The following is a 49,604-nucleotide window of genomic DNA, read 5'->3' as shown; positions in this document are numbered from 1 at the left end:
TCAGGTATTTATGAATGTATTGGCAAATGCGATCGACGCCTTGGAAGAAAGCAGCAGCCAAGCCAAAGACACCGGAAATTCTCTCTTTCCTACTATTACCATTAAAACTGAAACGATTGATGACAAGAGCATTTTAATTCGGATAAAAGACAACGGTCTTGGCATTCCCGAAGATCAGATTGTGCGTTTGTTTGACCCGTTTTTTACCACAAAACCCGTAGGTAAAGGCACAGGTTTGGGTTTATCAATTTCGCACCAAATTGTCGTTGAAAAACACAACGGCAAATTGCAGTGCTTCTCAGAACCCGGTAAAGGTACTGAATTTATCATCGAAATTCCAATTCGTTGACATCGGGACGACGCTAATCAGGATATCATGCTTGATACGATCGGTATTTATCCAAATCCGCTTTAAAAACCCCTTGATAAGACTGGTTGAAACCGCTCCTACCCAATCGAAGTCAGAGTCCAGACTGACTAAGAAATAAAGGGGGTATTTAAGCCGGATTTGGTATTAGACGCACATCATAGGCAACAAGTGGTTTGATATCAAATCTTTTAGCATCGGAATTATTCCTATCTCTCTTCTATTCATCTGCGTGCATCAGCGTCAATCCATTGTCATCTGCGGTTAATAAATTCTCTTTTTTTAACCGCAGATACAGGCAGATAAACACAAATTAACGCAGATGAATTTATATCAATTTCGGTGGCACCATCCATTCTGTTAACATCGGAATTATTCCTATCTCTCTTCTATTCATCTGCGTGCAGCAGCGTCAATCCATTGTCATCTGCGGTTAATAAATTCTCTTTTTTTAACCGCAGATACAGGCAAATAAACACAAATTAACGCAGATGAATTCTATCCATTTCGGTGGCACCATTCATCCGTGATTGTTGACTGTTGACTGGATTTGACGCCCGACGATGCAACCGGAATTGATATGACACCCTACCCTAACGCGGTAAGGTGTTTCGGGCGTACCTTACATATAGCAGTTTTCAACTGAGTCAGGTAATCTACACTCAGCACCCCATTACCCATTATTAATGTGTACCTGACTCAACTGAAAAATACTATAGCGATCGCAAATCATTCGTAAATTAATTAAGGGTTTGATCGAGCAGCAGTTCCATTGAGTGTTGGTTCAAAACTACCAAATTTGTGTAACTTGAGAAAGTCAAAGCTTTGTGACTGTATGGTAAAATTGAAGAACCATTTAACCAAGGCATTCATAACTGAGCCGATTCCCAAATTTTCTCACCCAAGTCTTGGCATGAAGCCAAATATCTTCGACTGGATTCTGCAGGCGGAGCATTGGGAGCTCTCCAGGACACAAGTTAAAGGCCATTCATCCCGCTATGAGCCTTGATTAATTTCTTCTAGGTAAGCTTTCATCTCTTTATATTTGTGATAGCTAGCTCCCTCCCAAATAATTAAATGTCTGGCTTCGGGATTTAAAGATTGTAAATCTTTTAAGAAAGCCACTGTATTCTCAGAATTTGCCGTTGCATATTCTCGCAGAACAAACTGTGAAAGTTAAATAATTTACTGCGCCATAATAAGTTTGTTTTTCTCTCGGATTAACCAGCGGTATTTCTCTTCTCTCGTTGCGCCTTCCCCAAAGATAGCCACAGACATCTTCAAGCGAGTAGATGACACTCATAAATAAGATACACCACAAGCTTTCTCGATTCTATAGCTTCTCGGCGTTATTCAAGAATCTCACAGATTTATTGGTGCTTTTTTTTGACGAGTTCTTCATCACGTTTTGGATGCTTTTTTTAAGATTTTTTCCAGCTAATTCCCGCTGAATTGAAAAATTGGTAGTAGCTAGCTTTTGATTGAAATTAAATCTGATATTGCTCTGCTATATGATTTGATAATTCGGATAAATCGAGCGTGGTTTTTATTGATTAACCCTGGGATAATTTCGGCTCGTTCTTCAGGCTTAAGTTGTCCCCGCGAACCCTGATGATTTAAGAGCAACCCTTCAATTCCATGCAACGCATAATTAATTTTCCACTTACTGATAAATGGAGATGATACTCCCAAAATCTTTTGAATGGTTTCGCGGCAGACCCCTTCAATTAACAGGCGGATAGAAGCGGCTCTTTTAAGTTCTCTTGGGTCGGGATTGCTAGCAATAAAATTTTCGAGTGCGAATAAAGCTTGGACTTCATACTCCACAAATTTTTCGGCCGATTTCTTTTGGGACATCTCAACTCCTACTTAGATTCACGTCCTCATTATACATAATTTATGATTTACAAATCATTGGCGATCGCTATAGGTTGTTCAGACATAAAATACCTCTTATTGACTGTTATTAAAAATTACTGACAGTTTGTCTGAGTTTATAATCGCTTTATATTGTTTTTGATTCAGACATAACTTATTTTTATGTTGTGTTCCCGACTGAAAAGCTAGTTGTGTGCCAGAACTCAAAAAATATTTTTTGTTTGTGGTGAACATTATTGTTTAATTTTGTTCTTAGCGAACTTTTTGGGAGGCCATTTTGCGAAAATTATTAAGTTTTTATAAAAAAACATTCTCCTCAAAGTAATTCGGATAGAATAAACTTCATTGATTTTTAGGAAATTTACCTGTTATAAGACAAAATTTCAAAGTAAAACTAATTCAAGATTAGAATTAGTTGGGATTTGTAACGTATATTTTATATTCTCTCCAAGATGTGGTGTGAATGTAAGTAGTTATGGAGACGTTTAATCTCATTGTTGAATAAATAGGCTAAAAGCTGACAAATTTAGCGTGAAGGTATCTAGCAATTCCCAGCAAGTATAAGCGTTACAGCTTAGCTATGAATTCCTGTTAAAGACTTTTAGTGAGAACATAGAGAATGAGTACCAAAAAGTCATTGTTTATACATCGGCGTCAAGTAATTCGTGGGATTTTATCTACTACAGCATTTGCAGCCACATCGCGCCTTTGGACGGGATGTACTCCTGCTAAAGAGAGTCAAGCCAGCTCAGTGGGCAAAGATAAGCCAATTGTGATGGGATTTATTTATGTGGGTCCCAAAGATGACTACGGCTACAATCAAGCCCAAGCAGCAGGGAACGCTGGGGTTTCAAAATTAGCCTGGGTAAAAACTGTAGAGGAAGCAAATGTTCCTGAAACTACATCGGTACAAGAAACCATGAGGAACATGATCGAACAGGATGGGGCAACGGTTCTGTTCCCTACGTCCTTCGGGTACTTTGACCCGCATATTCTGAAACTGGCAAAGGATTACCCGGAGGTACAATTCTTCCACTGCGGTGGGCTTTATCAGGAGGGTAAGCATCCAAATAACGTTGGCAGCTATTTTGGCTACATTGATGAGGGTGAGTACGTAGCAGGCATTGTTGCTGCCCACGCCTCTAAAACCGGAAAATTAGGATTTATTGCTGCTAAACCCATACCGCAAGTATTACGCAATATCAATAGCTTTACATTAGGGGCACGCAGTGTTAAGCCAGAAGTTACAACTCAGGTGATTTTTACAGGAGATTGGTCTTTGCCTGTTAAAGAAGCTGATGCTGCTAATAGTATGGCTGACCAGGGTGTTGATGTAATTACCTGTCACGTAGATAGCCCCAAAGTAGTGATGGAAACGGCTGAGAAACGAGGCATTTTCTGTACTGGCTACCATGCGAGTCAAGCCCAACTTGCGCCCAAAGGATATTTAACAGGTGCCGAGTGGGACTGGACGAATGTCTATTCTAAGTATGCTGAAATGCTGAATGCTGGCAAGACACTGATGAACGGAGGCATTCCCCATTTAGTACGCGGTGGTTTGAAGGATGGTTTTTTGAAGCTATCGCCCTACGGTAGCGCCGTAACGGCCGAAGCGAAAAAGGATGCTGATGCTGCTAAGAGTAAGTTTCAAGATGGCAGCATGGTCATTTATAAGGGGGAAATAAAAGATAACACCGGGAAAGTTGTGATTCCTGAAGGTAAGGATTACAAGCAGCAAGACGCAGAACTAGAAAAGATGAATTGGCTGGCATCAGGCGTCGTCGGCAAAGTTACGAGTTAATTAGCTGATGTGCATTGAAAATTGTCTAGCGGACAACTTAAACGCTGATTAGCTTAGTAGGGGCGAGCAGGTTTGCCCCTACATACCCCTTCCTTTCCCTAAACGAGTATTTCACGCCGGTCGGCAACCGCTATACAAGGAAGTTTTTAATTCAACACTCATCATTCTCTTAGTAATTCATCTTGTATTCTGATGATGATTAACCGTCAAAACTGGCGTACAACTTTGGAAGCGGTTTCTATCCCGATCGCCGCCATCCTCTTCTCATTGGTATTGTTTGGAATTTTTTGTGCTGCGGCCCGATCTAATCCCTTTGCTGTCTATGCCTCAATCTACAAAGCAGCGTTTGGCAGTTGGCATTCATTCCAAAACACCCTGATCAGGGCTGCACCGTTGATGTTGAGTTCCTTGTGCACGGCTTTGCCTGCCCGTTTGGGGTTGGTGATTATCGGCAACGAAGGCGCTTTAGTAGTTGGGGGTCTGGCGGCTGTAGCCACTGGACTGGCTTTATCTTCTGCACCGCCGACGTTAGTCCAAATTGCAATGGCGCTGGCAGGAATTGTCTGTGGAGGTGTGTGGATTGGTGCAGTAGGTGCTTTGCGCTATTACCGGGCAGTGAATGAGACAATTAGCAGCTTGTTGTTGAACTATATTGCGATCGCCCTCCTGAATCATTTAGTCGGCGGCGTGATGCGTGACCCCAGCAGTGTCAATAAAATTTCTAGTTACCCGATCCCTGATGTGAATATGTTAGGGAATATTCCAGGAACCCGCGTTCATTACGGTCTAATTTATGGGTTGGTTGCTTGTGCGATCGCCTACTTCCTGATCCAGCGTACTACCTTTGGCTTTGCAGCTCGAACAGCAGGAGGTAACATCCGCGCTGCTCGAATTGCCGGACTTCCTGTCGGCAAGTTGACAATGGCAATCTGTTTCTTAGCTGGCTCTTGTGCGGGTTTAGCAGGCATGGTGGAAGTCGCAGCCGTGCACGGTCGAGCTAACGAATCACTTAATGCTAACTATGGCTACAGCGGTATCTTAGTCGCATTCATTGCTCGACACAACCCTATTGCTGCCACTATTGTGGCAATTCTGCTTGGTGGCATTCTTGCTAGTGGTGGCATCTTGCAACGGGCACATGGACTGCCCGATGCAACGGTTTTAGTGTTCCAAGGGTTGGTCTTTTTGGTAGTTCTGTATAGCGAATCGCTCTACGGACGTTTGCCATTTTTCAAAGAACGGTCAACCGATAGCCCTCAGCAGCCACCTTCTAGCGAGCAGGCATCAGTAGCCACTGTCTAAGCAATACGTTAAGCCAAAATCTCAAATCGGAGGAATCCACAATGGCAGCAGAAGTATTAGGTTGGTGGGGAGTACCGTTGGGTATCTTGGCAGGAACTTTGCGGGGTAGCGCTCCGTTTTTGTTCGTCAGTTTGGGCGAATGCCTGACTGAAAAAAGTGGCAAGATTAATTTGGGGTTAGAAGGGACACTGTTAACGGGTGCGATGAGTGCCTATGCTATTTCTTATCAGACTGGATCGCCTTGGTTAGGTGTTTTAGCCGCTGGTCTAGCTGGCATGGTACTAGGTTTTATCCACGCTTGGCTGTGCATACAACCAAAAGTAAACGACATTGCCGTAGGCATCGCCATGATTATTTTTGGTAGTGGCATTGCTTTCTTTTTTGGCAAACCTTTTATTCAACCAAGTGCTCCCCAGTTGCCTAGTTTCCCTCTGGGTGCTTGGAGTCATCTGCCTCCGGTGCAATCAGCGCTACAAATTTGTCCCCTATTTTTGTTAGGTGTAGCGATCGCACCTCTAATGCAGTGGTTCTTTAAATCAACTCGCTGGGGGTTATTCATTCGTGCAGTTGGGGATAGTCCCGATGCTGCCAAAGCAATGGGAATCTCCATTAATAAAGTTCGTATGCTGTGCATTATCGCGGGCAGTTTCTTAGCTGGAATTGGTGGGGCTTATTTATCCCTTTACTATCCCGGTAGTTGGACAGAACGCATCTCTAGCGGTCAAGGACTCATGGCGGTAGCGCTGGTAATTTTCGCCCGTTGGAATCCAGTTCAGTGCTTATACGCCTCGTTGCTATTTGGGGGAGCGCAGGCGATCGGCCCCGCTTTGCAATCAGTAGGGGTGGATTCCTATTACTACTTATTCAATGCTTCGCCCTACATCCTGACGCTGGCGATCATGATTATTACTTGTTCGCCGAAACGAACTTTGACAGGCGCGCCCGGAGCTTTAGGAACTAGCACGTAAAACAGGAATTTATCGCAAGGAAGATAAACATGGGACGTTTTGTAGAAGCTGAACCATATCCTTATCCTTACAATGGCGATTTGCGCCCAGAAAATACGGTGCTGCTGATAATTGATATGCAAATTGATTTCTGCGGCATTGGTGGATATGTTGATAAGATGGGCTACGACTTGTCACTGACTCGCGCTCCTATTGAGCCAATCAAGCAAGTTTTAGAAGTCGCACGGGCGAAGCACTTCCATATCATGCACACCCGTGAAGGACACCGCCCCGACTTAGCAGATTTACCAGAAAACAAGCAGTGGCGATCGCGCCAAATTCAAGCCGGAATTGGCGATCCCGGCCCCTGCGGCAGAATTCTAGTTCGAGGTGAAGCAGGGTGGGAAATCATTCCAGAACTCGCGCCTTTGCCTGGAGAAGCGGTGATTGACAAGCCGGGAAAAGGCTCATTCTATGCCACGGATTTAGATCTGTTACTGAAACGCAAAGGCATTCAAAATATTGTCTTGGCTGGCATTACAACCGATGTCTGCGTCCATACCACAATGCGAGATGCAAACGATCGCGGTTATGAATGTTTGCTCTTATCTGACTGTACGGGCGCAACAGATTATGGCAACCATCTGGCGGCGCTCAAGATGATCCAGATGCAGGGAGGAGTGTTTGGAGCCGTCGCTGATTCAGCAGCATTTATCAAAGCTTTAAGTGTTGAATTGTGAGGAAACAATAAAGTAAATACTTCAATCATTGAAATGAAACCCGCAATCTAACTAAAGAATCCAATCTCATAAATAGCCGATGAACTGAACACTTTACAGGCGAGATAAAAACATGACAGAAGTGACGGACTCTATAGCCAAAAACTCAGTAATAGAAACTCAAAAGTCTCTAGAAACTCAAAACTCCCAATTCAAAACTCACAACTTTATTCAACCACCAGAACTAGAGGTGGTTAACATGACTAAGCGGTTTGGCACGATGACTGCACTTGATAACTTCTCGATGACGCTAAAACCAGGGACGTTTCATGCTTTGCTGGGCGAGAACGGAGCAGGCAAAAGTACCCTTGTTAAATGTGTCATGGGTTTCTATACTCCTACTTCAGGAAAAGTCTTGATTGACAAGCAGGAAACCACGATCGCAAGTCCTCGCGATGCTCATAAGTACGGCATTGGCATGGTCTACCAGCACTTCACCTCTGTGCCGGCCATGACTGTAGCCGAAAATCTGGTTTTGTCCCACTTCGATAGCCCCAATTTGATTAATTGGAAAGCCGAGTACGAGCAGTTAAAGACTTTTATGAAAACTGCTCCTTTCCAAGTTCCTCTAGATACCCCGGTCTTTCAGTTAGCCGCAGGAGAAAAACAAAAGCTAGAAATTCTTAAACAGATATATCTTCAGAGTCGGATCTTGATTCTGGACGAACCCACTTCGGTGCTTACTCCGCAGGAAGCCGATGAGGTTTTAGGTTTACTGCGCGCAGAAGTTACTGCTGGAAGATTAAGCGTGTTAATTATCAGCCACAAATTCCGGGAAGTGATGGCGTTTTGCGATAGCATCACGGTGCTGCGTAAAGGGAAGTTTGCAGGTCATGGTTTGGTAAAGGATCTGACTGTCTCGGATATGTCTGAAATGATGATGGGTGAAAGGCGTGAGCCAAAACAAGTTGAAAAGACAGCCCTCCCAACGACTATTCCTATCCTTGAAGTTAAAGACCTTCATGCCAATAAAGACAACGGTCTGGAGGTATTGACAGGAGTAAACCTCACAGTTCACAGCGGCGAAATTGTTGGGATTGCAGGTATCTCTGGCAACGGTCAGCGGGAATTGGTGGAGGTGTTGGCTGGTCAGCGTTCTGCTACAGATGGAGATGTGCTGGTCAATGGCGAAGTTTATACAGCAACACGAGCCGAGATGTTTAAACATCAGGTCTTCGCACTACCAGAAGAACCCCTTCATAATGCTTGTGTGCCACACATGAGTGTGGCAGAAAATTTAGCCCTGCGGACGTTTGACCGCCCTCCTCAAGCTAAAGCAAGTATCTTACTCATTCTGAAAGAAATTAGGCAGGCGGCTAAGAGCTTAATTAATACTTTCAAAATTAAAACGCCTTCGCCAGATACTCCTGTAGGCAATCTTTCGGGGGGAAATGTACAGCGCACAGTGCTAGCGCGGGAACTCTCCGCCGAACATATTAAGTTACTAATTGCAGCGAATCCTTGCTTTGGTCTTGATTTTGCTGCTGTGGAGTACATTCACGGTCAGATTATTGAGGCTCGCAACCGAGGAGTAGCTGTGTTGCTGGTGAGCGAAGATTTAGATGAATTGCTGAAATTGTCCGATCGGGTTTTGGTAATTAGTGGCGGGAATTTTACTTATGAAAGTGCGATCGCAGATGCAGATTTTGTTGAGATCGGTAAGAGTATGGCAGGACACTAATCAATTTCGGAATACCTATGACTGAACTACTGAACCCAGCTTTGATCCTTAAGGATCTACCTAATATCGCGACGTGGCAGAATAACTTGCCTTGGCAACCATTTCGTGATGGGGTTGAAATCTACCGACTTTATGGTGACAACGAAAGTGGATCGGCTACTGCTCTACTGCGGTATGAGCCGGGAGCAAGTGTCCCAAGGCACACGCATACTGGTTTTGAACATATTTATGTACTAACTGGATCGCAAACTGACCAGAATGGCGAACACAAAGCCGGAACCTTTGTCATTAACCCGCCTAACAGTAACCACAGTGTTGTCAGCCAAGCTGGCTGCATAGTCCTAGTAATTTGGGAAAAACCTATATCGCTATGGTCTTAATATCTGCCCAACCTTATGATTATGAACTACCACTCTCTGGCGGTGTGGCTTTGGTTATCATCGATATGCAGCGAGATTTTTTGGAGCTTGGGGGATTTGGTGAAGCTTTAGGCAATGATGTCAGCCAACTACGGGCGATCGTGCCAACGGTAAAGCAGTTGTTAGAGGCATTTCGCGATCGCCATCTCCCTATTGTTCACACTATTGAAGGTCATCAACCTGACCTTTCTGATTGTCCTCCATCTAAGCAAAAGCGGGGTCAAAGTAAACTAAAAATTGGCGATCGAGGCCCAATGGGACGAATTTTAATTTTGGGTGAACCTGGCAATTCAATTATCTCAGAATTGACACCTATGCCTGATGAAATAGTAATTAATAAACCAGGCAAGGGTGCTTTCTATCACACTAATTTGGAATTAATACTTCGTGAAAAAGCGATTACTCACCTAATTTTTACTGGAGTCACGACTGAGGTTTGCGTTCAAACAACTATACGTGAGGCTAACGATCGGGGGTTTGAATGTTTACTCGTTGAGGATGCTACAGCTAGCTATTTTCCAGAATTTAAACAGAGCGCGATCGATATGATTCGCGCCCAAGGCGGTATTATTGGTTGGACTGCGAAGGCTGAAGTAGTAATACAAGCTTTGGAAAAATCGCAGCCTTAATTTAAATTAAAAAACTGTCTGCTATCCCAGATGTTTGGGGTAAGAAGCAGTGGCTGATACATTTTTGAGGGCGATTCCTATTTGCTGGCTCAGTGTATCTTGAAAAGAAATTTGCCAGACTAACTCAACCTGTTCTGTATTGAATAACTCGATTGCGTGGCAAACTAATATAGCCTTTCTCAGAAAGATGAGGTACGAGTGGGCAGAGGGCATAGGGCATACCTCACTTTTTTGAGAACCGCTATAATTCATATTTTATACAGCAGATTCCACGTTGATGAAGTACACCCGTCAAGCGATCAATCGCTGTAGGGAAACCGCACTGCCGTGTCCTCTATCTTTGCTATAGCGATCGCAAATCATTCGTAAATTAATTAAGGGTTTGATCGAGCAGCAGTTCCATTGAGTGTTGGTTCAAAACTACCAAATTTGTGTAACTTGAGAAAGTCAAAGCTTTGTGACTGTATGGTAAAATTGAAGAACCATTTAACCAAGGCATTCATAACTGAGCCGATTCCCAAATTTTCTCACCCAAGTCTTGGCATGAAGCCAAATATCTTCGACTGGATTCTGCAGGCGGAGCATTGGGAGCTCTCCAGGACACAAGTTAAAGGCCATTCATCCCGCTATGAGCCTTGATTAATTTCTTCTAGGTAAGCTTTCATCTCTTTATATTTGTGATAGCTAGCTCCCTCCCAAATAATTAAATGTCTGGCTTCGGGATTTAAAGATTGTAAATCTTTTAAGAAAGCCACTGTATTCTCAGAATTTGCCGTTGCATATTCTCGCAGAACAAACTGTGAAAGTTAAATAATTTACTGCGCCATAATAAGTTTGTTTTTCTCTCGGATTAACCAGCGGTATTTCTCTTCTCTCGTTGCGCCTTCCCCAAAGATAGCCACAGACATCTTCAAGCGAGTAGATGACACTCATAAATAAGATACACCACAAGCTTTCTCGATTCTATAGCTTCTCGGCGTTATTCAAGAATCTCACAGATTTATTGGTGCTTTTTTTTGACGAGTTCTTCATCACGTTTTGGATGCTTTTTTTAAGATTTTTTCCAGCTAATTCCCGCTGAATTGAAAAATTGGTAGTAGCTAGCTTTTGATTGAAATTAAATCTGATATTGCTCTGCTATATGATTTGATAATTCGGATAAATCGAGCGTGGTTTTTATTGATTAACCCTGGGATAATTTCGGCTCGTTCTTCAGGCTTAAGTTGTCCCCGCGAACCCTGATGATTTAAGAGCAACCCTTCAATTCCATGCAACGCATAATTAATTTTCCACTTACTGATAAATGGAGATGATACTCCCAAAATCTTTTGAATGGTTTCGCGGCAGACCCCTTCAATTAACAGGCGGATAGAAGCGGCTCTTTTAAGTTCTCTTGGGTCGGGATTGCTAGCAATAAAATTTTCGAGTGCGAATAAAGCTTGGACTTCATACTCCACAAATTTTTCGGCCGATTTCTTTTGGGACATCTCAACTCCTACTTAGATTCACGTCCTCATTATACATAATTTATGATTTACAAATCATTGGCGATCGCTATATAGCAATCCTGAATCATTTGTGAATTTCTTACTTCCTCCCCGCGGGTTCGGGGAGGGTTGGGATGGGGTAAAAAATTTATGACTCATTGAGGATTGCTATATAACTATGTTCAAGTCAGCCCTAATTTAGTTAAAAACTAAACTGCGTCCGCAAATTGCCTACAAAAATTGTCGGGTTGTTATCGAAATTATTGGCATTGCCGATCGCATAAAATGCCGGCACGATCGAAATATGGTCGGTGAGAGGCAAATAATAAGTTGCCTCAATGTCGTACTGCGTGCCGCCATTCCCTCCGCCAGAAACCAGAAACCTCCGACCGCCAGTAAAGTCAAAAGGTACTACAAATGACACCGTAAGCAAAGCTCCTTCTTTGAACAAATCGGGAAATGCAAGTCCTAACTGATAAGATTGATTTTTGATCGTGCCGTCGGGTCGGTTAGTCTTGGGAAATATATTGGTTTCGGCGTAGCCGTAGCGGCCGAAAAGACCAAAGCGGCGAGTGACTAACCAATCGAAGTTGAAACTATAAGTATTCGCAGTCGCATTTCCCAGGCGGCCGCCGAAACCGTCATCTGCCACACCGGTCAACGGCATGCTGTTAGGAGATCCAATTAAGCCGCCGATTTGCTGGATGTTGGAACGGCTGTACAGAAAGCGCAAATTAGCCCGATCGCTCGGACTGAATGTTAATTCTGCTGTAGTCGTATTCGTGCCGCCAAACAAGCCTTGAGACGGATTGGAAGCGGAATTAAACACGGAATTCGGCAAAAATTCCGTACTCTCGCCCAAATAGCCAAAACGCAGTTTCAATGGGCGGCCGATATCCCACAAAACCAAAGCACCGGCACCGCGTTTGGTAGCGCTTAACAAAGGGCTGTTGTTAGAATCAAAGCTGCTGACACCATCTACGAAAAAGTTAAACCTATTGTTGTCAAAGTAGCGGTAGAAATTAATCCTCGGCCCGACTACTACTTGCAAGCTGTTGCTAAGCGGGAACCGATAGGAAAGTTCTCGCAGGGTAACTTCATTGGGATTCACCCCAGCAGTCTGGTCGAGAAAAGGAGTGCCAAAGGTATTGAACAGGCCCGTAGAAGTATATTGATTGGCTGGGGAATTGCCGTTACCTACAGCTAGCTGTGTAATCAATTCGTCTTTCCCTGTAAAGGAAGTAGTGAGGGTCAACCAAACTAATTGGCTGAAAGTGATTTCTGGATCATCGTCCACTCTCTGCACAATTGGTCTGTTGGTGACTGGATCGCGTCCGGCTACTCGATCGAGCGGAGCAGCATTTCCATTTGTTGCTTCAACTCGGACTCGCTTGCTCGCAAAAGCTCCAGTCAGGTTAAACCAAGCAAATGCGTTTAATTTAGTGGTAGTTGAAAATTGATTGGCTTCCAATTCGGCAGTGCGGGCTTCTAAAGCATCTACCCGACCGCGCAATGTAGCTAATTCTGCTGCAAATTCTTCTTGCAATCTTTGCAAAGCAAGTAAATCTTCTCGCTGGACTAAATTACCAGTAGAACCGCCAAGTTGTTTGGTAATTTGGTCTAAGCAAGCGTTTAATCCGGCGGCGAATTCATAGCGAGTCATTGCTCGATTTCCTCGGAATGTGCCGTCTGGATATCCCGCAATGCAGCCGTATCTTTCTACTAGGGATTGCAAGGCTTGAAAAGCCCAATCTGTGGGGCGCACGTCGGAGAGCTGGGAAACAGAGGTGACTTGTGCTGCGTCTTCTTGTATGCTGAGGTCATCAGCGGTGCCCGTCTCGCTGCTGATGTCGGCAACTTTGCTGGCTTCAGCAACTTGTTGAGACTGAGGAGAGTTTGCAATTTCTAACTCCTGTGGGGGCAATTCGCGAATTGCCTCCGTTATTTCTGGGGCTGTTGTTGTACGGTCGACTGTTGCTATATCTGTTTGGGGTAAAGCGGGATGAACCCATTCTGCATCTGTGTCAGGTAAAGCCGGATCGACTGCTGCACTTGTTTCGGGTAAAGCCGGATCGACTGCTGCATCTGTTTGAGGTAAAGCACGATCGACTGTTGCTATATTTGTTTCGGGTAAAGCACGATTCACCCATGCTGCATCTGTATCGGGTAAAGCCGGATCGACTGCTGAGTTAGTCTCTGCTGCGGCGATCGCCGCTAACGGCGGTATCTCAATCTTACCTGCTGCCAGCGCTGCGTCTGGGTTAGCCTCCGGGACGGCACTCGCTTCTAGCGCAACTTCTGGAGTTGAGGTATCCTGAATTTGAGCTGTTGCGGAGATCGGCCCCAAAGGCACTGCCGCACCAGAAATCAAGAAAGACAGCCAAAAAGCTTTAACGGAGGTTGCATTATTCACCATAAAACTCACACCACTTATTGAAAATTAAATCTGGCCAATGTTAACCGATAAGCTTGCTTATAAATGTAGTTGGTTTAACAAATTCTTATAAATAGTTAAAATTATTTTAGGAAGCGAGCAATTCCCAATCACTAATGACTGAAGACTACTGACTCCTGACTAATTCCCCAAATGAAGTTTTTATTAGTTACAGATTTAGACAACACGCTAGTCGGAGATGACGCAGCAACTCAAGTTTTCAACCAGCGCTTGCAATCACAGCGATCGCAAATTTGTTTGGTTTACGCTACCGGGCGTTCTTATGCTTCAACTTGCGAATTAATTGCCCAAAAGCAACTGCTAGAACCAGACTATTTGATCGCAGGTGTAGGCAGCGAAATTTACCAAGACGGAACCCTCGACTTAGATTGGGCGGAATATCTTTCTCAAGACTGGGATAAAATGGCGATCGCCTCTTTAGCTCAGCAGTTTTCCCAGCTTAAACCCCAATCCCTAAAAGAACAAAATCCTTGGAAAATCAGTTATTGTTTGGAACCAGCAGCAGAAAATAGTTCGATTGTCCAGACTTTGCAGCAAAAGTTAACTGAATCGGGACTGCCAGCTCAAATCATTTTTAGCAGCAATCGTGATGTGGATATTTTACCGCAAACTAGCAATAAAGGTAATGCCCTTACTTATTTACAAAAGCGCCTACAAATTCCATCTGAGTCAACATTAGTTTGCGGTGATTCTGGCAATGATATCAATATGTTTGAACAGGATGTCCGGGGAGTAATCGTCGCTAATGCTCTGTCAGAACTCTTAGAATGGCATCGCGAATTTGGCACTACAAATCATTATTTAGCTGGTTCTGCCTGCGCTTGGGGAATCATGGAAGGAATGGCATATTTTTGGGAATTTTGATTGCCAAAAATTCGGTTTGGTTTGTACTGAAGACTTCAGTCCTCATACAAATCACAGGACTGAAGTCCTCAGTACAAACGCACCCGAAGCACCCCAAGTCATGCAAACCGTTAAAATCAGTTCAGGAATCTCAACCGCGTATCGATCAAACCTGCGAGTTGCGATACCATCAGCGGGTACTGCTTTATAAAACCTAATCGAACTTAACTTTAGTTAGCTCAAGCGAGTTGAAGTTTATTTCCCAGCCGTGTTGGATACTAGGCTATCCCAGGATAAGTCGGCTATCAGCCGATCGCCAAAGGTTCTATAGTTAAGTTTAGCGCCTCAACCTAAATTAATCTCTCTAGAAAAACTGATCTTTCTAGATCGAGAAGATGTAGGTTTAGTCAACTATTTGCCCCTTTAGTTCAGTTCGCGAACGCACCGCCACATGGAACAAAATACTTTACCCGTAGAGGTGATTCTCTCTCACCCCCGCCAATATTTAGGTAGCATTCGGCTGGATTGGACGCCACAACCGGGGAACTATCTAGATTTAGAGGGACAAACCTACGCTGTTTTGGAACGCCACCACCGCTATCAACTCAAATCCGGCCGCTACCGACTGCAAAAAATTGCCCTGTACGTGCAGTCGGCCACACCGCCGACGGAAAGAACTTTTGTAAGCGGCATCTGGGTTATCGGAGATGCTAGCTGCCGTTTTAATGCTCGATCGGAAATTCTGCGCTGCGCTGTCAATCCCAATGGCCCGTGCAACTGCTGTTGCGATTACCAAAAGTCTTGAAGCATCAAGTCAATCGATTTTAGATTTTAGATTTTAGATTTTAGATTTAAGCATTGACCCCACGGATAAATTCGGGGGCGCCTTTATCGGATACAGGTTTTTTATTTCTGGGTCCTGAGTCTGCTTTCGGAATGAATCCGGGGGCTTGTATCCTGGATGCTTTCGGTCAGTACACAATTCCACCTCGCCCAACCGAGAGAGCCGAGAATCTCGGCGTCTCCCTCATTTACCAGAAACTATCAAAACCAACTAGCAACTCTCGAATCAAATTTAACTTCTTCAGGCAGGCAGTAATCTATCTTCTGATAGCTGTGCAGCACCTCGCGAATTCCAGTATGAATCAAATTTTCTATGTGCAGCAACTGCTCTGAAGAACAGCGAACCTGAACTGTTTGGTTTGACACAGACTCGCTGGAGTCGAGCGCAGTATATCTATTAGGAACTCGGCTGAGGACATAAGCAATTAAATCTTGTCGCAATCCCGAAGGCGAAAAAGCTTGTTGGTAGGGGTGCTTCGGATAAGACTCCAAGATAATTTCTACTTCCTCTGTGACTACAGCTAAGGTAATATTGACAAGATTTTTCTGCATTTTCCCTGTCCCCAAACACTCGTTAACTAATATTTTTGCGGTCGTTCTCGATCTGCTCTGATTTCTCATGAATTTTAACCGGCTAATACCGCCAATTGTTCTTCGGTAATCGCCAGCTCAAACTCGGAACTTACCTCTTCTATAACCCGCAGCACGTAGCAGGGAATCTTGTCGGATAAAATAGCACATGGCACCCTACCAGTGTGAATTTCTAAGACTGCTTCTGCAGCAGCTTCAAACATCAGTCGCTGTCCCGGAAACATCACTCTTTCAAAGTACCAATTAGGAATGTTCCCAATCCGAACCACCTGAACTAGGTTGGTAACATTTGCGTAATAGCACAGAATCTGGTTGTTACCTTTATAAGATAGCCGATCAGACATTTAAAAATCTCCACACTCTTTCAAAAACTAACTGAGACTTGGCTTTGCCTATTAGTGGCAATTGCGAGTTTGGCTCTCGAGCAAACGACCGACTTATTTTTGGGGTATTATTCGAGAGCGCCAATCACATCTTCAGTTATTAATTTTTGTAGCATTGAGTTATCCTGCCAACACTTAGAGGTCTGGCGCAGAAACTCTGTTTTTCCCGGTTAAAAAACCCGGTTTGTTTGGTATGCAGGGCTTATATCCTGACTTATTTAGGTTGGTGGTGCTGTGGCACCAGTTAATCGAAAGTACCGTCACTTTCCCCAACTCTCCTGACAACAGGTTCGCTCTTTGGCAGCGGAATGGTGCTGAGAGTGCGATCGACCTTGTGATCCAGAGCTTGGGGTAAACTTTATCTAAAAAATATGAGGAAATTATGAAGACCATCATTTTTTTTGATAAATATACTTTGGCCGAAGCAGAGATTACAATAGTTAGGCAAAAACCTAGTTTTTTAACCAAAAACTTGATTCCATCTGTGACCCTGGGTTAAAAAACCCGCTTTCTCAGGGAAATCTGCGTAAATCTTGGATTAGCAGGCTGAAGCCTGGTTTTTTACCCAAAAACTTGGCTGCATCTGTGATTCCTGGTTTAAAAAATCGTTCTTGAGGCAAGTGCGTGTAACTTCTGGAGGAGTTATTCTGGCTGTAAATACGGTGATAGCAGATCGGCATTGCAGGTAACAAAAAACCCCGACTCCCTGAGATCATCTCTAGAACTTCTAGGGAATCAGAGTTTAAATTAACCAATCACCGATCCATCTCAAAGCTAAATCAAAAAAATGAGGAAATTATGAACATAGCCGGAAAAACTAGGAATTTCCTGGATGCAGAAACCCGGTTTCCTAACAATTTCGTGATGTTCGCAAGAATCAAGAGAACGAGATAGCGGATTTTCGATGGTCATTCAGCTTGAATGCCCTTGATTCTTCCGTCGGAGAAGGCCGACTTTGTTTGTCTAGTAGGGGTTTCAAATGCCGAGTTTGATATGCTATCTGCGATGTATTTTACCCCACTTTAAAACAACGGTTCCCAACCCAGAATTTCCGCCACTTGCTGTGCCAAACTCAAAGGATCGAAAGGTTTGGCAATCACCCCCCCTACCCCCAAATCAGCAAATTCGCTCAAATCCATCGCCTGCACCTTAGCAGTCAGGAAAATCACCGGAATCCCCCGAGTAGCAGTATTGTTTTGCAGCAAACCAAACAGAGTAAGTCCGTCCATATCCGGCATCATCACATCTAACAGAATAGCGTCAGGGAGGTGAGTTTCAGCTAAAAGCAATCCTTGGCTGCCGTCGGGGGCGCTTAGTACCGTCCAGCCGCCTAAATGTTCCAGACAGGCCTGAATCACGCTGCAGAGGTTTTTTTCATCATCGATGACCAAAATGCGCTTTGGTGACATAATTAAAACTCAAATTTTAAATGAATTATGGTAAACCGAACAAGGACTTACGCAACCTGGCTCATCAACCGGGTTTCTTGACCGATATAGCAGAAGGAAGAAGCAATAAAATTAAGAGTTTCAGCACTTAAGAACGTCCTAATCGAGCGAGGTTGCTATATTTTGTCACTCACCTACTGAAACCCTGAACAGAAAAATCGGCCTATCAGCCGGGAGCATCTCATATTTGTAAAAACACTTCTGACTCTTTCCTTCTGACTCTTTCCTCCTGGCGCCTGGCTCCTAACTCCAATTTTGAGCTTGGCTGCTTTCATTGAGATGCTCCCTATCAGCCTCCCAAAATCATCCTACCCGCGTGCGTTGCCAGGAACTTGAGGTTTCGCGAACTCCGGTAGAACCAATCTCAAACCTCCAAACTTTGTCCCCCTTCGCCTTCCAACGGTGCAGGCACTGTGAAATAGAAACTGCAGCCTTGTGAGACAACACTTTCGACCCAAATTCTGCCGCCGTGCTGCTGTACTATGCTGCGACAGATAGCCAAACCCAAACCCGTACCTCCTTTTTGGCGGGAGTCAGAAGCATCAACTTGTTGAAACCGTCCAAAGATAGTTTCTAGTTTATCTGCAGGAATCCCCCGCCCTCGATCTTTGACTTCAAATAAAACCCGTGAAGCGTAGCCATCCCGTAGGGAATCGCCCAAATCTTCAACCCTGACAGTGACTGTACTCCCTGGAGCGGAGAATTTAATCGCATTGCTCAACAAATTTACCAGCAGTTGAACGATTCTGTCAGGGTCAGCCCAAATTTTGGCTGTTTCGGGCAAAATCGACAAATCAATATTATTTTCCGCAGCCAAAGAAAGTACAGCTTCTGCAGACTTCCGCATCAAAACCTGGGCATCGCACCACTGCTTGACGAGGATAACTTGGCTCGAATCGAGCCGCTCTAAGTCGAGAATATCGTTTACCAAACGCACTAACCGTTCGGTATCGCTCGAAGCGATTTCTAACATCTGTTTGGCAGTTTCCGGTCGATTTTTCAGTACCCCAGCCGCCAGCAAACCTAAAGAACCGCGAATGGAGGCAAGCGGCGTTCGCAGTTCGTGGCTGACAATCGAAATAAACTCATTTTTCATTTTTTCAATTGCCCGACTTTCTGTGACATCTGTGACTGTGCCGACGTGACCAATTAGTTGAGATCTGTCGGAAAAAATCGGAGCTGTTTTCAGGCGACAAAACCGGATGGTTCCGTCTCGCTGGATGTGGCGGAATTCGCAGGAAAATTCCCCATCTAGCGATTGCGATTGGGACCACTTAGACAGAATTAGTTTGAGGTCTTTGCGGTGAACAAACCGCATCCAGCCGTTTCCTAAAGCTGCTGCTGGTGTGAAGCCACCAATTGCTTGACAGCGAGGATTTGTATAAGTACATTTCCCCTCAGTATCGATTTTGAAAATGCCCACGGGGGAACTCTCGCTCAGAGAGCGAAATAAAGCTTCGCTTTCCCGGAGTTCTGCTTGAGAGCTTTCTAGTTCTCTGGTTCGCTGCAAAACTCGCATTTCTAACCGTTCGTTGAGCTGTTGGAGGGCGGCTTCAGCAAGTTTGCGATCGCTAATATCCCGGTGCACTGAGACCCAGTGAGTAAACTCACCATTTTCGTCCGCTATGGGTACAATGCTCATTTCTACCCAAAATTCTGTCCCGTCTTTGCGGTAATTGATCGAGTCAACCCGCACAGGCTGCCAGGTTTTCAAAGCTGTCCGAACTCGATGGAGACTGGCGCGGTCTGTTTTTTCTCCTTGCAAGATGCGCGGCGTTTTGCCCACAACTTCTTCTAGCGTATAGCCGGTCATCCGCGTAAAAGCTGGGTTGACATAAATAATTCGCGGACCCGGTTCCTCAATCGGTTCAGCTTCGGTAATTAACACGGCGTCGTTAGTATTGGTGACTGCTGATTCCAACAGGCGCAACTGCAATTCTCTAGCTTTGCGATCGGTAATTTCTGTAACTGTCCCCACCATCCGCACTGCATCGCCGGCTTCGTTGTAAAAAAACTTACCTTTTCCCTCGATCCAGTGAATGCTGCCGTCGGGCCAAACCACGCGGTATTCCAGAAAGTAATCTGTTCGCTGGGCCAGGGTCTGATTTATAGTATTATCCGTATTTTTTAAATCTTCTGGGTGAATGCAAGCTGCAAAACTTTGATAAGTTCCCGCAAAAGTTCCCGGGGCCAACCCAAACAACTCTTCGTGTTCCCTCGACCAAACAATGCGATTTTTCTGCAAGTCCCAGTCCCAAAATCCGATTTTGGTAGCCGACAAAGCTAAGTTAAGCTGCTGATTCGTTTTCCGCAACTCCATGCTAGTAATAGCAACCCGTAGTTCTCGGGCTATTTCGATTTCGCACCGCTGCCAAGGTAAAGATTTTAACCTCACAGTTTCTTGCCACAAGTCAAAGGAATTGCGAGGAGACAGCGGCCGGCTGCCATCCGGTTTAACTTCGATTTCCCCGTCTGGTTTGCCGGCCCAGTTGACAGTTTGAATTGTTTCTGGACGGAACCACAAAATGTAATAATTTTGCATCTCGGACATGGCAAGTACCAGCAAACCGCTAGCAATTTCTTTAAACTTCTGGGAGGGCGGATACAGTTTTGAGAGAGAATCTGTATAAAAAATATCATTATTTATTTGAGTTTTTATCCAAGCAATTAAGTTTTCGATTTCTAGCACTTCCGGGGTTTGGCCGATGGTTGTTAAATTTTCATTTGCACACACAACTCCACCAGTAGCGCCCACTAAGGTCAGCAATTCATCTCCGGATTTAAGTAAACCTTCTACAAACCAGTGTGATTGAGAAATTTTGGTAATAAACTTATGGCAATTTTCTTTTAAATAAATTGCATATTCCCAATTTTCGCTATCTTGTTTGTAGCTAAGTTCTAGATTCACAAACTTTGCTAGCAGTTCGCAAGCCTTTCTTGTTTCGTAGTTGACATACTTTCGTGTTGGGTGGTGACAGGCGATCAATCCCCAGAGTTTTCGATCTTTGATTAATGTCAAGGTCATGCTAGCGCCAACGTTCATATTTTTGAGATATTGAACATGGCAAGGGGAAACGGCTCTCAACAAAGAGAAGCCCAGATTGAGGGGGAGACCTGTCAGCGGATTGCAGTGAGGAATTAATTCTATCGGCTGACAGTTAATATCGGGAATAAACCGAATTAAATTCATGTTGAACAGCTTTCTTGCCTGGGGAGGAATATCGGTAGCCGGATAGTGCAGTCCCAATAAAGGAGCCAAACTTTCTACTTTGTCTTCGGCGACAACTTCCCCCGCACCGGTGGTATCAAATTGATAGACGATCGCTCGATCGAAGCCGATCATCCTCCGTACTTCTTCCACTGCTGTCTGACACAGCACTTGCAGGTTGGGTGTTTTGTGGATTTTGTCGATCGGCTCTTGGACTAAATGATAGCAATTAAAACTATCGCTAGCTTTTGGGGAAACAACCGACTCTAATTCAAGAATTAATGCTGAACTAGATTGATGCAGCGTTCCATGAAAAAAAGACTGGCGGTTTTGGCTTTTGAAGGATAATTTGATACCGTTAGAGTGATGACTGTGTTCAAATAAAGCTTTTTCTATAGCCTCTATTTCCTCAGCCTCGACAAATTCATGTAAAAATTTGCCCAAAAGTTCTTCGGGGTAAATGCCGAGTTCCTCAAAAGTATTGTTGCTAACTTGCAAAATTTTCCACACAGGAGATTCCAGAACCAAAAGCATACCGTGAGGTTGAATCGAACCCGGGGCGTACATTAGTTCGCAGTCGCTGTTATTGAAAGTGCCTGTGTCTGAGGGCAATACCATTGCTTTCATCTGATTAATACTTCTCTAAATTAGCCTGTGTTCTCGATCGGCGGCCCAGCATCAATCAATAGCACCGCGTCAGAATCACAGAATCTAACAACCCCAAGTCTTGGCTAAGGCTTCCTGATTTGTTTCGGACACGCACTGCCTATTTGCTCTTAGTTATCCCATTTAAAAAAAAGAATACAACTGTAGGTACGTGCTCGAAACCCATATCTCATCAGTCATTCCCAGTTCTTCAATTCTTTAATTCTTTAAATGTTTAAATCTAAAATGGGATTAGCGCTTTGCCTGAGCCAGTCTGTTTCTAAGTTGAGTCCGCTCCAAACGATTCAGGAGGCGAGCAATTAATTCCGGTTTGACGATCGGCTTGTTCACGTAGTCGTCAGCACCTGCGACAAACATTTGGCGCACGATTTCCGACTCGGAATGAGCTGTCAAAAATAGCACGGGGAGCTTGCTCCAGCGCAAATCGTTGCGAACTGCCAAACACAGCTCGATACCGCTGTAACCGGGCATCTCCACATCTAAAATTAGCAAATCCGGACAAGTTGTTTCGAGTACCTCCCAGAACTTTTCGGGATCGTCCAATGTTGTTACTTGAAATCCCCAAGGTTGTAGAATCACTTGCAGTCCAGCTAATAGATGCACGTCATCGTCTACCACCATAACTTTAGCTTCAGCAGGGCCAGTCTGGTCGAGCAGTTGGGCGACTGCTTTGAGTATATCTGCTGGGGGGATAGATTTGTGCAAAAAGCCGGAAGCTCCCAAACGAGCAACTTCTATTCGATCGCTCAATTGATTGTGTCCGCTAAAAATCATCACCGGAATTTCGGGCTTTTCACTGCGGAGTTCGGCTAAGAGAGAAAGTCCGTTTTCCTGAGATCGGGAAAATGTCAAATCCAGCAAAATCGCGTCGGGAGGCTGTTGAGAAATCGCATTTCTTGCCGCTTGAGGAGAGTTGGCAACTTCTATCTGGAAGCCGGAACCTGATGCTACTGTTTTGAGTCGATCGCTCCCAAAAGTATCATCATCAACAATCAGCATTCGGCGCGTTTGGGAAACTGCAGGAACCAAATCGCCTTCTGGTTCGAGCGACGGGTGATCGAATATCTGTTTGAGCTGATGCAGAAATCCCTCAATCTGCTGAGCCGTCCCCGGTTTCAAGATGTTTTCAGCCTTGAACAAATGTTCTATCTGGCGCGCAACTTCCGAACCTTTTGGCAGGCCTAACGTTCCCAAAGAACCGACTAATTTGTGAGCTTGGGTCTGGGCTGCCTCCCGCACTTCGCCTTCCAAGCTTCCGTTGTTCAGTTGAGCGATCGCGCGATCGAATATCGCCACCTTTTCGATAAAATTAGCTTTTAAATTTCCCCGCATTTGGGCAATCGCATTCAAGACTTTGAGACGGCGCTCGTCTTTGTTTAATTCCTGGCTCGACCCGCTGGATTCAGTAGATAAAGTCTCTTGAGTTTTAGCAGTTTCTGCCGTTTCCTGCCCAACTTGTTGGCTCTCAATCTCCTCCGGCAGACTTTTGAGCCGATAGCCCAATCCGTATACGGTTTCCACTAAATCTACTGTCATCCCGGCTGCTTTCAGCTTCTGCCGCAGCCCCTTGATGTGAGCGGTAACGGCTTCTTCTTGAGGAAATTCGCCGGCCGACCAAATGCGATCGAGGATGGCGCTGCGACTGAAAATGCGCCGAGGATTTCTCAGGAAAAGTTCTAACAAATTGTACTCTTTGGGAGTCAAGTGCAGCACTTTTTCGGCATAAGTTACTTCCGTAGTGTCCGGGTTGACTTGCAGTTTTTCCCATCTTAAATTTGTACTCGACAAAGTTGCCTTACCCCGGCGCAGCAAAGCCCTAATTCGAGCGATTAATTCTTCAAGATTAAAGGGTTTGACCACATAATCGTCTGCACCCGCCTCTAAACCTTGGACTCGATCGTTGCTGCTATCTAGCGCTGTCAGCAGTAAAATCGGCATTTGGCAGCCGGACGATCGCAATTTTCGACACAAACTAATGCCGTCGAGTTTAGGAATCAGCACATCCAAAACAATCAGGTCGTAATCGTATGCCTGCACCAAATGCAACGCTGTTTCACCGTCTGCTGCCGCATTCACATTGTAATTGTGAGAGTTCAGCGCTTGAGTTAGCAAACTGACTGTAACTGTGTCATCTTCTACCAGCAGGATTTTCATAAATGTCACCTGTCCTTCCAACTATTCTTGGAACTTTTTATCGGTTTTTGGGGCTAATTAAATAGCCTTCCTACAAATGAATTTAACAATTCCCCACCTTCAGTATAACAAATAGTATTCTTGAAATAGAATAATTGTAAATTATTATTATGATTTTACTTATTTTCCTCTGGTAATATTTCATTAGATTCGGGCTGGGATTTTATGGCTTTTTGGACTTCAGCGCCTGCTGAATTTTTTGAATCAGATATTGCGAGGAATCTTGATGTTTAACTACGTCTTCCAACTCGGAAACTGCTACTTCGGCGTGTTCTATCTCTTGAACTAAAGAATCAGGGGTAACACTTTTTATCACTCCCAAAGGTTCTTGGATAGCGGTCAATGAATTGAAATTTTTTTCCGCTATTAATTCTTCCAACTCTAGCAGAGCCATTTCTGCGCGATCGATCTTGATCGTCACGGATTTAGCCACATTAGCACCCGCTCTTGCTGCCTCCGTGAGTTCGTGAACTCGAAGTTTAAACCGGCTGGCAATTTGCTCCATTTGAGTCCCCAATTCAAAAGTTTTACTTGCCAGTCTGCCAATTTCTAGACTCACTTTGCTCAGACCGCTGGGCTGACTTCCCATTTGATTGGTAACTACAGCCACCTGTACTGCTAAATACCTGACTTGTTCGATCGCCTCCCGGATGGTTCGAGAAGTGCGGTTAACCGTTTCTAAATCATTAGCTATTGCTTTGCCGACGCCTAAAATTTTATCTGTATTGTTGCAAATAGAATTAGCACCTTGAAAAGTAGCTTGAAACGCTTGGCGACCTTCCGAAGAAATCAGTTTCGCAATCCTCACAAATCGCTGATTCATTTGAGCAATCTCTTCAGCTTGTTTGACCAGTGCTACTTGCTGGGAAGTGGGATGGGTATGAAACTTTTCTGCTTGACGTTGGTGGATTTTCAAAAGCTCGTTACATTCGTGAAACTTAGCCTGCTCTTGTTGAAGTAGCGCCAAATACTTGTGTCTTTCTACTCGGTATTTTTGAATAAGTTTGTTAGCTTGCGCTAACAGTTTAGACTGGGCTATCACCAGAGTATGAACGTCCAAAAGGCGGTGGGTTTGGTCTTCCATTACCACAATAATCGGTTCATAAATCAAGTCTTTGTGCCTGTTGAAAGACGCTTGGACGGCATCATCAACTTTCCAGTTTTCCGAAAGCAGCAAAGGCGGAATTCTAATAAAATCTAACAAGGCTCGAATCGGGTGTGACCCGTAAAGTTCTACGCGATCGGGAAAACTCATTTGCTCTCGAAATTTGACGCGAGAAATCATGCCCAATACCTGTGATTCATGAGTAATAATGACTCCCGGCAGGTCGGGTTCTTGCTCAAATCTTTCAGCCACTACCTGTCCTAGAGTTGCAGCGCTCACTTGGAAGTCGTGACACGGCAGATGTCCGATCGTGAAATCGGGGGTGAGTTGAGTTGGATTGCTCATTTACCCGGATAGTGTTAAGTACAAGTTAACAAATTATATATTAATATTATACTGGAATAAGATTGTTGAAAGTAGTCAACGACCCAGCACGGAAGTGACTGGGCTTGGGGCCTAAAACTTCATTTTCAGTTGACCAGCCTGAGACCTTTGATGTCTAGGTTTTTTGAGTAATGACACCAAGCGGATGCGTAGCTAGTTCCCTGTTCTGTCGTTAAGGGTTAAACATTTTTATTTGGGTTAAGGACGTGCCATTAGGCGAATCAGCTCAGAAAACAAAGGCGCGTGCTAACTTCACCCCAGCAATGGGAGTGGAATTGCTTAGTTTCCATCAACAACCCGGTTCACAAACACAACCAGAAGCGATCGATTATACAGCCGTATCCCTTCCCCCCGTTTCCTCCTACCGCTTTCGCGCTCGTAAAGCGCTGGAGCGCGGGTCACTCGCCCAGAAGAAAGATGAGAACTATAGGGAGAAATTAGCTCTCTGCCTCCGAGGCCTTCTATTAACTACTTTCTGACTACCTTCATCTCAAGTCTCTGGGATCGGCCGCGCCTGCTGTGTCCCAGGTTCTGTCCTCACAACAGGGGGATTCATATTTTGTTCTTTAAAAAAACCGGGAAAATATCTAGATTGAAACCAAAAACCTTAAATCGGACTTTGCCGCTAGCAACCTTTGAGGCTGCTTACCAGTTGTTACAGCAAATGGCTGAAATCCCAGGGGCGATTTGGCTCACCGACGATGCGATCGCTGATTTTCAAAATCGGGAAAATTCGTCTGAAAGGTTTGCAGCATTGGTATCAGAGCATTTTAGCGCGCTGCTGCGGGGTAATCTATTAGATGAGTTCGCAACAAACGGACACAAGCACAGCGAAAAAAATCTCCATTCGCAATTGAATGTGCAGTTGACTTTCGAGCCTAGGGCGATCGCCAATTTCCTGTCTCCCCTCGCAGACAAACTCGCAGAAATAACGGGCGCACCCTCGTGGAAAATTGACATTCGCGCCCTCAAACAAGCAATTAAAAATATACAGACCAACTCGGCCGTTCTTCAAAGCGAATTCACCCTAAATTTGCTGGATATTCTCGCTGCAAATGCCAACCAAAATAATCGCCTGCCCCTACACAGCAAAATAGAAATAGAGGGAAAATCCGCGCCCAAAGTTATAGATCCAGAAACGAGACAGAGCCAGATTGCCGAAGCGGTCAATCAATTACAAATTGTCAGTCCCTGCATTTCATTTTGTCAGCCAGTAGAAGATGCTTTGCAGCAGCAGCTTGAACAAGAGCGACTTTTGAATCAGGTGACAACTCAAATCCGCCAGAGTTTGGAATTGCCTGTAATTTTGTCAAAAGCAGTCGAACGAGTGCGAGAGTTTTTGGAGGTCGATCGCCTGTTAATTTATCAATTTGAAAAAGTACCAGGGCCGCACAACGGCGAGTTAGCTAAAGAAATACCTGCGGCGGTTTCTGGGTCTGGCGAAATCCAAGAAAATTTCCGGTCTTACTTGTATGTAGGTCGCGTTACCTACGAAGCCTTAGCCAACGATGCTATCTCGTCTGTATTGAATTTTAGTGAAGACGCGCAGTGTTTTACCAATGGAGTCATTGACCGAGAGAAATATCGCAAAGGTTTGGCTTTGTGCGTTGCGGATGTGGAAACAACTTACTCTTCGCAGCCTTGTTTTTTAGAGTTGATGCGGCGGGCGAAGGTGCGGGCGAAGTTGCTAGTGCCGATCGTCGTTCAAGACGAGTTGTGGGGACTGCTAATTGCCCACCAGTGTACTTTTCGGGAGTGGGAAGAAAGCAAAAAAACATTTTTGCGACAAATAGCAGAACATTTGGCGATCGCCATTTACCAAGCCGAACTTTATGCAGAAGTCCAGCAGCAAAAGCGCACCTCAGAACAGCGCGTAATAGAGCGAACGCAAGAACTGCACGATGCACTGGTCGCCGCCCAGTCTGCCAGCCTCGCCAAGAGCGAATTTTTAGCAGCTATGAGCCACGAATTGCGGACTCCTCTCACCTGCGTCATCGGCATTTCCGACACGCTGCTGCGGTGGTCTTACGGCAAAGTTGGCAGCAAAGAAGTGCCGGTGCAAAAGCAGCGACAGTACCTGCAAACTATCCGAGACAGCGGCGACCACTTATTAGAATTAATTAACGATATTTTAGATTTATCACAAGTAGAAGCGGGAAAAGCAATATTAAAAATTAGTGAATTTTCACTTTCTAAATTAGCTTCTCAGAGCCTGCACGCCCTCAAAGAAAAAGCTGCCGCTAAAGGCGTGGAACTGCTGCAAGAACAGCGGATAAAACAAGAGTGCGATCGCTTCATTGCTGACCCGCGCCGCTTAAGACAAATTCTCTTCAATCTTTTAGGAAATGCGATTAAGTTTACTCCCAAAGGCGGGCGAGTCATCCTGCGAGTTTGGGTGACAGAAGATAAAAATCGAACGCCGGCATTGCGGCCGCCCGGTACTGCACCTGCTGGCAGTACCGCTGTTTTTCAAATCAAAGATACTGGCATTGGAATTCCAGAAAATCAGCGATCGCTTTTGTTTCAAAAATTCCAGCAGTTGGATTCCCCCTACCGCCGGGAATACGGCGGCACAGGTCTGGGATTGGCTTTAACTAAACAGTTAGTAGAGCTTCACGGCGGCGCGATCGAAGTCAACTCTAAAGTTGATGTCGGCTCTACTTTTACCGTTTTTATACCCCTCCAAACTATAACCAAAGATGAATCGACAAAATTCACCTATGAAAAATCTAATTCATCTTTACCGCTGCATTATTCCTCGCGGGGCAGCCTCGTACTCGTGGAAGAAGATGAAGAAACTGCTATGCTCATTTGCGATATCCTGACAGCAGCAGGACTGCAAGTGGTGTGGATGATTGAAGGTTCGGCGGCGGTGGAACAAATTGAACTTTTGCAACCGAATGCTGTGATTGTCGATATGCGTTTGCCCGGTATGAATGGCTGCGAAATAATTCACCAACTGCGCCAAAAACCCGCTACTGAAAATATCAAGATTCTAGCTTTAAGCACTAATGAAATTCCGCCAGATCAGATATCTTTAGTGACGGCGGGAGCTAACGATTGTTTAGCTAAACCGATTCACCCCGAGCAATTGCTGGACAAAATTATTTCTTTAATGGCTGGGATTGGTAATGGGTAATACAATTTTAGATTTTAGATTTTAGATTTTGGAATGACTTATTGGATATGGGTTGGGATATGGTCTACAGTTACATTCTTTTTTTTAACTGGTATAATTTGTAATTCCCAATTACCAATTCCCCATCCCCAATTCGTCATGATTAATTGTCAAATTCCTACAGGATTAATTGTTTCTTGTCAAGCACCTGCTGATTCGCCGCTGCACGATCCGATCGTAATTGCGGCAATGGCTCGAACCGCCATCAATCGAGGTGCATCGGGCGTGCGGATTGACACTCCGGTTCACATTGCGGCGGTGCGAAAACAGATATCCGCCCCCATAATTGGGATTTGGAAGCAGCAATTGCCGGGATGCGAGATTTACATTACTCCTCGGTTTGAAGACGCGCGGGCGATCGCCACTTCTGGAGCCGATATTATCGCCGTTGATGCTACTCTGAGAAACCGTCCTGCTGGCGGCGAAGACTTAAAGACATTAATCGGGCGAATTCACAGTGAATTGGGCAAATTAGTGATGGCGGATGTAGATACAATAGAAGCTGCGATCGCGGCAGCCGAAGTTGGTGCAGATACTGTAGCAACTACTCTTTTTGGTTATACTGCCCAGACGGAAAATTTTTCGCCGCCGGGATTTGATTTGCTTGCGGAAATGGTAGAAAAGCTTAAGGTTCCCGTTATCTGCGAAGGCGGGATATCGGGGCCGGAAATGGCTAAAAAAGCCTTGGATTTAGGAGCGGTGGCTGTTGTTGTGGGGACAGATATTACTGGGATTGATCTTAAGGTGACCGCCTATAAGTCGCTGATGGGGAAGTAAGTTCGGCAACGGATTGTTTAACGGATGTAACGGATGTAACGGATTGAAGGAAGTTCGGCAACGGATTGTTTAACGGATGTAACGGATTGAAGGAAGTTCGGCAACGGATTGTTTAACGGATATAACGGATGTAATGGATTGAAGGAAGTTCGGCAACGGATTGTTTAACGGATGTTCGGCAACGGATTGTTTAACGGATTGTTTAACGGATGTAACGGATGTAACGGATGTAACGGATGTTCGGCAACGGATTGTTTAACGGATGTAACGGATTGAAGGAAGAAGGGAGAAGAAATATTCGGTGATTTCAATCGCTTGTAGGCACAGGAAACGCGCCAGCTAAGGATGGGAAATATCGGGCGATAGAAATCGCCCTTGATCAGGGGAAGTTGCTAAATTAGTGCGCCATTGATAAAGCTGCTAACTACAGCCAAGGCGATCGCCCCCAGTACCGCGCTCCAAAGGCCCATCCGCAAACTAAATCCTTCAACTAACTTCGCAGCCGAGGCAAAAACAATCACGTTCATTACAAAAGCAAACACGCCGGAAAGCAATCCCAGCGTCAGTAGGTTCGGCACGAAAAAAACTGCTTTGAGAATTGGCAAAATTAAAACATTCAACATTCCCAAAACCGCAGCGGAAATTACTGCTTTCGGTGTGCTGTCAATTTCTACGCCGATCGGCAGTTGAGAAATTAGCAACAAGCTGCTGCCCGTCACGAGCCAAGCAATCAAAAAATCGATCGGTTCCACAGCGCCCCTACCTCCTTAACAGTTAAATTGTCAGAAAAACCTGATATTTAAGGTCTAACTTAATCAACAAATCCGGCTGATTCATCTGCCAATCGATAGAATTTATGTCTGTTACTAAAGAGTTAGAAGTTATAATCCCTGTAGCCTCTGCCAAATCATCCGGATGGGAACCGTCTCAACCTGTTAGTTGAATAAAAAGAGCAGATTAATTAATATGGCTGGCGATTTTTCTTTTAACTCTAAAATCCGATTCGACAAAAATGGCTTGGACAATCCTGCACGGCAACGCAGCCGCTCGCTCCAAGTTATGATTTTTATGCTGTTCGTCACTACCTTGGTGACGCTACCAATATTTCGTCTAGCCGAACTGCAACTGGTACAGGGAGCCTACAACCGACAGCGGGCGGAAAATAACCGCATTCGCCCTGTTTCAGTCCCAGCCAATCGCGGTCAAATTTTAGACCGCAACGGCAAAATTTTTGCGGCCAACCGCGTATCTCGATCGGTATATGTGTGGCCAAAAGAGCGATCGGCCAAGGAGTGGCAAGAGATCGCCGCTACACTGGGCCCGATCGTCAAACTTCCAGCAGCCGAAATTGTCAAAAAAATTGATGCAGTTGGCTACAGATCGGCCCTGCCAGTGCGAATTAGTAAGGATATCGATGTCGGTACTTTCGTGGCATTGGGAGAACAAGCTAATACTTTGCGGGGAGTTGAAATTCGCGTAGAATCGAGCCGAGACAATCCCAACCAGCAATTAGCAGCTCACCTTTTGGGATACGTCGGCGAAGCTAGTTTAGATCAATTAAAAGCTAATCCTGCATACCCGATGGGAATGATCGTCGGTCAAATGGGAGTTGAAAAATTAGCCAATTCAACTTTAGAGGGCGTTTGGGGCAACCGTTTAATCGAGGTGAATGCTAAGGGTGAGGAAATCCAAGATTTAGGTGTAAAAGAGCCTATTCCCGGCAAACCGGTGCAGCTAACTTTAGATTTAGATATGCAGAAAACTGCGGAAAAAGCTTTGGGCGATCGCCTGGGTGCAGTTGTGGCGATCGACGTGAAAACCGGAGCTCTTTTAACAATGGCTAGTTGGCCGACATTTGACCCCAATATTTTCACCCGCAAGGTGACTCAAAAAGAATGGGATCGGCTGCAAGGGCCAGACAAACCATTTTTAAATCGGGCAGTTCAAGGCTATCCAGTCGGCAGCACTTTTAAGATTGTAACTTCTGTAGCCGGGATGGAGTCGGGCAAGTTCTCTCCTGACTCGACTTTGGTAAGTTCTGCTTCAATTAACATCGGCGGAATTTCTTTTAACGAACACGGTGCCGGTTACGGTGTTATCGGTTTCCGCGATGCTCTAGCCTACAGCAGCAATACGTTTTTCTATCAAGTAGGTATGACTGCAGGGCCGGAAGAAATGGCGAAATGGGCTAAAAAAATGGGCATTGGCGGTACTATTAATTTAGATCTTTTGGGGATAGACGGCGCCAATCACGGTCAAGTTCCGATCCCAGCAGAGAAACAGAAAATGTATGGTGAAGATTGGTACGTTGGCGATACAGTAACAATGGCGATCGGTCAGGGTTTGGTACTTTGTACTCCCCTAGAATTGGCTGTGATGGTGTCAACTATTGCCAATGGCGGTTGGCGAGTGCAGCCCCATTTGTTGGCTTCTCAAACCAATACTCCTATAACTCAAAAAATTCCAACAGGTATTAAGCCTGCAACTTTAAACGTCATTAAACAAGGATTGATGGACGTGGTAAAAAAAGGTACAGGCCGCGGCATGAATGACGGTACTATTCCTTTAAGTGCTGGTAAGACTGGGACTGTGGAAATGCCCGGTCATCCTGACAATTCTATGTATGTGGGTTTTGCTCCTGCTGACAAACCTGAAGTTGCGATCGCAGTTATCGTTGAAGGGGGCGGATTTGGTGCAGTCTCGGCGGCACCAATTGCTCTAGACGTATTTAGAACCTATTTTCAAAAGCAGGGTTTTAAACCTACTAATAAGCCTATCTAGTCCTTCGTTAATTGTTAACTGTTGACTGTTGACTGTTTACATTTTGTGCCATACTTCGATCGCACTTTTCCAAGATATCTTGGAAAAGTGCGATCGATCAAAAGTTTTCCCCTACCAATCGTTTCACTTCGACGGTCGATAAATTCATCATTTGCGCCACCTGTTCCCGACTCATTCCAGAATTCAAGACTTGAGTTACGAGCTGGCGCAATGTTAACTCCGCCGCCAGTCGTCCCTGGTTTTCTTCCTTGTGAGTCTTCAAAAACTCACCCGTTTCAGGAACTCTAAACCTCAATTCTCCTGAAATTAGATGCAATTCCAGTCCCAGCACTTCACTGAACAACCACAGCGTATCGAAAGCTATATTGTTGGCTACAATCGGCTCATACTGATTGTTTATTAAACGTACTCCCTGTACAATCGGATTTAGGTAATCTCCCGACGGATCGTACTGAAAATATTCCCTAACTCCCAAAGCCCGATAAATTTCCTGTTTAGTTTCTTGGTCTTTCGTCTGAGTTGTTTCGGAAGTAATTTCTAACACAAAATCGGGAATAATTCCTCTTCTTCCCAAACTTTATAATTATCCCTTTTGCGTTTGGCTACTCCAAACACCACATAAATATCCGGAGCAACAACTGTCTGGTTGTTCCCTTGTTCATAATAAATGAAAGAATTGGCTGACACGTAAACATCAGAACGCTCTTGAAAGTAAAGGTTTACAGCTTCAACGCTGTAAGTCATGTAATCGCGCGTGATGTCGCTTTCAGCCATCGGCTCTCCGTCGCTGCTGGGATATTCAATTTCTACTTGTTCGACTTGAGTTAAAATTGTCATTTTTCAATTTTCCTCAAAGTTAATTAATTTAATGGTGCATTCTGTAGGAGTTGGGAAAAACTCGATATTTCTCAAAAAAATCAACAAAGGTGCGCACTGCGCACCCTACATAATTAGGTTTTGCGTCCTGGACTTTAAGGCTGGTAAAATGGTGTACAGATACAGACTATTTAAATTCTAATTAATTCCTCTGTCTAAAATAATCATTTCAGAACCAACAACCGGACTTCTAGCTATTAACTTACCTTCCATATTCGCAATTTCTAACTTGCTGAAATCGAGTGAGTTAGCCTCCTTCCACATCTTCGTTGCTAGTTGATTTTGCTCAACTTCGCTGAGTTTGTACCAATCTTCAGCGACTTTTACTGTCAAAATGCTGCTGGAAAAATTAGCTTGAACAGACTCAACTAAACCGCCGCCCAGTCGATTCTTAATGTCAGTAATTTGATTTTGAATCGCAGCAATCAGAGACTGTTCCGGCGTCAGCGGCGGCGGTGGGATAACTTCTACTGGTTGCGGTTTTTCTGGAGCCACTAAATCGGGCAACTTGCTTTTGAATTTAGCAGAGATTGGCTCAGATGGTGCGATCGCCTCTGGCGATTTCGGCGTTCCCGGCTCCACAAAATCGCCAAAGGTTGGCGGCGACTGCTGCGCTGCTGGGAGAGGAACTTTTGCTACTTTGTCCGGCGGTTTTGCCGAGAAACTGTTGAAAGTTAAACCCACTGCAACGATTAGAATTGCGGCTAATGCGGCGTTTAAAATTGGATCGGACAGCTTCTCATTGGCAGATGGTGGCAGTAGCGATCGCACTAGCCGCACAATACTTTGCCAAAGTACAACGACTTTCTCTATAAAACTCCCTTCCGTGCGTTGGGATACAGGCTTTTTATCAACTTTTACAGCAACTTTTGGAGGCACGCTGTTAACTTCCGCAGCAACAGTGGGAGGAGTTACTGTTGCTGAGTCAGAAGCGGTGGGGGCGATCGGCTTTTGGGCCTCCAACGGCGGTTCTGCTGCTAATTTTTTCCCTTTTTTTCCCAAATTCCCTATCGAGGCAATCAAAGCTTTGATTCTCTGATTTTTGGGAACCGCGCTGCTGGCATTTTGAGTTTTGCTGCCAGTGGGGGCAGACTTTGCAGCCGAATCAACCTGCGGTGTCGGAGATTGAGAGGGTTCTGGAGTTGACTGGTTTAGTTGTTCTTCTGACATTTTCTCTGCCTTGGGGCGTTGCAAATATATCTAAACGAGATAAATTTTAGTTGAGCCATCTCAACCTTAATTTATCATTTAACTTAGTTGTAACTGAATCAAAATGAGCATCAAACGCCGTCACTTTCTAATTTCAGGCAGTCTCAGCAGCTTAGGTTTTGCCGGAGTCTGGAAAATGTTTCAGCTTCGGACTGCCTGGGATACAGACACCGATGCTGCTGTGGCTTCTAACGTTGAGGCAGAAAGGACGATCGTCCCATTGCCGGCCTCACCGCCTATTTTACGCTTTATTTCGGTGGCCGACACCGGTACCGGCGCTGAAGGTCAGTATGCTGTGGCTGAGGCGATGGCGCAATATCACCGGGAAAACCCTTTTAATGTTGCTGTTCTCGCCGGCGACAATATCTACAATAACGGCGAAATTGAAAAAATTAATGCTGTTTTCGAGCGACCTTATCAGCCGTTATTGCAGCAAAACGTAAAATTTTATGCTTGTCTGGGAAATCACGACATCCGCACTGCTAACGGCGACCCGCAAGTTAAATATGCGGGTTTTAATATGCAAGGTCGCTACTATACTTTTCGGCGCGATCCCGTACAGTTTTTTGCTTTAGATACCAATCACAATGCGGATTGGAAAAATCAGCTTGTTTGGCTGGAAAAAGAGTTGAGTCAAAGCACGGCACCTTGGAAAGTTGTGTTCGGCCACCATCCGATTTATTCCTCTGGCGTCTACGGATCGAATCAATCTTTTATTAAGACTTTCACGCCTTTGTTTCAAAAGTACGGCGTGCAGCTTTATATCAACGGACACGAACACAGTTACGAACGCACTCGCTCGATTAACGGTACGACTTATTTAATTTGCGGGGCCGGCGCGGGCACTCGTCCGGTGAGTCGTTCTGAGTGGACGGAGTATTCTGCTAGCCGCCTGAGTTTTGCGACGTTTGATGTCTATGAAGACCGGATGTTTGTCAGTTCTATCAGTACTGACAAACGGGTTTTTGACCGAGGGGTGATCCAAGTGCGATCGGCTTAATTCAGATTGTTTTCCCAGACATATCAGATGAATAGATTTATGTCAAGGTGCTTTTGTCGCTATATTTAACTGCGACTTACACCTTGAATCGATATCACCATTGCCTCTTGACTTGAACTAAAATTCAACTTACAATAAATTGTTCAGCGTTAGAGGCATCTGAGTGAAAAGCGATACGTTAGTAAGAGGGAAAATTAATCCGTTAGTAAGACCCTTCTTAAAGTGGGCAGGAGGTAAAAGGCAGTTATTGCCAGAAATTGTTAAGTATGTTCCCAAGCCGATAAGCAAACATACATACTATGAACCTTTCATAGGTGGAGGCGCACTCTTGTTTGAGTTACAGCCCCCAAAAGCTGTTATCAATGATAGCAACACAGAACTGATTAACTGCTATAAAGTAATTAGAGACTCATTAGATGAGCTGATCGAGGAATTAAGCAAGGATAAATATACCAATAGCGAAAGGTCTTATTATGGCATGAGAGACTTAGATCGTTCAACGAAAGAATATCAAAATTTGTCGGAAGTGGAAAAAGCAGCACGAATCATTTATCTAAATAAAACCTGCTATAATGGCTTGTTTAGGGTTAATTCCCAAGGTCAGTTTAATGTTCCGTTTGGTAGGTATAAAAACCCAAATATTTTAGATAACGCTGTTTTAAGAGCTGTGAATAAATACTTGAAGAAGCACACTATAGAACTGTTAAATCAGGATTTTGCAAAAGCTATTCAAAGCGCCAAGAAAGGAGATTTTGTTTATTTAGATCCTCCTTACGATCCAGTTTCGGAAACAGCTTCTTTTACTGGATATGATGTGAATGGCTTTAATAGAGACGAACAAGAACGACTAAAAGAAGAGTTTGACGCTTTACATAAAAGAGGTTGCAAGGTAATGCTGAGTAATTCTTGTACGGATTTTATTCTGGATTTGTACAAGGATGATCAGTATACAATCATAAAAGTTAGGGCAACGAGAAGTATCAACTCAAATGCCTTGAAAAGAGGTATGGTTGATGAAGTATTAGTTTTAAATTATGAAATTCCGGCTCAATAAATATGAGTAAAACTAAGAAAACTGCCAACGATAGAGCTTGGGAAACACTATTTGAAACGCATAAAATCTTAGAAGAAGTCGCTCGAAATGGTTGTTTTGAAATAGAAGCGGCTCAAATCAATAAGCAAAGAGAAAGCAGGCTGATGGCAAAGTTCGATCACTTTGTTAATTTGCCACATATATTTCGAGCAAATCATCTATCCATCTTGCCAATTTGTCGCTCAAAATATGTTATAGGTAACTTTGATACACACTTGAAAGTTAAATATGATAGTGAAATTGAAGTGATTCCTTTTGAGTTTCCTCCCGGCATAGAGAGTATAGATTACACAAATTTATCTTCTGAAAGTTCCGCATTGCACTGTGCATTTAATATCGGTATTATAGATGATTTATTCGGCGAACAAACAGCTTATACTGTTTCTGGGAGAATGTCTACAGAGGCCTTTGATTTTAATATTATAAATTCCATCGCTAATAAACTCTATTCAATCAAGGTTAAAAATTCTCAGTGTGAGATAGATGCGGGATTTGAAAGTAACAACTATTTTGTCCTGATCGAAGCTAAAAACTATGCCATCGACGATTTTTTGATTAGACAACTTTACTATCCCTACAGATTGTGGTCAAAAAAAATTGCTAAAAAAGTGATTCCCGTATTGATGACATACTCTAACGACATTTTTAGCTTTTTTATTTATGAATTTAGCAATGATAAAGATTATAACTCTCTCCAACTGATAACACAAAAAAATTATACGATTGCTCCCGAAGAAATACAACGGAGTGATGTCGAGCGGGTATTCAATAATATTAAAGTAATTGAAGAGCCAAAGGTTACATTGCCACAAGCTGATAAATTTGATAGGATAGTAGATTTATTATCATTGTTATTAGAAAGAGATTTAACCACAGATGATATTACTGACAATTATCAATTTAACCGCAGGCAAACTGGCTATTATACTAATGCTGGTGTGTATATTGGACTGATAGAAAAATATAAAAGTTCTATAATAAAAAAACCAATTTTTCGCTTGACAAGTGAAGGAAGGTCAATTTTACATAAAAGACCTAAATTAAAATATCTAGATTTGATTAATAAAATTTTAGAAAAAAAAGTTTTTTATTTAGTATTTGAATTAACCCTTAAACAGGGAGAAATTCCGCCAGAAGATACAATCTGTAAAATAATCTCAGAAAATCGTCCAGATATTAATGATACAACTATAAAAAGGCGTTACTTTACAGTCCAAGGCTGGGTTTCTTGGATTTTGAAGCAAATCCAAGACTAAAATTCGCATAGTGTGATTCTCTGGGTTTTTAATATCTTCAACCTAGTTTTGCCTCCAGGCCATTGCAGAAAGGGACGCGGCAAGACTTGAAAAGGTGCGGAAGCAGACATTTATCTAGAAATAACGGCACTATAATATTTATCACAACTAGAACTCAATAGAAATACTTCAGAAGTTGTCACCGAACTTAGCATTCCGGCATTAAACAGACATCGCCCCATCGATCGGCGAAAAGTTTTCGTTAGAATTATATATGTCAGCCTCAACGGCAAAAATGCCCGATCGCCCGATTGGCAGATTTAGCTCCGGCTGTGCCAAAATTGTCTAACTCGCTCACAAGTGTTACCAGTCAAAGATCGTGCTGTGACACTTTACCCCACCAAGCTCATGCAAGATTTTATTAATAACGTCTCTCGCTACCCGCGCTTTTTCATCACGATATGTCTGGGAATTTTCTTTTTCCTGTTCGAGCGACTCAAACCCCTGCTCGATCGACCGGCAACTGCGATCGCCCTGATTAGTTCGATTGTAGCGACTTTTGTCTTTCTAACTTTTACACTGCGCGCCATGTTAGGCCTGAGTTCGGTTTAAAGCCTGCGCTTGAGCGCAAACATTAACTGCAAATTCAGTTAAAACACTAACTCCCAAAGTAACTGCCAACTCTTGCAGGCGATCGCACACTTGACAATAGTCGCTGCGATAGATTGGAAGAGGAAAAAATTGCGCTAGTTACGGCAGTCCTCCTCAACCAAGGGGCAGGCAAACATTACCGAAGTGCAGGACAAGCCTTTGGGGCCATCAACATTCACTGGGGAAATACTGCACCTCTGTTTCCCCAATGTCCCACTTAATCATTAGGAAGCGGCATCCCCCGCCCCGCTTTCCTCTCCCGTTAACCTGACGGTATCACGAGAGTTTCCAGCGGACAAGACAGATGAAGTTTGAACATATCTATCAATTTTTTCAAGACCCCCCTCCTGTTTATCTAAACAAGGAATTAGCTGTGTGCTACATTCTCTCCGTGTTATTGCGCGGAGATTCCTACGGTACAGAACTGATTGGCCAACTAGAGAGGGAATTCCCCATCTACCGACTTTCGGATACCGTTCTCTACAGCGCTCTGAAATTCCTAGAAGATGAAGCCGTAATCACGGGTTACTGGAAAAAAGTAGAAGGACGCGGCCGCCCCCGCCGGATGTATCAAATCCTCCCTGAGTGGCGGCACCAAGCTCAAGACCTCGCTCGTCTCTGGCACGAGTATATAGGTCAGGGAAACGGCGCGTCAGGGCGTCGGCCCCGCGCCTTAGAAACTGGTCACACAGGTTAGCCGAGTTGGAATCGGATGCCTAAACCCTGGAGATGCTGGCGCTACTTGCAAAGCGATTTGCCTTCCTTGCCTTCGCTTTGCTCGATCGCCCGCCGCACAGCGATTAAAGCAGCTACACTACGTCAGGACTTACGCATTGTCACTTGAGAATTAGCGACGATGGGGAGATATGGGAATTGGGTGATGGAGAGCAAAACACTTTGCTACAAAGCTTTCTGCGAATTTTGATAACAAAGTGTCTGCGTAAGTCCTCGATCGCTTTCGTATGTCAAGTTCTGTAAAGTAATAGTAGAGAATTTCAATTACACAAACTTCTACCGATGGATACTGCTGTTCTTCCTTCAACATTTTTGCTAACGCTACTGCTGGCTGTTGGCTTGTTTTTCTTCATCAAGGCTTCAGTCAAAGAGCGAATCGAACAAGTCAAGCTGGCTTCCGAGAGCGCCCAAGAGTCACTGTTAGCCGACTTACAACAGTATTTTGCCGATAGAGCTTATCGAGTTGCAGCCGTCGATGCCCCCAACTATAAAGTCACGTTTGAGGGTTTTGTGCGGCCGAGTTGGTTTCTAGCTATTTTTCTAACTCTGCTGAGTGCAGGTGGCGCTCTGTGCTTGGGACTGGTTTTGGGAATGCTAGTTCCCCAGCAGGGTCAAATTTTCCTAGCTTTGGTACTGTTGTCCCCGCTGGCGGGGGTATTTTACTGGAAAAAAGCTGGACGCTCTGAGCAAGTCTCGCTCAAACTCGAATCAGTTGCTGAGTCGGGAAGCCAAACCAAGAGCTTTGTTACTGTCCGAGCTCACCGCGATGAACTAGCAGCCATGCAAAAAGCTTTAGATTTAAAACCGCTCGATTAAAAGTTTGACGCGGAGCGTTTTTTGATATGCTAGATGCCGTAGTTAGACTTCGAGCTGACAAACCAATGATTAAAAAGCGGCTCTCTCGTTGGCTGTTTTTTTGATCCACTTGTCCGATCGACAAAACAGTCAAAAAAAAACCATTATCGTGAAAGTGCCAATTGTGGCGATCGCCCTTGGGCTGCGATCACGCCTGTTGCGATGGCTCCTTATACCCTAATTCCTAAGGACTTTTCGCAGAAATTTCAGTTGGCACTCTCCAGACAATGAGAACTGTCGCGCTTTTGTTAAAAGACTTAGAAAAACATTGCTGTCAATGTTTTGAGCTAAACATTTTGAGCTATGCGCGGGCCGCTGACACCACAGGAATTTTTTCTGTGGTAGCTTCCAACATCACCTTTAAGCTGGGAAACAAGAAATGGTTCTCTTCTACGTATTGGGCTCCAAATAAACCTTTTTCAGCCCAGAAGTATCTGTCAGTGGTATGCTCGTTACGCTTGACTAACAGCAAAGCTGGGGGAGCAATGCCTTCTGCATGGATGAACTTGCGAGCCGCTGTTACGGGTTTATCTTCGCCGCTCTCGATGCTATATTGAGGCACACACTCTAAAATTCTGCGTCCTTCTTGTCGGCGGCGACTCTTGCGTTTGCGTCTCCTGGCCAATTTCTTTACCTCCTCTGTGAGCAGACAGTATGAGCAGACAGGTTGTAATGATAGCTACCAAATCCGAGGCCAGTATATCCGTTCTAGCTCAAAAATTCAACTGTTTTTAATATATCGACATAATCTTAACATTCGTGCCGATCGACAAAAGTGTAGCGGTTGTGCTATTGTTGGCCGCAAGTTCCGGCACAAGCCAAGCTTGGGGATCGGTGAAAGCTGCGCCGACGGCGAGGCGGGGCAATAGGGGTTCATGAAAGCCCGATGCCTTCAACATAGCTGCCTTCTATCAAAGGGAAGAAACCTGAAATCTAGAAGTCTCTCATCAGTAATCGGTGGCCGATAATTTGTAATTTACTTAGAATTCCGTTAGATATCTTAATGTGGCGCTCATGTTAATGCCAGCCAGTTCAGAATTTGTCAAACTTTGCCGCTCGCAGGTGGCCATCGCCGTTAGTTTGGGAGCGAAATTCAGCGCGGTATACCTGACACAAGAGTTGGTAGAAGGCAGCGAAGCAAAGTTGGTGCCGATCGCGGTTTACCCAGAAACCTCAGCCGAATCGGAAGAAAATCAGGGGTTGAGGTTGCAATCTTCCGAAAGCTCGACAGTAAAACCAGTACCGCGCCTGCTGGCGCCGCCTGTTCTGCCAGTGGAAGAATCAACGGTAGGGGCGATCGCACCCGAACCGCTTCCGGGTAATGAGCGCAGTTCCCATCAGTGCCAAGGCCCGGAGAATTTGTGGCAGCAGCGGATGCAAATAGTGACGCCTCTGATACACGAGGGAGCTGTAATGGGACTTCTAGTCAGCGGTCGGCAAGACAGGCCTTGGAACGAGCGAGAAGAGGCTCAAATACAACAAATTGCTCGCACCTTAGCCCTAGCCTGCATTTTAGACCAGCGATCGCAGTGGATGCAGCAGGAATTGGGTACGAGTCGGCAAATCCAGGCTCAGGTTTACGACACGATGCACAATTTGCTGCACCAGTTCAAAAGTCCGCTGACAGCGTTGCGAACTTTTGGCAAGCTGTTAGCGCGGCGGCTGGTACCGGAAGACAAAAACCGCAATGTGGCTTTTAGCATTGTCCGAGAGAGCGATCGGCTGCAAGAGTTGCTCGGCCAGTTCGATCGAACTGTTGACACCGGCGAAGCACATCTAAAACTGCGATCGGGGAGCTCAGAAAAAGCCATCTCCAATGTCGAATCAATCCGGCATTCTCCTCTGTCGCTGTCACCTGTGGCCAATTTGGAGGAATCCTGTTTTGTTACAGAAGTCTTAAAACCGCTGTTAACTTCCGCCGAGGCTATCGCATCTGAAAGGAATCTGAAATTGGTAGCTGACATTGCGGCTGATTTGCCGCCAGTCTCAGCGAACGATCGAGCTTTGCGCGAGGTTTTGAGCAATTTAATTGACAATGCTTTGAAATATACCCCTGCCGGCCGCCAAATTTATATTAAAGTAAGGTATAAAGCAGCGGATGGCGATCGGGCAGGATACAGCCAATTGCCTGCCATAGCAGTTGCCGTCAGCGACACAGGTTCCGGCATTCCTCCCCAGGATTTAGAGCATTTATTTGAGCGGCACTACCGGGGAGAAAAAGCGCAGACCGAAATTCCTGGCACAGGATTGGGTTTGGCGATCGCCCGCGATTTAGTCCGCCAAATGCAAGGAGAAATAGAAGTATTTTCCCCACTCAATCCTGAATGGCTACCCTTTACAGAAACTAATTTATTATATCCAACGGATCGTGGCACTACCTTTGTGGTTTGGCTACCAGTGAATAATTAACGAACTCTATTGCTTAGAGACATTTTTTATGAAGCATCTGCCTTTATTCGATAAACTTCCCAAGTTATCAAATTCTTTAAAAGTTTTCAAGAAACACTTTTTTGGTGTACCGCTTTTAGCTTTTTTTAACATTCTGACTATTGGGATTTTGGGCGGGCTGAGCGTATATGCCAAATTCAACAACAAGGGACGCGGACTTGAACGCCTATTTAGCGATCCTTTTAATTTCTGGTTGCCTTACGACGGAATTCTAACCGGAGTTTCCGAAGTTACCGGGTGCCTCTCAGTCGCAATTTGTGCATTTACGTTCGGAGTGTTGCGACAAAAAGAGCCGCAGAGTCGAGCGGCGATATTCTTATTTTTTAGTGCTTTACTCCTGGGAGTCCTTTACCTGGATGACAGGTTTCGGATGACTTTGATTATGTCTCGGTTGGGAATATCTAAGAAATTAATTTATTTGTGTTATGGTAGTGCTGTTTTCCTTTACCTAGTTAAGTTTTTGCGATACATCAAAACCACTCCTTACCTGCCATTAGTTGCAGCATTCATCTTGTTTGCTATCTCGCGGTTGGAGGATATTTTACACAATGAAAATCAAGGACTACACGCGATGTTAGAAGATGGTACTAAATTATTAGCTCTTGTGAATTTAGCCCTGTATTTTTGGTACGTATGTCATCAAGAAATCTGGCGGCATTTACGGCAAAGCGAAGAGCGTTGATCGGCTGGATTAAATTACTATACAAAAAGCCGTTTCTGAATTAGGGTATCACTAAGCAACGCCGACGATCGCATAAAACCAAAATAATTTCTTTGATTTTGATATGGAATTGGAATATCGGCAACTTTGGGAACGGTGAACTAATAATCGATCCAACGGAGTATCTGAGCCTTTGTTCAGATTTAGAGTAGCCAAAGTTTTTTCGTTTGACTGAGTAAAATAATGTCTTCATATTGTATTTTTTCCGTCAAGTCTTTTCCTGTAATTTGTGCTCATAATTTTACTTGAATCAGCACTAAAACTTCGGTCAACTTTCCAGCAATCTGTCACATAAAATAGCACTTCCATTGATTAAGAATAACCCAAAGTGGTTCAAAAGTTTTAGCACTAAATCAACCGTATTGCATCAAGTCCCCACCCATGAAAAAGGGGGGGGACTTGATGCGGGAAAAAATTCTGTCAGAATTCCGATTAATGAGGAATTAGCAATTACCCTATTCTCCTGCAACTGAAAACCGATATACGATCAATTCAGCCAGATAAGTTTTCTAGGCATTCGCTACGGTGGCGAGCTTAGTGGATTTACAGATTGTCGGCAGATCAATAATAAACTGGGTTCCCTGCTCAGGCGTAGAAATACACTCTAATTGACCGCAGTGTTTTTCTATCAGAATTTTTCTGCTGATGGACAATCCCATGCCTGTACCTTTTCCTATGGGCTTAGTAGTAAAAAAGGGAGTGAAAAGTTTAGCACGAACTTTCTCTGTCATGCCCACACCATTATCAGAAATTGTTACCAGGATGTGGGAAGCTGAGCTAATGTTGTCATGCGAATTGCCGGGTACCACTTCAGTACGAATCAAAATCTGGGGTTTAAAAACTGCACCATCTTCTCTACTTACCCGCTCTTCTAAAGCATCTATAGCATTCGCTAAAAGGTTCATAAACACCTGATTGAGCTGACCGGCATAACAGTTCACAAGCGGCAATGCACCATAGTCTTTTATCACATTAATAGCAGGCCGATCAGACTTAGCCTTTAGTCTGTGCTGTAAGATCAGCAAAGTGCTATTAATGCCTTCGTGGATATCTACTGATTTAATTTCAGTTTCATCCAACCGCGAAAAATTGCGTAGAGAGTGAACAATATTGCGAATGCGTTCGATCCCTAACTGCATGGAAGAAAGCAATTTTGGTAAATCATCTATGATAAATGGTAACTCTGCATCTTCTATTTCATGAACAATTTCTGCTTCTGGTTGCGGGTAATACCGTTGGTAAAGATTCAACATATTAATGAGTTCTTTAATATAGTCGTTGGCGTGGGAGAGATTGCCGTAAATAAAGTTAACCGGATTGTTGATTTCATGAGCGACACCTGCAACTAATTGACCGAGACTAGACATTTTTTCACTTTGAACTAACTGGAGTTGTGTTTCTTGCAGTTCTTTGACAAAATGTTCTAAGGCAATAGATTTTTGGTATTCTTTTTCTTGACTGATACGGAGTGCTTTCTCTACTTGTTTGCGACGCTCTATTTCCGACTGCAAATTCTGACTTAGAGAAAAACTTCTCAAAGCTGTTAGCATCGTAGTGTATAGCTTTGATGTCGTTAATTCAGTTTTAGTTTTATAGTCATTAATATCGTAATTGATAATAATGTTTTTTTCAGGTACTTGTCCGGGTTGACCCGTGCGTAAAATAATTCGCACTAACTGATTGCCTAAAACTTCTCGGACATATTTAACAAAGTTTAAGCCAGCATCATCTGTTTCCATAATTACATCAAGTAAGATGATGGCAACATCAGGATTTTCTTGGATTAGCTGTTTAGCTTCCCGAGCGGAGTAAGCATTAATGAAGGTTAAAGATTTATTTTCAAAGACAAACTTCCTTAGTGAAATTTCGGTAGCTGTGTGAACTTGAGCCTCATCATCTACAACTAAAACTTTCCAACTTTCAGTCAGCTTTTCTTTTATAGTTTCATCTGCAAAAAAAATTTCATCATTGGAGTCGATTGCTTCGGCAAAGAATACTGTTTCTGCAGATGATTTAGTTGACAAATCGTCAAAATCACTTTTCATTGCTGTACACCTTTATTTTTTACTAATGTTTAGATTTGAAGTTAGAAAACCTGTTAAGAAAAAGGCACACGAGAGAAGAGTTACACAGCAACCTTTTCAGTCATCCTTATTTTATTTTTAATGAGGTGGACTTACTTAGTTATCTTTGCCAGGAAATCGGAATTGGAACTCTACATTTGTGAATCTATTTGCATGGGTAATTTAATAATAAACTTGGTTCCTCTTCCCAACTCACTTAGACATTCAATTTCACCTTTGAGTTTTTGAGTGACTAAATTGTAAACAATATGTAACCCTAACCCACTGCCACCTTGACCGCGCTTAGTGGTAAAGAATGGCTCAAAAATTTTACTTAAGTTTTCTGGGGGAATACCTTTACCTCGATCGGCGTATTCAAACCTTAGCCGATTACCTTCTTGCTCCCAAGCAAAGAGTAGTTCCCCAGAAATCCCTGGTTCGTAGGCATGAATCAGAGAATTGATCAGCAAGTTTGTCACAACTTGGGACAAGGCTCCTGGATAAGAATCGATAGCAATTTTGCTATCTCCCTTAATTTTAAGCGAATGTTGGCTATTTTTCAACTTGGGTTTTAATTGTAATAAAATTTCATCAAGATAAGGTCTGATCTGGAAAGTACGCCGTTCTTCGCTAGAGCGATCGACTGCTACTTGCTTAAAGCTTTGAATCAAGGCTGCCGCTCGATCTAGGTTAATTAGAAGTGCCTTACTGCTTTGGGTAGCAATATCGACAAATTCTTCTAAATCCGAGCGCTTCATTTTGCCACTTTTATAAATAGATGCAAATTCGGTGGTATTTTCTGCTAAAGCTGAAGCAACAGTGACACCCACTCCGATGGGAGTATTAATTTCATGAGCAACACCAGCAACTAATCCTCCCAGAGATGCCATTTTTTCAGATTCGACTAGCTGAGTTTGGGTGGCTTTTAAAGCCTCTAGGGTGTTCGATAATTGTTGAGTACGATCGCTCACTAATTGCTCTAAGTTTTGATTAAACTCCTGTAAATTTTTGTAAAGTTGAGCATTCTCAATAGAAATAGCAATTTGGGCAGATAACAGTTTTAACAATTCTAGGCGATCGGTAGTAAAAGCGCCTTCAATCAGGTTATTTTCCAAATAAAGAAGGCCAGTCAGCTTACCTTGGTGCAGCAGAGGAGTACAAAGAATAGACTTCGGTTGAGTGGCTGCAATATAAGGATCGCGGGTAAATTGTCCTTCAAGAGCGGCATTATTTAACACCACATTTTCCTGAGTGCGAATCACATAATTGGCGATCGCACAAGCCAGCAAAGGAGTGGTCCCAGAAGCTGCTGTGGGATTGAGAGGAAGCGATCGCAGCACGCTAACTTCATCCTCCTTCACCGAACCTTCCGCCTCAATCGCCCAGTTTCCCCCTTTTTCTAAAATCAAAAAACCTTTTTGGGCTCCCGCATTCTCGATCGCAATTTTCATCAATCTTTCCAGCAACCTACTCAAAACAATTTCACCCGAAATCGCTTGCGAAGCTTTCATCACAGTAGTTAAATCTAAAGTCTCCCCCAAATTACTGCTAGTAGTCGCCGTCGTAGTTCGGTTAACTTTAGTTTGAGTAGTCGTCTTCCCTGAAGTTCTCGCGATTAATTGAGGATATTTTTCCTCCAAACTCTCAACTTTACGTTTAGCACCCCAGTATTGGTAGCCATAGTGAGCTTTAGTCAAATAGATTTGGGCAAATTCTTCTTTATCCTTCCCCAACCAAAATTTAGCAGCCAGCTCCGCCGCCAGCGCTTCATTCTGAATAAAATCATCCTCTCTAGCCTGAGCTATCGCGCGATCGTACAAATCCATCGCCTCCAAATCTCGACCTGAAATCCTCGCCATTTCTGCCGCCACTAGCGAGAATTTATGTGCGAAACTTTCCCAGCAGTTATCCGCCCAAATTTTAATTTGTTTCTGATTAGCTTCTAATTGCTCCCAATAATCTTTTCGCTGCGATTCAGAAACCTCTGAATACAGAGCCGTTAAGATCAGACAACGGTAAAAATGATGGTGAGCGCTTGAAATATGACCCATCAAATAATCGAGCAGTTCAGCAGCGCGCTCCGATGCTTCTAGCGCCTCACTATACAGTCCGTAAAGATATAAATTCTGCGCTTTTAAAACATAAAACTCGCACAGTGCCGCCATACTTTTACGGCTGTGAAAATTTTCTAAATGCTGTTTTTCGCTAACATCATCCTCTTCGCCCATCAAATTTAAAATTGCTGACTTATTAGCAATAATTATATCAATCGCCCATAAATTTTTAGTTTGCTCGCAAAAATGGAGCGACTTGGCAATATCTTCCAAGAGATTATTCAAATTCATACCTTGGAAGAAATAGGTAATAGTTTGAAACATCCGGTTATAACCCGTCCATTGCAAATTGCCCGATTGCAAGCCAAATTTATAACCTTCATTATTAATTTCCGCCGTAGTTTTGAGCGGTCTCACCCAGCAGTTTAAGTAATTGGCAAAGATCACACTATCTTGGCAGTTTTGAGACAAGTTATTGGAATTTTCGCTGAGAGTCAGAGCGAGTCTGCCAAACTCATAAGCCGATTGGTAATCCCCTAAAATTGAATTTAGGATAATTCCATAACACGAATAGCAGTAAGACCCTCCCGCTACAAAACCGTACTTAAGAGAAAGGTTGATCGCTTTGATTACAGTCAACTTCCACAACTCTTGAGATGAAAAGAACGTTAGCGGCCCCATATTGCCCAATAATTTCATTGCCATTTGTTGAGCCGGATCTTTCATCTTTTCTGCATTAACTAAGGAAGCAATTTCTTGGTTTGCCAAATTGGCTTGAGCTGCCGCCATTTCCGCATTTACCGCTTCGCTTAAATTATCTTCAGCCAAGTCAATGCCCAGCAATTTAAGGGCTTTTAATCCAGATTGAACTGCTGATTCATATTTACTTAACAGAGTGTACTGCACGATCAAAATGTTGTAAATTTCCGCTTGTTCTAGCTCAGATTTTGCCCGGGCAAATGCCAGTTCTATTAAAGCTTCTGATTCTTCAAAATTGCCGTTTAAATATTCGGCCTCTGCCAGCTCCTTATGAAAGGTAAAAGCTAGTTCGTAGGATTCTTGCCAAATATCGCCCGGTAAAATTTCTCGACCGATTTTTAAGTAGTCTCTGGCAGCAGCATAAGCCGTTGCATCTTTGGCTTTGCGAGCGGCTGTTAAATTTAAAATAGCTAGTTCAGTTTTCTCGTTATCATCAATGATTAAAATCCGACCCGAATTCAAATGATCGACTATTTCAAAAATTCTTTCGGCTCGTCGCTCCGGAGCAATATTTGCCAGTAACAGGCGACCAATTTGTAGGTGAATTGCGGTTTGCAACTTTGAGTCAATCAAAGCGTAACCTGACTGCTGCACGCGGTCATGCAAAAACTTATAATTAGTAATTACCAAGTCGGAATTAATGATTTCTGATTCGGTAGCACCTAACTCAGAAGTAGTTAGAATCAATCCTTCTTGGATGGCTGGCAATAGTTCTTGAAACGTGGCTCCCCAAGATTTCTCATTAATAATTGAGAGAGTTTTTAAGTCAAAACTATTACCGACGCAAGCAGCCAAGCGCAAAACTTGCTGAGTTGATTCTGGCAGTTTTTTCAATTTACCAATCATCAATTCAATGACGTTATCAGTAATACCTACTGATTCAATTTCTGAAATATTCCAATCCCAGTTTCTTTGTTGGAAGTTAAATCTCAGCAGGCTTTCTTGATAAAGAGTTTTGAGAAACTGATTGACAAAAAAAGGATTACCTTGAGTTTTATTGAGCACTAACTCTGCTAAGGGGAGCGCTGATTCTGTGTCTTTACGAACGGTATCAGCAATTAAGTTACTTATCTGCTGAAGGTGTAAAGGAGCTAAAGTAATTCGCTCGATTCTTGCCCCTTGATTTGGCAGCTCATCCAAGGTCATTATTAAAGGATGAGATGGGTTAACTTCGTTGTCTCGATAAGCACCAATTAGAAATAGATATTGCGTTTGCTCATCTGCCATCATTACTTGTAGCAATTTCAATGTAGCGGCATCAGCCCATTGTAAATCGTCGAGAAAGATGACTAAGGGATAGTCAACTGAACAAAACACGCGGATGAATTTTTGAAATACTAAATTAAACCGGTTTTGTGCTTCTGTAGCGCTTAATTCTTGTACGGCCGGCTGTTTGCCAATGATTAATTCTATTTCAGGAATGACATCGACAATTATTTGACTATTAGTGCCAATAGCTGCTAAAAGTTTTGATTTCCAGGTATTGAGTTGATTTTCGCTTTCTGTTAAGAGTTGCTTGACTAATGATTGAAATGCTTTAACAACTGCCGCGTAAGGGATGTTTCGTTGAAATTGGTCGAATTTTCCGGCAATAAAATAACCTCTGGCTTTAGTAATTGGTTTATAGACTTCTTGTACTAGGGCGGATTTTCCAATGCCCGAGTAACCGGATACTAGCATCATTTCGGTGCTGCCTCTGCTGACTCGCTCAAAGGCTGCTAATAATGTTTCAACTTCTGTTTCTCTGCCGTAGAGTTTTT

The 49,604-nt window shown here is 43.8% G+C and carries 39 protein-coding genes and 2 pseudogenes; 23 read left to right on the top strand and 18 right to left on the bottom strand.

Going from position 1 to position 49,604, the window contains the following annotated elements; translation table 11 throughout:
- On the top strand, positions 1-349 hold a 349-nt coding region (locus QUA45_RS13640), incomplete at its 5' end, for an ATP-binding protein (protein WP_333221078.1).
- 762 nt (positions 350-1,111) lie between these two features.
- On the opposite strand, the pseudogene QUA45_RS13635 reads toward QUA45_RS13640, so the two are convergent.
- Positions 1,112-2,224 (bottom strand): annotated as a pseudogene (locus QUA45_RS13635) (IS630 family transposase).
- Between the two features lie 640 nt (positions 2,225-2,864).
- Between QUA45_RS13635 and QUA45_RS13630 the strand changes: the two are divergent.
- The 7 genes from QUA45_RS13630 to QUA45_RS13600 all read left to right on the top strand — a co-directional run bounded on the left by QUA45_RS13630 (position 2,865) and on the right by QUA45_RS13600 (position 9,803).
- Entirely contained in the window at positions 2,865-4,046 is a 1,182-nt protein-coding gene (locus QUA45_RS13630) for a BMP family ABC transporter substrate-binding protein (RefSeq protein ID WP_333221076.1), read from the top strand.
- Between the two features lie 192 nt (positions 4,047-4,238).
- Positions 4,239-5,348: an ABC transporter permease gene (locus QUA45_RS13625; RefSeq protein WP_333221074.1), complete on the top strand. Its 1,110-nt coding sequence runs from the start codon at positions 4,239-4,241 to the stop codon at positions 5,346-5,348.
- Between the two features lie 41 nt (positions 5,349-5,389).
- Positions 5,390-6,316 carry an ABC transporter permease gene (locus tag QUA45_RS13620; RefSeq protein ID WP_333221072.1) on the top strand — a complete coding sequence of 309 codons (927 nt, stop codon included), beginning with the start codon at positions 5,390-5,392 and terminating at the stop codon, positions 6,314-6,316.
- A gap of 29 nt (positions 6,317-6,345) precedes the next feature.
- Positions 6,346-7,035: a biuret amidohydrolase gene (gene biuH / locus QUA45_RS13615; RefSeq protein WP_333221070.1), complete on the top strand. Its 690-nt coding sequence runs from the start codon at positions 6,346-6,348 to the stop codon at positions 7,033-7,035.
- Positions 7,036-7,147: 112 nt separating this feature from the next.
- A complete protein-coding gene (locus QUA45_RS13610; protein WP_333221069.1) occupies positions 7,148-8,755 on the top strand; it encodes an ABC transporter ATP-binding protein in 1,608 nt (535 codons plus the stop codon).
- Between the two features lie 17 nt (positions 8,756-8,772).
- Complete coding sequence (locus tag QUA45_RS13605) at positions 8,773-9,135, top strand: cupin domain-containing protein (protein ID WP_333221067.1); 363 nt, start codon at positions 8,773-8,775, stop codon at positions 9,133-9,135.
- Positions 9,126-9,803 carry a cysteine hydrolase gene (locus QUA45_RS13600; protein WP_333221066.1) on the top strand — a complete coding sequence of 226 codons (678 nt, stop codon included), beginning with the start codon at positions 9,126-9,128 and terminating at the stop codon, positions 9,801-9,803. The genes QUA45_RS13605 and QUA45_RS13600 overlap by 10 nt, the downstream gene beginning before the upstream one ends.
- A gap of 21 nt (positions 9,804-9,824) precedes the next feature.
- Here the strand turns inward: QUA45_RS13600 and QUA45_RS13595 are convergent, their stop codons facing one another.
- The 3 genes and pseudogenes from QUA45_RS13595 to QUA45_RS13585 form a co-directional block, all read right to left on the bottom strand.
- On the bottom strand, positions 9,825-10,016 hold the full coding sequence (locus QUA45_RS13595; protein WP_333221064.1) for a hypothetical protein: 192 nt from the start codon (positions 10,014-10,016) through the stop codon (positions 9,825-9,827).
- Positions 10,017-10,177: 161 nt separating this feature from the next.
- Positions 10,178-11,290, bottom strand: a pseudogene (locus QUA45_RS13590) (IS630 family transposase).
- A 202-nt stretch (positions 11,291-11,492) separates the two neighbouring features.
- Complete coding sequence (locus QUA45_RS13585; protein WP_333221063.1) at positions 11,493-13,706, bottom strand: iron uptake porin; 2,214 nt, start codon at positions 13,704-13,706, stop codon at positions 11,493-11,495.
- Positions 13,707-13,877: 171 nt separating this feature from the next.
- On the opposite strand from QUA45_RS13585, the gene QUA45_RS13580 reads away from it, so the two are divergent.
- Entirely contained in the window at positions 13,878-14,609 is a 732-nt protein-coding gene (locus tag QUA45_RS13580) for a sucrose-phosphate phosphatase (protein ID WP_333100079.1), read from the top strand.
- A gap of 430 nt (positions 14,610-15,039) precedes the next feature.
- Positions 15,040-15,393: a DUF6464 family protein gene (locus QUA45_RS13575; RefSeq protein ID WP_333066483.1), complete on the top strand. Its 354-nt coding sequence runs from the start codon at positions 15,040-15,042 to the stop codon at positions 15,391-15,393.
- A 239-nt stretch (positions 15,394-15,632) separates the two neighbouring features.
- Here QUA45_RS13575 and QUA45_RS13570 read toward each other — a convergent pair whose 3' ends face one another.
- Together QUA45_RS13570 and QUA45_RS13565 are read right to left on the bottom strand one after the other, a co-directional pair.
- Positions 15,633-15,983, bottom strand: a complete 351-nt coding sequence (locus QUA45_RS13570; RefSeq protein WP_333100080.1) for a late competence development ComFB family protein — start codon at positions 15,981-15,983, stop codon at positions 15,633-15,635.
- A gap of 74 nt (positions 15,984-16,057) precedes the next feature.
- Positions 16,058-16,366 (bottom strand): DUF1830 domain-containing protein, encoded by a 309-nt coding sequence (locus tag QUA45_RS13565; RefSeq protein WP_333100081.1) that lies wholly within the window; start codon positions 16,364-16,366, stop codon positions 16,058-16,060.
- Positions 16,367-16,598: 232 nt separating this feature from the next.
- Between QUA45_RS13565 and QUA45_RS13560 the strand changes: the two genes are divergently transcribed.
- Positions 16,599-16,760, top strand: a complete 162-nt coding sequence (locus QUA45_RS13560; RefSeq protein WP_333100082.1) for a hypothetical protein — start codon at positions 16,599-16,601, stop codon at positions 16,758-16,760.
- 667 nt (positions 16,761-17,427) lie between these two features.
- On the opposite strand, the gene QUA45_RS13555 is transcribed toward QUA45_RS13560, so the two are convergent.
- From QUA45_RS13555 to QUA45_RS13540, 4 genes are all read right to left on the bottom strand, one after another.
- Entirely contained in the window at positions 17,428-17,814 is a 387-nt protein-coding gene (locus QUA45_RS13555) for a response regulator (RefSeq protein WP_333078038.1), read from the bottom strand.
- A 403-nt stretch (positions 17,815-18,217) separates the two neighbouring features.
- Positions 18,218-21,688 (bottom strand): PAS domain S-box protein, encoded by a 3,471-nt coding sequence (locus tag QUA45_RS13550; protein WP_333221061.1) that lies wholly within the window; start codon positions 21,686-21,688, stop codon positions 18,218-18,220.
- Between the two features lie 270 nt (positions 21,689-21,958).
- Positions 21,959-23,881 carry a response regulator gene (locus QUA45_RS13545; protein WP_333100085.1) on the bottom strand — a complete coding sequence of 641 codons (1,923 nt, stop codon included), beginning with the start codon at positions 23,879-23,881 and terminating at the stop codon, positions 21,959-21,961.
- A gap of 202 nt (positions 23,882-24,083) precedes the next feature.
- Positions 24,084-25,370 (bottom strand): chemotaxis protein, encoded by a 1,287-nt coding sequence (locus QUA45_RS13540; RefSeq protein WP_333221059.1) that lies wholly within the window; start codon positions 25,368-25,370, stop codon positions 24,084-24,086.
- A 631-nt stretch (positions 25,371-26,001) separates the two neighbouring features.
- On the opposite strand from QUA45_RS13540, the gene QUA45_RS13535 reads away from it, so the two are divergent.
- Positions 26,002-28,548 (top strand): ATP-binding protein, encoded by a 2,547-nt coding sequence (locus QUA45_RS13535; protein ID WP_333221058.1) that lies wholly within the window; start codon positions 26,002-26,004, stop codon positions 28,546-28,548.
- A gap of 138 nt (positions 28,549-28,686) precedes the next feature.
- Positions 28,687-29,364 (top strand): N-acetylmannosamine-6-phosphate 2-epimerase, encoded by a 678-nt coding sequence (locus QUA45_RS13530; RefSeq protein ID WP_333100088.1) that lies wholly within the window; start codon positions 28,687-28,689, stop codon positions 29,362-29,364.
- Positions 29,365-29,756: 392 nt separating this feature from the next.
- On the opposite strand, the gene QUA45_RS13525 is transcribed toward QUA45_RS13530, so the two are convergent.
- Complete coding sequence (locus QUA45_RS13525) at positions 29,757-30,116, bottom strand: phage holin family protein (RefSeq protein ID WP_006635567.1); 360 nt, start codon at positions 30,114-30,116, stop codon at positions 29,757-29,759.
- A 214-nt stretch (positions 30,117-30,330) separates the two neighbouring features.
- On the opposite strand from QUA45_RS13525, the gene mrdA reads away from it, so the two are divergent.
- Positions 30,331-32,145, top strand: coding sequence for a penicillin-binding protein 2 (gene mrdA, locus QUA45_RS13520; RefSeq protein WP_333100810.1), 1,815 nt, complete (start codon positions 30,331-30,333; stop codon positions 32,143-32,145).
- Between the two features lie 97 nt (positions 32,146-32,242).
- Here the strand turns inward: mrdA and QUA45_RS13515 are convergent, their stop codons facing one another.
- The 3 genes from QUA45_RS13515 to QUA45_RS13505 all read right to left on the bottom strand — a co-directional run bounded on the left by QUA45_RS13515 (position 32,243) and on the right by QUA45_RS13505 (position 34,191).
- Complete coding sequence (locus QUA45_RS13515; RefSeq protein ID WP_333221056.1) at positions 32,243-32,689, bottom strand: Uma2 family endonuclease; 447 nt, start codon at positions 32,687-32,689, stop codon at positions 32,243-32,245.
- Positions 32,683-32,982 (bottom strand): hypothetical protein, encoded by a 300-nt coding sequence (locus tag QUA45_RS13510; protein WP_333100807.1) that lies wholly within the window; start codon positions 32,980-32,982, stop codon positions 32,683-32,685. The genes QUA45_RS13515 and QUA45_RS13510 overlap by 7 nt, the downstream gene beginning before the upstream one ends.
- Positions 32,983-33,159: 177 nt before the next feature.
- Positions 33,160-34,191, bottom strand: coding sequence for a hypothetical protein (locus QUA45_RS13505; RefSeq protein WP_333100805.1), 1,032 nt, complete (start codon positions 34,189-34,191; stop codon positions 33,160-33,162).
- A 103-nt stretch (positions 34,192-34,294) separates the two neighbouring features.
- Here QUA45_RS13505 and QUA45_RS13500 point away from each other — a divergent pair, with 103 nt between their 5' ends.
- The 7 genes from QUA45_RS13500 (at position 34,295) to QUA45_RS13470 (ending at position 39,760) form a co-directional block, all read left to right on the top strand.
- Entirely contained in the window at positions 34,295-35,230 is a 936-nt protein-coding gene (locus QUA45_RS13500) for a metallophosphoesterase (protein ID WP_333221054.1), read from the top strand.
- A 163-nt stretch (positions 35,231-35,393) separates the two neighbouring features.
- Positions 35,394-36,284, top strand: coding sequence for a DNA adenine methylase (locus QUA45_RS13495; protein ID WP_333100803.1), 891 nt, complete (start codon positions 35,394-35,396; stop codon positions 36,282-36,284).
- Positions 36,285-36,286: 2 nt separating this feature from the next.
- A complete protein-coding gene (locus tag QUA45_RS13490; RefSeq protein WP_333221052.1) occupies positions 36,287-37,579 on the top strand; it encodes a type II restriction enzyme in 1,293 nt (430 codons plus the stop codon).
- A 387-nt stretch (positions 37,580-37,966) separates the two neighbouring features.
- Positions 37,967-38,170, top strand: a complete 204-nt coding sequence (locus QUA45_RS13485; protein ID WP_190657763.1) for a DUF751 family protein — start codon at positions 37,967-37,969, stop codon at positions 38,168-38,170.
- Between the two features lie 343 nt (positions 38,171-38,513).
- Positions 38,514-38,906, top strand: coding sequence for a PadR family transcriptional regulator (locus QUA45_RS13480; protein WP_293144339.1), 393 nt, complete (start codon positions 38,514-38,516; stop codon positions 38,904-38,906).
- Positions 38,907-38,921: 15 nt separating this feature from the next.
- Positions 38,922-39,053, top strand: coding sequence for a hypothetical protein (locus tag QUA45_RS13475; protein ID WP_333078057.1), 132 nt, complete (start codon positions 38,922-38,924; stop codon positions 39,051-39,053).
- 173 nt (positions 39,054-39,226) lie between these two features.
- A complete protein-coding gene (locus tag QUA45_RS13470) occupies positions 39,227-39,760 on the top strand; it encodes a cofactor assembly of complex C subunit B (protein ID WP_333066454.1) in 534 nt (177 codons plus the stop codon).
- A 340-nt stretch (positions 39,761-40,100) separates the two neighbouring features.
- Here QUA45_RS13470 and QUA45_RS13465 read toward each other — a convergent pair whose 3' ends face one another.
- Positions 40,101-40,424, bottom strand: coding sequence for a DUF3155 domain-containing protein (locus QUA45_RS13465; RefSeq protein WP_333066452.1), 324 nt, complete (start codon positions 40,422-40,424; stop codon positions 40,101-40,103).
- 106 nt (positions 40,425-40,530) lie between these two features.
- Entirely contained in the window at positions 40,531-40,698 is a 168-nt protein-coding gene (locus tag QUA45_RS13460) for a hypothetical protein (RefSeq protein WP_333100800.1), read from the bottom strand.
- 121 nt (positions 40,699-40,819) lie between these two features.
- On the opposite strand from QUA45_RS13460, the gene QUA45_RS13455 reads away from it, so the two are divergent.
- Positions 40,820-42,208: an ATP-binding protein gene (locus tag QUA45_RS13455; RefSeq protein WP_333221050.1), complete on the top strand. Its 1,389-nt coding sequence runs from the start codon at positions 40,820-40,822 to the stop codon at positions 42,206-42,208.
- A 28-nt stretch (positions 42,209-42,236) separates the two neighbouring features.
- Positions 42,237-42,929: a hypothetical protein gene (locus QUA45_RS13450; protein WP_333100798.1), complete on the top strand. Its 693-nt coding sequence runs from the start codon at positions 42,237-42,239 to the stop codon at positions 42,927-42,929.
- Positions 42,930-43,477: 548 nt separating this feature from the next.
- Here the strand turns inward: QUA45_RS13450 and QUA45_RS13445 are convergent.
- Together QUA45_RS13445 and QUA45_RS13440 are read right to left on the bottom strand one after the other, a co-directional pair.
- Positions 43,478-45,013 carry an ATP-binding protein gene (locus tag QUA45_RS13445; RefSeq protein ID WP_333100797.1) on the bottom strand — a complete coding sequence of 512 codons (1,536 nt, stop codon included), beginning with the start codon at positions 45,011-45,013 and terminating at the stop codon, positions 43,478-43,480.
- A 170-nt stretch (positions 45,014-45,183) separates the two neighbouring features.
- The coding region (locus QUA45_RS13440) for an AAA family ATPase (RefSeq protein ID WP_333221048.1) at positions 45,184-49,604 on the bottom strand (4,421 nt) is incomplete at its 5' end.

The organism is Microcoleus sp. Pol12A5 (genome assembly GCF_036701435.1).
GTDB lineage: Bacteria > Cyanobacteriota > Cyanobacteriia > Cyanobacteriales > Microcoleaceae > Microcoleus.
Note: the sequence above shows the minus strand (reverse complement) of the source record. Positions and strands in the feature narration are given on the sequence as shown.

Coding starts and splice junctions, on each gene's coding strand:
- QUA45_RS13485 (WP_190657763.1), top strand. CDS start 37,967: ATGCAAGATTTTATTAATAACGTCTCTCGCTACCCGCGCTTTTTCATC.
- mrdA (WP_333100810.1), top strand. CDS start 30,331: ATGGCTGGCGATTTTTCTTTTAACTCTAAAATCCGATTCGACAAAAAT.
- QUA45_RS13450 (WP_333100798.1), top strand. CDS start 42,237: ATGAAGCATCTGCCTTTATTCGATAAACTTCCCAAGTTATCAAATTCT.
- QUA45_RS13445 (WP_333100797.1), bottom strand. CDS start 45,013: ATGAAAAGTGATTTTGACGATTTGTCAACTAAATCATCTGCAGAAACA.
- QUA45_RS13560 (WP_333100082.1), top strand. CDS start 16,599: ATGCAGGGCTTATATCCTGACTTATTTAGGTTGGTGGTGCTGTGGCAC.
- QUA45_RS13505 (WP_333100805.1), bottom strand. CDS start 34,191: ATGTCAGAAGAACAACTAAACCAGTCAACTCCAGAACCCTCTCAATCT.
- QUA45_RS13575 (WP_333066483.1), top strand. CDS start 15,040: ATGGAACAAAATACTTTACCCGTAGAGGTGATTCTCTCTCACCCCCGC.
- QUA45_RS13545 (WP_333100085.1), bottom strand. CDS start 23,881: ATGAAAATCCTGCTGGTAGAAGATGACACAGTTACAGTCAGTTTGCTA.
- QUA45_RS13580 (WP_333100079.1), top strand. CDS start 13,878: ATGAAGTTTTTATTAGTTACAGATTTAGACAACACGCTAGTCGGAGAT.
- QUA45_RS13585 (WP_333221063.1), bottom strand. CDS start 13,706: ATGGTGAATAATGCAACCTCCGTTAAAGCTTTTTGGCTGTCTTTCTTG.
- QUA45_RS13630 (WP_333221076.1), top strand. CDS start 2,865: ATGAGTACCAAAAAGTCATTGTTTATACATCGGCGTCAAGTAATTCGT.
- QUA45_RS13565 (WP_333100081.1), bottom strand. CDS start 16,366: ATGTCTGATCGGCTATCTTATAAAGGTAACAACCAGATTCTGTGCTAT.
- QUA45_RS13625 (WP_333221074.1), top strand. CDS start 4,239: ATGATGATTAACCGTCAAAACTGGCGTACAACTTTGGAAGCGGTTTCT.
- QUA45_RS13460 (WP_333100800.1), bottom strand. CDS start 40,698: ATGTTGAAGGCATCGGGCTTTCATGAACCCCTATTGCCCCGCCTCGCC.
- QUA45_RS13510 (WP_333100807.1), bottom strand. CDS start 32,982: ATGACAATTTTAACTCAAGTCGAACAAGTAGAAATTGAATATCCCAGC.
- QUA45_RS13530 (WP_333100088.1), top strand. CDS start 28,687: ATGATTAATTGTCAAATTCCTACAGGATTAATTGTTTCTTGTCAAGCA.
- QUA45_RS13620 (WP_333221072.1), top strand. CDS start 5,390: ATGGCAGCAGAAGTATTAGGTTGGTGGGGAGTACCGTTGGGTATCTTG.
- QUA45_RS13470 (WP_333066454.1), top strand. CDS start 39,227: ATGGATACTGCTGTTCTTCCTTCAACATTTTTGCTAACGCTACTGCTG.
- QUA45_RS13600 (WP_333221066.1), top strand. CDS start 9,126: ATGGTCTTAATATCTGCCCAACCTTATGATTATGAACTACCACTCTCT.
- QUA45_RS13475 (WP_333078057.1), top strand. CDS start 38,922: ATGCCTAAACCCTGGAGATGCTGGCGCTACTTGCAAAGCGATTTGCCT.
- QUA45_RS13480 (WP_293144339.1), top strand. CDS start 38,514: ATGAAGTTTGAACATATCTATCAATTTTTTCAAGACCCCCCTCCTGTT.
- QUA45_RS13595 (WP_333221064.1), bottom strand. CDS start 10,016: ATGCCCTCTGCCCACTCGTACCTCATCTTTCTGAGAAAGGCTATATTA.
- QUA45_RS13490 (WP_333221052.1), top strand. CDS start 36,287: ATGAGTAAAACTAAGAAAACTGCCAACGATAGAGCTTGGGAAACACTA.
- QUA45_RS13500 (WP_333221054.1), top strand. CDS start 34,295: ATGAGCATCAAACGCCGTCACTTTCTAATTTCAGGCAGTCTCAGCAGC.
- QUA45_RS13570 (WP_333100080.1), bottom strand. CDS start 15,983: ATGCAGAAAAATCTTGTCAATATTACCTTAGCTGTAGTCACAGAGGAA.
- QUA45_RS13455 (WP_333221050.1), top strand. CDS start 40,820: ATGCCAGCCAGTTCAGAATTTGTCAAACTTTGCCGCTCGCAGGTGGCC.
- QUA45_RS13610 (WP_333221069.1), top strand. CDS start 7,148: ATGACAGAAGTGACGGACTCTATAGCCAAAAACTCAGTAATAGAAACT.
- biuH (WP_333221070.1), top strand. CDS start 6,346: ATGGGACGTTTTGTAGAAGCTGAACCATATCCTTATCCTTACAATGGC.
- QUA45_RS13550 (WP_333221061.1), bottom strand. CDS start 21,688: ATGAAAGCAATGGTATTGCCCTCAGACACAGGCACTTTCAATAACAGC.
- QUA45_RS13555 (WP_333078038.1), bottom strand. CDS start 17,814: ATGTCACCAAAGCGCATTTTGGTCATCGATGATGAAAAAAACCTCTGC.
- QUA45_RS13605 (WP_333221067.1), top strand. CDS start 8,773: ATGACTGAACTACTGAACCCAGCTTTGATCCTTAAGGATCTACCTAAT.
- QUA45_RS13540 (WP_333221059.1), bottom strand. CDS start 25,370: ATGAGCAATCCAACTCAACTCACCCCCGATTTCACGATCGGACATCTG.